Origin of the sequence: Microbacterium sp. Cr-K20, from assembly GCF_000708325.1 — a bacterium.
GTDB lineage: Bacteria > Actinomycetota > Actinomycetes > Actinomycetales > Microbacteriaceae > Microbacterium.
On the sequence record NZ_JARE01000078.1, the window covers coordinates 1 to 54,459 of the forward strand.

General features: G+C 67.3%; 55 protein-coding genes, 3 tRNA genes and 2 rRNA genes (1 of these 60 only partly in view). 28 read left to right on the top strand and 32 right to left on the bottom strand.

From position 1 onward, the window contains the following. Positions 1–804 (top strand): 23S rRNA (guanosine(2251)-2'-O)-methyltransferase RlmB (gene rlmB / locus GZ67_RS0118090; RefSeq protein ID WP_029273973.1); only part of this gene is annotated, 804 nt, incomplete at its 5' end. Positions 805–826: 22 nt separating this feature from the next. After that, complete coding sequence (locus GZ67_RS0118095) at positions 827–1,468, top strand: NAD(P)-dependent oxidoreductase (protein ID WP_029262763.1); 642 nt, start codon at positions 827–829, stop codon at positions 1,466–1,468. A 29-nt stretch (positions 1,469–1,497) separates the two neighbouring features. Here the strand turns inward: GZ67_RS0118095 and GZ67_RS0118100 are convergent, their stop codons facing one another. Next, a complete protein-coding gene (locus GZ67_RS0118100) occupies positions 1,498–2,802 on the bottom strand; it encodes a DUF4032 domain-containing protein (protein ID WP_029262762.1) in 1,305 nt (434 codons plus the stop codon). Between the two features lie 81 nt (positions 2,803–2,883). Further along, positions 2,884–3,987, bottom strand: a complete 1,104-nt coding sequence (locus GZ67_RS0118105) for an ABC transporter ATP-binding protein (protein ID WP_029262761.1) — start codon at positions 3,985–3,987, stop codon at positions 2,884–2,886. 231 nt (positions 3,988–4,218) lie between these two features. On the opposite strand from GZ67_RS0118105, the gene GZ67_RS0118110 reads away from it, so the two are divergent. Together GZ67_RS0118110 and GZ67_RS0118115 are read left to right on the top strand one after the other, a co-directional pair. Further along, on the top strand, positions 4,219–5,151 hold the full coding sequence (locus GZ67_RS0118110) for a DsbA family protein (protein WP_029262760.1): 933 nt from the start codon (positions 4,219–4,221) through the stop codon (positions 5,149–5,151). Between the two features lie 41 nt (positions 5,152–5,192). Next, positions 5,193–5,265: transfer RNA gene (locus GZ67_RS0118115), tRNA-Thr, on the top strand. A gap of 34 nt (positions 5,266–5,299) precedes the next feature. Here GZ67_RS0118115 and GZ67_RS0118120 read toward each other — a convergent pair. After that, the gene (locus tag GZ67_RS0118120; RefSeq protein ID WP_029262759.1) at positions 5,300–5,623 is read right to left on the bottom strand and encodes a DUF7882 family protein; all 324 of its coding nucleotides are present in this window, start codon (positions 5,621–5,623) and stop codon (positions 5,300–5,302) included. Positions 5,624–5,874: 251 nt separating this feature from the next. Here GZ67_RS0118120 and ppk2 point away from each other — a divergent pair, with 251 nt between their 5' ends. Both ppk2 and GZ67_RS0118130 read left to right on the top strand, forming a co-directional pair. Continuing rightward, a complete protein-coding gene (gene ppk2, locus GZ67_RS0118125; protein WP_231481868.1) occupies positions 5,875–6,732 on the top strand; it encodes a polyphosphate kinase 2 in 858 nt (285 codons plus the stop codon). Between the two features lie 45 nt (positions 6,733–6,777). After that, entirely contained in the window at positions 6,778–7,731 is a 954-nt protein-coding gene (locus tag GZ67_RS0118130) for an aldo/keto reductase (protein ID WP_029262757.1), read from the top strand. Between the two features lie 4 nt (positions 7,732–7,735). On the opposite strand, the gene GZ67_RS0118135 is transcribed toward GZ67_RS0118130, so the two are convergent. The 5 genes from GZ67_RS0118135 to GZ67_RS0118155 form a co-directional block, all read right to left on the bottom strand. Next, positions 7,736–8,419 carry a response regulator gene (locus GZ67_RS0118135; protein WP_029262756.1) on the bottom strand — a complete coding sequence of 228 codons (684 nt, stop codon included), beginning with the start codon at positions 8,417–8,419 and terminating at the stop codon, positions 7,736–7,738. Then, positions 8,416–9,690, bottom strand: a complete 1,275-nt coding sequence (locus tag GZ67_RS0118140; protein WP_029262755.1) for a sensor histidine kinase — start codon at positions 9,688–9,690, stop codon at positions 8,416–8,418. The genes GZ67_RS0118135 and GZ67_RS0118140 overlap by 4 nt, the downstream gene beginning before the upstream one ends. 10 nt (positions 9,691–9,700) lie before the next feature. Then, entirely contained in the window at positions 9,701–10,516 is an 816-nt protein-coding gene (locus tag GZ67_RS0118145) for a transporter (protein ID WP_029262754.1), read from the bottom strand. Then, the gene (locus tag GZ67_RS0118150) at positions 10,513–11,424 is read right to left on the bottom strand and encodes an ABC transporter ATP-binding protein (protein WP_029262753.1); all 912 of its coding nucleotides are present in this window, start codon (positions 11,422–11,424) and stop codon (positions 10,513–10,515) included. The genes GZ67_RS0118145 and GZ67_RS0118150 overlap by 4 nt, the downstream gene beginning before the upstream one ends. Before the next feature lie 93 nt (positions 11,425–11,517). Continuing rightward, the gene (locus tag GZ67_RS0118155; RefSeq protein WP_029262752.1) at positions 11,518–12,144 is read right to left on the bottom strand and encodes an SOS response-associated peptidase family protein; all 627 of its coding nucleotides are present in this window, start codon (positions 12,142–12,144) and stop codon (positions 11,518–11,520) included. A 101-nt stretch (positions 12,145–12,245) separates the two neighbouring features. Here GZ67_RS0118155 and GZ67_RS0118160 point away from each other — a divergent pair, with 101 nt between their 5' ends. Further along, positions 12,246–13,157, top strand: a complete 912-nt coding sequence (locus GZ67_RS0118160; RefSeq protein ID WP_029262751.1) for a DMT family transporter — start codon at positions 12,246–12,248, stop codon at positions 13,155–13,157. Positions 13,158–13,161: 4 nt separating this feature from the next. Here GZ67_RS0118160 and GZ67_RS0118165 read toward each other — a convergent pair whose 3' ends face one another. Next, positions 13,162–13,725 carry a nitroreductase family protein gene (locus tag GZ67_RS0118165; protein ID WP_029273975.1) on the bottom strand — a complete coding sequence of 188 codons (564 nt, stop codon included), beginning with the start codon at positions 13,723–13,725 and terminating at the stop codon, positions 13,162–13,164. After that, positions 13,722–14,126: a peptide-methionine (R)-S-oxide reductase MsrB gene (msrB, locus tag GZ67_RS0118170; protein WP_029262749.1), complete on the bottom strand. Its 405-nt coding sequence runs from the start codon at positions 14,124–14,126 to the stop codon at positions 13,722–13,724. Before msrB ends, GZ67_RS0118165 begins: the two co-directional genes overlap by 4 nt. Positions 14,127–14,197: 71 nt before the next feature. On the opposite strand from msrB, the gene GZ67_RS0118175 reads away from it, so the two are divergent. From GZ67_RS0118175 to groL, 4 genes are all read left to right on the top strand, one after another. Next, a complete protein-coding gene (locus tag GZ67_RS0118175) occupies positions 14,198–15,190 on the top strand; it encodes a DUF2332 domain-containing protein (protein ID WP_029262748.1) in 993 nt (330 codons plus the stop codon). 9 nt (positions 15,191–15,199) lie between these two features. After that, positions 15,200–15,457 (top strand): DUF3263 domain-containing protein, encoded by a 258-nt coding sequence (locus GZ67_RS0118180; protein ID WP_029262747.1) that lies wholly within the window; start codon positions 15,200–15,202, stop codon positions 15,455–15,457. An 89-nt stretch (positions 15,458–15,546) separates the two neighbouring features. Then, complete coding sequence (locus tag GZ67_RS0118185; protein WP_029273976.1) at positions 15,547–16,125, top strand: LytR C-terminal domain-containing protein; 579 nt, start codon at positions 15,547–15,549, stop codon at positions 16,123–16,125. 124 nt (positions 16,126–16,249) lie between these two features. Continuing rightward, positions 16,250–17,869 carry a chaperonin GroEL gene (gene groL / locus GZ67_RS0118190; protein WP_029262745.1) on the top strand — a complete coding sequence of 540 codons (1,620 nt, stop codon included), beginning with the start codon at positions 16,250–16,252 and terminating at the stop codon, positions 17,867–17,869. 68 nt (positions 17,870–17,937) lie between these two features. Here groL and GZ67_RS0118195 read toward each other — a convergent pair whose 3' ends face one another. From GZ67_RS0118195 to GZ67_RS0118205, 3 genes are all read right to left on the bottom strand, one after another. Next, positions 17,938–18,225, bottom strand: a complete 288-nt coding sequence (locus tag GZ67_RS0118195; protein ID WP_029262744.1) for a WXG100 family type VII secretion target — start codon at positions 18,223–18,225, stop codon at positions 17,938–17,940. A 120-nt stretch (positions 18,226–18,345) separates the two neighbouring features. Then, positions 18,346–20,046: a sensor histidine kinase gene (locus GZ67_RS0118200; RefSeq protein ID WP_029262743.1), complete on the bottom strand. Its 1,701-nt coding sequence runs from the start codon at positions 20,044–20,046 to the stop codon at positions 18,346–18,348. Between the two features lie 59 nt (positions 20,047–20,105). After that, on the bottom strand, positions 20,106–20,798 hold the full coding sequence (locus tag GZ67_RS0118205; RefSeq protein WP_029273977.1) for a response regulator transcription factor: 693 nt from the start codon (positions 20,796–20,798) through the stop codon (positions 20,106–20,108). A gap of 94 nt (positions 20,799–20,892) precedes the next feature. Here GZ67_RS0118205 and GZ67_RS0118210 point away from each other — a divergent pair, with 94 nt between their 5' ends. Then, entirely contained in the window at positions 20,893–21,909 is a 1,017-nt protein-coding gene (locus tag GZ67_RS0118210) for a CPBP family intramembrane glutamic endopeptidase (RefSeq protein ID WP_051662630.1), read from the top strand. Between the two features lie 24 nt (positions 21,910–21,933). On the opposite strand, the gene GZ67_RS0118215 is transcribed toward GZ67_RS0118210, so the two are convergent. Genes GZ67_RS0118215 through GZ67_RS0118225 form a run of 3 tightly spaced genes read right to left on the bottom strand, consistent with a single transcriptional unit; the run spans position 21,934 to position 25,609 of the window. After that, positions 21,934–23,574: a DNA repair helicase XPB gene (locus GZ67_RS0118215; protein ID WP_029262740.1), complete on the bottom strand. Its 1,641-nt coding sequence runs from the start codon at positions 23,572–23,574 to the stop codon at positions 21,934–21,936. A 36-nt stretch (positions 23,575–23,610) separates the two neighbouring features. Continuing rightward, on the bottom strand, positions 23,611–25,323 hold the full coding sequence (locus GZ67_RS0118220) for a helicase-associated domain-containing protein (protein WP_029262739.1): 1,713 nt from the start codon (positions 25,321–25,323) through the stop codon (positions 23,611–23,613). A 10-nt stretch (positions 25,324–25,333) separates the two neighbouring features. Then, positions 25,334–25,609, bottom strand: a complete 276-nt coding sequence (locus GZ67_RS0118225) for a hypothetical protein (RefSeq protein ID WP_029262738.1) — start codon at positions 25,607–25,609, stop codon at positions 25,334–25,336. 118 nt (positions 25,610–25,727) lie between these two features. On the opposite strand from GZ67_RS0118225, the gene GZ67_RS0118230 reads away from it, so the two are divergent. Together GZ67_RS0118230 and GZ67_RS0118235 are read left to right on the top strand one after the other, a co-directional pair. Beyond that, positions 25,728–26,108: a cold-shock protein gene (locus tag GZ67_RS0118230; protein WP_029262737.1), complete on the top strand. Its 381-nt coding sequence runs from the start codon at positions 25,728–25,730 to the stop codon at positions 26,106–26,108. Continuing rightward, complete coding sequence (locus tag GZ67_RS0118235; protein ID WP_029262736.1) at positions 26,092–26,661, top strand: DUF3027 domain-containing protein; 570 nt, start codon at positions 26,092–26,094, stop codon at positions 26,659–26,661. Before GZ67_RS0118230 ends, GZ67_RS0118235 begins: the two co-directional genes overlap by 17 nt. A 10-nt stretch (positions 26,662–26,671) precedes the next feature. Here the strand turns inward: GZ67_RS0118235 and serC are convergent, their stop codons facing one another. Then, positions 26,672–27,784, bottom strand: a complete 1,113-nt coding sequence (gene serC / locus GZ67_RS0118240) for a phosphoserine transaminase (RefSeq protein WP_029262735.1) — start codon at positions 27,782–27,784, stop codon at positions 26,672–26,674. Between the two features lie 101 nt (positions 27,785–27,885). Between serC and GZ67_RS0118245 the strand changes: the two genes are divergently transcribed. The 3 genes from GZ67_RS0118245 to GZ67_RS0118255 all read left to right on the top strand — a co-directional run bounded on the left by GZ67_RS0118245 (position 27,886) and on the right by GZ67_RS0118255 (position 30,504). Continuing rightward, on the top strand, positions 27,886–28,587 hold the full coding sequence (locus GZ67_RS0118245; protein WP_029262734.1) for a metal-dependent transcriptional regulator: 702 nt from the start codon (positions 27,886–27,888) through the stop codon (positions 28,585–28,587). Positions 28,588–28,947: 360 nt separating this feature from the next. After that, positions 28,948–29,697 (top strand): M23 family metallopeptidase, encoded by a 750-nt coding sequence (locus GZ67_RS0118250; protein WP_036303711.1) that lies wholly within the window; start codon positions 28,948–28,950, stop codon positions 29,695–29,697. A 309-nt stretch (positions 29,698–30,006) separates the two neighbouring features. Next, positions 30,007–30,504 carry an HNH endonuclease gene (locus tag GZ67_RS0118255; protein WP_029262732.1) on the top strand — a complete coding sequence of 166 codons (498 nt, stop codon included), beginning with the start codon at positions 30,007–30,009 and terminating at the stop codon, positions 30,502–30,504. A 163-nt stretch (positions 30,505–30,667) separates the two neighbouring features. Here GZ67_RS0118255 and GZ67_RS0118260 read toward each other — a convergent pair. From GZ67_RS0118260 to idi, 9 genes are all read right to left on the bottom strand, one after another. Continuing rightward, positions 30,668–30,740: transfer RNA gene (locus tag GZ67_RS0118260), tRNA-Arg, on the bottom strand. Between the two features lie 42 nt (positions 30,741–30,782). Then, positions 30,783–32,969, bottom strand: a complete 2,187-nt coding sequence (locus GZ67_RS0118265; protein WP_036303709.1) for an MMPL family transporter — start codon at positions 32,967–32,969, stop codon at positions 30,783–30,785. A gap of 60 nt (positions 32,970–33,029) precedes the next feature. Then, complete coding sequence (locus GZ67_RS0118270) at positions 33,030–33,923, bottom strand: prenyltransferase (protein ID WP_029262730.1); 894 nt, start codon at positions 33,921–33,923, stop codon at positions 33,030–33,032. Next, on the bottom strand, positions 33,920–34,264 hold the full coding sequence (locus GZ67_RS0118275; protein WP_029262729.1) for a lycopene cyclase domain-containing protein: 345 nt from the start codon (positions 34,262–34,264) through the stop codon (positions 33,920–33,922). The genes GZ67_RS0118270 and GZ67_RS0118275 overlap by 4 nt, the downstream gene beginning before the upstream one ends. Further along, the gene (locus tag GZ67_RS0118280; protein ID WP_029262728.1) at positions 34,261–34,608 is read right to left on the bottom strand and encodes a lycopene cyclase domain-containing protein; all 348 of its coding nucleotides are present in this window, start codon (positions 34,606–34,608) and stop codon (positions 34,261–34,263) included. Before GZ67_RS0118280 ends, GZ67_RS0118275 begins: the two co-directional genes overlap by 4 nt. Then, positions 34,608–36,209, bottom strand: coding sequence for a phytoene desaturase family protein (gene crtI / locus GZ67_RS0118285; RefSeq protein WP_029262727.1), 1,602 nt, complete (start codon positions 36,207–36,209; stop codon positions 34,608–34,610). The genes GZ67_RS0118280 and crtI overlap by 1 nt, the downstream gene beginning before the upstream one ends. Then, complete coding sequence (locus tag GZ67_RS0118290) at positions 36,206–37,114, bottom strand: phytoene/squalene synthase family protein (RefSeq protein ID WP_029262726.1); 909 nt, start codon at positions 37,112–37,114, stop codon at positions 36,206–36,208. Before GZ67_RS0118290 ends, crtI begins: the two co-directional genes overlap by 4 nt. Further along, positions 37,111–38,193, bottom strand: coding sequence for a polyprenyl synthetase family protein (locus GZ67_RS0118295; protein WP_029262725.1), 1,083 nt, complete (start codon positions 38,191–38,193; stop codon positions 37,111–37,113). The genes GZ67_RS0118290 and GZ67_RS0118295 overlap by 4 nt, the downstream gene beginning before the upstream one ends. 3 nt (positions 38,194–38,196) lie before the next feature. Further along, positions 38,197–38,718, bottom strand: a complete 522-nt coding sequence (gene idi / locus GZ67_RS0118300; protein ID WP_029262724.1) for an isopentenyl-diphosphate Delta-isomerase — start codon at positions 38,716–38,718, stop codon at positions 38,197–38,199. 86 nt (positions 38,719–38,804) lie between these two features. On the opposite strand from idi, the gene GZ67_RS0118305 reads away from it, so the two are divergent. Further along, complete coding sequence (locus tag GZ67_RS0118305) at positions 38,805–39,455, top strand: MarR family winged helix-turn-helix transcriptional regulator (RefSeq protein ID WP_081860049.1); 651 nt, start codon at positions 38,805–38,807, stop codon at positions 39,453–39,455. A gap of 25 nt (positions 39,456–39,480) precedes the next feature. On the opposite strand, the gene GZ67_RS0118310 is transcribed toward GZ67_RS0118305, so the two are convergent. Continuing rightward, entirely contained in the window at positions 39,481–39,828 is a 348-nt protein-coding gene (locus tag GZ67_RS0118310) for a histone-like nucleoid-structuring protein Lsr2 (protein ID WP_029262722.1), read from the bottom strand. Positions 39,829–39,906: 78 nt separating this feature from the next. After that, positions 39,907–40,764 (bottom strand): LuxR C-terminal-related transcriptional regulator, encoded by an 858-nt coding sequence (locus tag GZ67_RS0118315; protein ID WP_029262721.1) that lies wholly within the window; start codon positions 40,762–40,764, stop codon positions 39,907–39,909. 108 nt (positions 40,765–40,872) lie between these two features. Here GZ67_RS0118315 and GZ67_RS0118320 point away from each other — a divergent pair, with 108 nt between their 5' ends. Further along, a complete protein-coding gene (locus GZ67_RS0118320) occupies positions 40,873–41,220 on the top strand; it encodes a DUF485 domain-containing protein (RefSeq protein WP_029262720.1) in 348 nt (115 codons plus the stop codon). After that, the gene (locus GZ67_RS0118325) at positions 41,217–42,854 is read left to right on the top strand and encodes a solute symporter family protein (protein WP_029262719.1); all 1,638 of its coding nucleotides are present in this window, start codon (positions 41,217–41,219) and stop codon (positions 42,852–42,854) included. Before GZ67_RS0118320 ends, GZ67_RS0118325 begins: the two co-directional genes overlap by 4 nt. An 81-nt stretch (positions 42,855–42,935) precedes the next feature. On the opposite strand, the gene GZ67_RS0118330 is transcribed toward GZ67_RS0118325, so the two are convergent. Next, positions 42,936–43,448, bottom strand: a complete 513-nt coding sequence (locus GZ67_RS0118330; RefSeq protein WP_029262718.1) for a methylated-DNA--[protein]-cysteine S-methyltransferase — start codon at positions 43,446–43,448, stop codon at positions 42,936–42,938. Between the two features lie 178 nt (positions 43,449–43,626). Between GZ67_RS0118330 and GZ67_RS0118335 the strand changes: the two genes are divergently transcribed. Next, positions 43,627–47,346, top strand: a complete 3,720-nt coding sequence (locus tag GZ67_RS0118335; RefSeq protein ID WP_442922252.1) for an AAA family ATPase — start codon at positions 43,627–43,629, stop codon at positions 47,344–47,346. Beyond that, positions 47,339–47,545, top strand: a complete 207-nt coding sequence (locus tag GZ67_RS0118340; RefSeq protein ID WP_029262716.1) for a hypothetical protein — start codon at positions 47,339–47,341, stop codon at positions 47,543–47,545. Before GZ67_RS0118335 ends, GZ67_RS0118340 begins: the two co-directional genes overlap by 8 nt. Before the next feature lie 85 nt (positions 47,546–47,630). On the opposite strand, the gene mscL is transcribed toward GZ67_RS0118340, so the two are convergent. From mscL to GZ67_RS0118355, 3 genes are read right to left on the bottom strand one after another with little or no spacing between them, the layout of a single operon-like run. Next, complete coding sequence (mscL, locus tag GZ67_RS0118345) at positions 47,631–48,053, bottom strand: large conductance mechanosensitive channel protein MscL (RefSeq protein WP_029262715.1); 423 nt, start codon at positions 48,051–48,053, stop codon at positions 47,631–47,633. Between the two features lie 24 nt (positions 48,054–48,077). Then, positions 48,078–48,350, bottom strand: coding sequence for an FmdB family zinc ribbon protein (locus GZ67_RS0118350; protein WP_029262714.1), 273 nt, complete (start codon positions 48,348–48,350; stop codon positions 48,078–48,080). A 15-nt stretch (positions 48,351–48,365) separates the two neighbouring features. Next, the gene (locus GZ67_RS0118355; RefSeq protein ID WP_029262713.1) at positions 48,366–48,962 is read right to left on the bottom strand and encodes a 5-formyltetrahydrofolate cyclo-ligase; all 597 of its coding nucleotides are present in this window, start codon (positions 48,960–48,962) and stop codon (positions 48,366–48,368) included. 41 nt (positions 48,963–49,003) lie between these two features. On the opposite strand from GZ67_RS0118355, the gene galU reads away from it, so the two are divergent. From galU to GZ67_RS0118385, 6 genes are all read left to right on the top strand, one after another. Next, entirely contained in the window at positions 49,004–49,891 is an 888-nt protein-coding gene (gene galU, locus GZ67_RS0118360; protein WP_029262712.1) for a UTP--glucose-1-phosphate uridylyltransferase GalU, read from the top strand. A gap of 43 nt (positions 49,892–49,934) precedes the next feature. Further along, on the top strand, positions 49,935–50,546 hold the full coding sequence (locus tag GZ67_RS0118365; protein ID WP_036303703.1) for a GNAT family N-acetyltransferase: 612 nt from the start codon (positions 49,935–49,937) through the stop codon (positions 50,544–50,546). Positions 50,547–50,637: 91 nt separating this feature from the next. Next, positions 50,638–51,483, top strand: coding sequence for a hypothetical protein (locus GZ67_RS0118370; protein ID WP_029262710.1), 846 nt, complete (start codon positions 50,638–50,640; stop codon positions 51,481–51,483). Positions 51,484–51,535: 52 nt separating this feature from the next. Beyond that, positions 51,536–51,608 (top strand) — tRNA-Ala (locus GZ67_RS0118375). Positions 51,609–52,344: 736 nt separating this feature from the next. Continuing rightward, positions 52,345–53,868 (top strand): 16S ribosomal RNA (locus GZ67_RS0118380). A 430-nt stretch (positions 53,869–54,298) separates the two neighbouring features. Next, positions 54,299–54,459: ribosomal RNA gene (locus tag GZ67_RS0118385) — 23S ribosomal RNA — on the top strand; it runs 2,944 nt beyond the window's last position. Together the 16S and 23S rRNA genes form the textbook arrangement of a ribosomal RNA operon.

Sequence of the window (54,459 nt, forward strand, 5' to 3'; positions counted from 1 at the left end):
CGTCCGGGGTCCGGCGGCGGTGCGAACCGTGCGCCGAAGGCCAAGGCGGGGGACGACACCGAGAACGTCACCGGGCGCAACTCCGTCCTCGAGGCTTTGCGGGCGAAGATCCCGGCGACGGCGTTCTACATCGCGCAGCGCGTCGAGATGGACGACCGTGTGAAGGAGATGCTGGCGATCGCCACGAATCGCGGGATCCCCGTGATGGAGGTCACCCGTCCGGAGCTCGACCGCATGGCCGGCTTCGACGGCGTGCACCAGGGCGTCGCGATCAAGGTGCCGCCGTACGAGTACGCCCACCCACAGGATCTGCTCGAGCAAGTCATCGACAAGGGCGAGGTCCCGCTGTTCGTGGCGCTCGACGGCATCACGGACCCCCGTAACCTGGGCGCGATCATCCGCTCCACCGCGGCGTTCGGTGGGCACGGCATCATCCTTCCGCAGCGCCGCTCGGCCGGTGTCAACTCCGCCGCCTGGAAGACGAGTGCCGGAGCAGTCGCACGGACCCCCGTCGCGCTGGCGACCAACCTCACCGCGCAGCTCAAGGAGTTCAAGAAGCAGGGCGTGTTCGTGCTCGGCCTCGACGGCGACGGTGACGTGTCGCTCCCCGAGCTCCAGCTGGCTGATCGTCCTGTCGTGATCGTGGTCGGCTCGGAGGGCAAGGGGCTGTCCCGTCTGGTCTCCGAGACGTGCGATCAGATCGTCTCGATCCCGATCTCTGCGGCCGCTGAATCCCTGAACGCCGGCATCGCGACCTCGGTCGCGCTCTACCAGGTCGCGTCTCTCCGCGCCGCGAAGAACTAGACCGTCCGAGGAAAGGCAGATCATGGCCCGTATCATCGTGCTCGGAGGGACCGGCTACGCCGGTCGTCACATCGTCCGGGAGGCGGTGAGTCGCGGCCATGCGGTGATCGCGATCTCCCGATCGGCGCCCACCGAACCGGTGGCGGGAGCCGCATATCTGCAGGGTTCCGCTCTCGACCTCGATCCGATCGCGGAAGCGTTCGTCGGGGCGGATGCCGTCGTGTCGGCGCTCTCCCCTCGCGGCGACATGGAAGATCGTGCGCTCGAGGCGCTGTCGTACGTCGTCGACCGGGTCGCGGGCACCGAGACGCGTCTCGGTGTCGTCGGCGGTGCAGGTGGCAGCCTGGTGGCCCCCGGCGGGCCGCGTCTGTTCGACCAGGATTTCCCTGAGGAGTACAAGCACGAGGCGCAGATCGGCATCGACTCCCTCGCGCTCCTCGAGGAGACTGAGGCCGACCTCGACTGGTTCTTCATCCACCCCGCTGAGGTGTTCGGTCCCTGGGCCGAAGGCGAGCGCACCGGGCACTATCGCGACGGCGGCGACGTGATCGTCCGCGATGCCGACGGCAAGTCGTTCATCTCCGGCGCGGATTTCGCGGTCGCCGTGGTGGACGAGATCGAGCAGGGCAACCACCACCGAGAGCGGTTCACCGTCGGCTACTGACGCCACGACTTTCGGCGACCGCGGAGGTGTCAGACCAGGTCGCGCCAGTCGATGTCCTCATCGTCATCGGCCACCGGAGTCGCACCGGTGACGACCGGCAGGCTCATCGTCTCGGTCGGCGGGCCCATGATGGTCGCCTCGTCACGCCGGTGTCGCAGCACTTCGTTGATGTAGCTGGTCAGCACCTCGGCGAGCGGCACCGAGCGCCCCTGCGCCTGCGAGAGGTACCAGCGGTGCTCGAGCACCTGGTGGAAGACCTCGGCGGGCTCCAGCTTGGCTCGTAGCTCGTACGGGATCGCGCGCACCACCGGCTCGAAGACACGGGTGAGCCACTCGTGCGCGTACATCTCCTCGTCCGCCCACTGCTTCGTCGAGCGGGCGCGGAACTCGTCGAGGTCGTTCAGCAGGCGCCGCGCCTGGTTCTCCTCGACGTCCAGCCCCGTCAGACGGATCAGGCGGCGCTGGTGGTGACCGGCATCCACCACCTTCGGCTGGATCTCGACGACGGTGCCGTCCGCGGTCGTCGACATGGACATCTCGTCGATGTCGAACCCCAGGGCGTTGAGGCGCTCGACCCGCTCCGTGATGCGCCAGGTCTCCGCCGCCGAGAAGGACTCCTGGGCGGTGAGCTCGGCCCACAGCGATCGATACGACGAGACGATGCCGTCGGCGATCGCCACCGCGTCCACACCGTGTTCGAGGCGACCGCCCGCGGCGAGGTCCATGATCTCGCCGGCGATGTTCGTGCGGGCCAGGTCGAGGTCGTAGGCGCGCTGACCGTCGGTCAGCCCTTCCTCGTGCAGCTCACCCGTCTCCGCATCGACCAGATACGCGGCGAACGCACCCGCGTCGCGGCGGAACAGCGTGTTCGACAGGGAGACGTCGCCCCAATAGAAGCCGACGTTGTGCAGCCGCACCAACAGCAGGGCCAGGGCATCGACGAGGCGGGTCGCGGTGTCGGGGCGCAGTACCCGCGTGAAGAGCGCGCGATAGGGCATCGAGAAACGCAGGTGAGAGGTGACCAGCGCGGCCGGAAGGGCCTCGCCGTCGGCATCCGTACGCCCGGCGATCACCGCGACCCGGTCGACGCAGGGCACGTCGAGGCGGGCGAGATTGCCGAGCATGTCGTATTCGCGCTGGGCCATCTCCGTCGTGGTCTCCTTCACGGCGATGACCCGGCCGGAGAGGTCGGCGAAGCGCACGAGGTGGCGGGAGAGCCCCTTCGGGAGCGACACGATGTGCTCCGACGGCCACTTCGCCAGTGTCGTGGACCAGGGGAGGGACAACAGCCCCGGATCGATCTTGCTGGCGGTGATCCGCAGCGAATCCTGCATGATGCTCCCTGGTCGAGGTGGGACAGAAAGAGACGCGGCGCAGGTGACCGAAGTCAGCCTGCGCCGCGTCTGTGGATCCGATCAGGCGGAGACGACCGGCTTGTCGTTCAGGCGCTCGCCGGACTCGATGTCGAACGCGTGCACGTGGCCCGGGTTCGCAGCGAGCGTGACCGTCTCGCCGGCGTTCGGGTGGCTGCGACCGTCGACGCGGGCGACGATGTCGCTGCGCTTGCCGTTGATCTCGGTGTGGCCGTAGAGGTAGCCGTCGGCGCCGAGCTCCTCGACGAGGTCGACGACGACGGGAAGGCCCTTGCCGTCGGCCGGTCCGACCGTGATGTCCTCAGGGCGCACGCCGACCGTGACCTGGCTGCCGTTCGCGCGGCCGACGGTGTCGCGGTCGAGCGGGACGACCTCGGACCCGAAGCGGATGCCGCCGTCGGCGAGGTCGGCCGCGAAGAGGTTCATCGCGGGCGAGCCGATGAATCCGGCGACGAAGACGTTGTTCGGCTTCTCGTACAGGTCGCGCGGGGAGCCGACCTGCTGGAGCAGACCGTCCTTGAGGACCGCGATGCGGTCGCCCATGGTCAGAGCCTCGGTCTGGTCGTGCGTGACGTAGACCGTGGTGACGCCGAGGCGACGCTGCAGCGAAGCGATCTGCGTACGGGTCTGCACGCGGAGCTTGGCGTCGAGGTTCGACAGCGGCTCATCCATGAGGAACACCTGAGGCTGACGCACGATGGCGCGACCCATGGCGACGCGCTGACGCTGACCACCCGAGAGGGCCTTCGGCTTGCGAGTCAGGTAGGGCTCGAGGTCGAGGAGCTTGGCGGCTTCGAGAACTCGGGATGCGCGCTCTTCCTTGCCGACGCCGGCGATCTTGAGCGCGAAGCCCATGTTCTCGGCGACGGTCATGTGCGGGTACAGCGCGTAGTTCTGGAAGACCATCGCGATGTCGCGGTCCTTCGGCGGGACATCGGTCACGTCGCGGTCGCCGATGAGGATGCGGCCGGCGTTGACCTCTTCGAGGCCGGCCAGCATGCGGAGGGACGTGGACTTACCGCAACCGGAGGGACCGACGAGGACGAGGAACTCGCCGTCACCGACCTCGAGGTTCAGCTTGTCGACGGCCGGACGGGTTCCGCCGGGGTACAGGCGGGTGGCCTCGTCGAAAGTCACAGATGCCATTGTCTTTTCTCCTTCACCGGCAGGTACGTGCCGGACGATCCGTAGTGATGAAGCGGCGGGTGACCCCGCCGTGACCCCTCATTGGGTCGGGATCAGTATGACATGAACGGCGGTACCTGGGTATTTCTCAGCCTCACTGACTACCATCGAACTCGGCCGCGCGCAGCGGCGATCGTCGCTCGGCGGCGGTCGGGGCCAACCCGGACCCCCGTTGAGACTCACAGAGGAACGATGTCGAGCGACGAAACGCCGAACGTCCCGACGCCTCGCAATTCCCGCGAGGCCGTACGGGAGAAGGCTCAGAGAGTGCACGCCCAGCAGTCCAGGGCGCGTCTCATGCGACGGATCATCATCGGCGCGGTGGCGCTCGTCGCGGTGGGTGCGATCGGCACCGCGGTGACCCTCGCGGTGTCCTCCCAGGTCACCAAGCCGCGGCTCACGCCGACCGGCATGGAATCGGATGGCGTGGTCGTCACCGACCTCGAGTCGTTCGCGGGAACCGGCGCGGTGCCGGAGACCCCGTCTCCTGAGGCGACCGACGCCGGCGAATCGGCCAGCCCGACGCCGGAGCCGACGGCGTCCGGAAAGGTCGACATCCACGTGTACGTCGACTACCTGTCGCCCGACGCCGGGGAGTTCGAGCGTGCAAACGCCCGACAGCTCGCCGGTTGGATCGGCGAGGACGCGGTCACGGTCAGCTATCACCCGGTCGCCCTGCTCACCGCCAGTTCCAACGGAACCAAGTACTCGCTCCGCTCGGCTGCCGCTGCGGCCTGCGTCGCCACGCACTCGCCTGCCCAGTTCTACGCGTTCAACCATGACCTGCTCGACGACCAGCCCGAGGTCGGCAGCGAGGGCCTCTCCGACGAGGACCTCGCGAACCTCGCCGGTGCTGTCGGAGTCGACAACGCCAAGGCCGTGCGGTCGTGCATCGAGGACGGCGACTTCGTCGGCTGGGCGAAGGAGGCGACGACCAGGGCCCTGGACGGACCGCTCGCCGGCTCCGACGACCTGGTGCTGACGGCAGCGCCGATGATCGTCGCGAACGGCGAGGCCTACGTCGGGGCGCTGGACGACCCGGCCGAGTTCTCGCAGTTCGTGCTCAGCGTCGCGAGCGATGCCTCGCGTGCGACGTCGACGCCTTCGCCCACCACGACCCCGTAGGTCGAAGCCGGGCCGATGCCATCGCTAAGCTGGTGGCATCCGCCGACTTGGCGCAATTGGTAGCGCACCGTACTTGTAATACGGGGGTTACGGGTTCGAGTCCCGTAGTCGGCTCTTCAATCCCTCACGAGAGTGGGGATCCGCGGATTCAGTTCTCAGCGGCGATCTCGGGTGCGTCCCTCACCTCGTCGATGAGGCTGATGCCTCCCGTGGAGCTCGCGGACTGCATCAGGTCCTGGATCCATTTCGGATTCAGCTGCGGCGCCTCCGGCTCGTCGAAGGTGAAGCGGAGCGGTATCGACGGGTGCAGCCAGATCGTCGACCGTCCCATGGGCTGCCCTTCAGGGTGCCGCCACGAAAGAGTGAAACTCTCGTTGCGTCGGAGCTTCGTCGCGATGACGACCTTCAGATGCGCGAGTGCGCGGTCCTCGATGTAAATCTCGTCACCGCTGCCGTACTGGATCGTGCCCATGCCAGAACGATAGTCGCCCCATGCGGATGGGCCGAATCCCTGTGCCCGCGCCGATGTCGAGGGTGCGAACCTGAAAACGCATTCCGATGTATCGCCTCAGTCGATGATATGTTACACATCAGGCAGGTTTCCTGGCGGGCCTCTGGATCGTGCCAGGTAGAAGACGCGCAGGTGGCCGCCTCCCCGCTCCGGCCACCTGCGCTTGCCTGCTTGGTTTCGGGGACCCAGACAGCAAGGGAGAGGGCGAGATCTTGAGCAGTGCACCCGATACGGCGACGGTCACTCCGGAGTGGCAACACGACTACCCGTACGCGAAGAAGCTCTCCACGGCGGAGTACGAACGAGAGAAGCGGTTGCTGCAGATCGAGCTCCTGAAGCTCCAGTCGCACATCAAGCACTCCTCCGAGCGCTTGCTCATCCTGTTCGAAGGACGCGACGCGGCGGGGAAGGGCGGGGCGATCAAGCGCTTCATGGAGCATTTGAACCCTCGAGGAGCCCGGGTCGTCGCGCTCGACAAGCCGACGGATGCCGAGCGTACGCAGTGGTATTTCCAGCGCTACATCGCGCACTTGCCTTCGGGCGGCGAGATCGTGATGATGGACCGCTCCTGGTACAACCGCGCCGGCGTCGAACGGGTCATGGGGTACTGCTCATCGGCCGAGTACGAAGAATTCATGCAGACCGCGCCGCAGTTCGAGCGGATGATCGTGGGGTCGGGCATCCGCCTCATCAAGCTGTGGTTCTCGGTGGGAGAGGCCGAACAGCGACGCCGGTTCAGGCGCCGTAGCGAGGATCCCGTCAAGCAGTGGAAGCTGAGCCCCACGGACCTCGCCAGCATCGACCGCTGGGCGGACTACACGGCGGCGAAGGAAGCGATGTTCTTTCACACGGACACGCCGACCGAGCCCTGGATCGTCATCAAGTCGAACGACAAGAAGAGGGCTCGGCTCGAGGCGATGAGGTGCGTCCTCGCCCGATTCGACTACCCCGGCAAAGATCCCCTGGTCGCTCACGCCCCGGACACCCGGCTCGTCGGGCGGCCCTCGCAGATCTACGACGAGGGCGAGACGCCCAGAAGCGATTCCTCCCCTGCCGACCACGAAAAGTGACGTCATCCGGGAATGCGCGAAGACCGATCCGCGGTTGTCTTCGTCATGACTCGTATCGGCACCAGTGATCTTGACGTCCTCCCGCTCGCACTCGGCGGCAACGTGTTCGGTTGGACAGCCGATCGCGATGCGTCGTTCGCAGTGCTCGATGCATTCGTCGACGGGGGCGGCGACTTCGTCGACACGGCCGATTCATACAGCTCCTGGGTGCCGGGCAACAACGGTGGCGAGAGCGAGACGATCATCGGCGAGTGGCTCGCCTCCCGCAAGCCGTCCGGCGTCGTCGTCGCGACGAAGGTGAGTCAGCACCCGGAGTTCCGCGGCCTCTCCGGAGCGAATGTGCGAAAGGCGGCCGAGGCCTCGCTCCGGCGTCTCGGCGCCGACGAGATCGACCTGTACTACGCGCACTTCGACGACGACACCGTTCCACTGGAAGAGACGGTCGCCGCGTTCGGACAGCTCGTCGAGGACGGGCTGGTGCGTCACGTGGCGGTGTCGAACTACTCCGCCGAACGCATCAGAGAGTGGATCGAGATCGCGCGTCGCACGGGCGTCGCTGCGCCGGTCGCCGTTCAGCCGCACTACAACCTCGTTCATCGCAATGAGGTCGAGGACACCATCATCCCGGTCGCCGAGGAGTTCGAGCTCGGGCTTGTTCCCTACTACGCGCTGGCGAGCGGATTCCTGACCGGCAAGTACCGCTCGACCGATGTCGCGGGGCAGGACTCCCCGCGTGCGCAGGGCGCCGCGAAGTACGCGACCGAGGCGGGCCTGCGCGTCATCGATGCGCTCGAGCAGATCGCCGCCGCCCACGGCGTGTCGATCGCCGCGACGTCCCTCGCCTGGTTGCGGGCGCAGCCGACCGTGGTCGCGCCGATCGCGAGTGCTCGCACGGTCGCGCAGGTGCCCGACCTTCTGGCGGGTGCTCGCCTCGAACTCTCCACCGACGAGGTGGGGCTGCTCGATCGGGTCTCTGAATGGACCCCCGCCGGCGCCTGATGCCTCAGGTCTCGTTTCCGACGAGGCCGAGTCTGTGCGCCAGGATCACGGCGTGGATGCGATCGCGCGCGTGGAGCTTCGCCAGCACCCGGCCGACGTGCGTCTTCACGGTGGATTCGCCGACGTAGAGGGTGTGGGCGATCTCGGCGTTGGTCAGCCCGCGTCCGATCGCGAGGAATACGTCTCTCTCGCGTTCGGTGAGCGAGTCCAGCGCCGCGCTCTCCGCGGCATCCGGTGTCGGGGAGGACGAGGCGCTGAGCTGCGGGGTCACGTGCTCGAGGAGCATCCGCGTGATCCGGGGAGAGAGCGCGGCATCGCCACGGTGTACGGCGCGGACGGCGGAGATCATCTCGTGACGCTGAGCGTCCTTGAGGAGGAAGCCGCTGGCACCGGCACGGATGGCGCCGAAAGCGTATTCGTCGAGGTCGAACGTGGTCAGCACGAGCACTTTCGTCTGAGGGCGATCCCGCACGATGGTCTCGGTGGCAGCGATGCCGTCCAGCTCCGGCATGCGGATGTCCATGAGCACCAGGTCGGGTGCGAGTGCGGCGCTCTGCGCGATCGCCGCCCGCCCGTCGCCGGCCTCACCGACCACGACGATGTCGCTCTCCGCTTCGAGGACCATCCGGAACCCGACGCGAATCAACTCCTGGTCGTCCACCAGAAGCACCCTGATCGCATCCGTCATCCGTCGTCCTCCGTCGATTCGTCTTGTGGGGCGGGGGCAGCCGTCTTCGTCGGCAGCACAGCGCGCAGAACCCATCGTCCCCCGTCGGTCGGCGCGGACTCCACGCTTCCCTGCACGTGAGCGGCGCGCTCGGCGAGGCCGCGCAACCCGAAACCTTCGGTCCCGATGCCACCGGTCGCGCCGTCGTTGACGATGTCGATCGTCACGGAGTCCGGTGAGTACTCCAGCCGCACAGTGATGGCCGACGCGGTCGGGGCATGTCGCATCGCGTTCGTCACGCCCTCCTGCACGATCCGCCCGATCGCGTGGGCGACGGCGGGGGAGACCTCGGCCTGCCCCGCGACCGTGAGCGTCGCGGGGTATCCGGCGCGCTGCGCCGCCTCGACCGTGTCGCGCGGCGGCGCGGGCTTCATGGGTGCCAGGGGCAGCGGAGAGTCGTCATCCCGCAGCACACCGAGCATCGATCGCATCTCGGTCAGGGCCGCACGAGCGGTGTCGGCCGTGTGGATCGCCGCTCTGCGTGCCTGCTCGCGGTCGGGCGTCGCGGCGGCACCCTCGGAAAGCGCCACGATCACCGTCAGCGAGTGGGAGACGATGTCGTGCATCTCCCGAGCGATGCGGGCCCGTTCGGATGCGGCGGCGAGCTGCGCCTGCTGGTCACGCTCGACGAGCAACTGCCGCGAGCGATCGATGACGGCCGACAGATAGCGTTTGCGGCCGCCGACGTTGACTCCGATGAGTGTGCCGATCAGACCGAGCACGATGTAGCTGAGCGCGGTGTCGAGTCCGTTCTGCATCACGATCACGCCGGTGAGCATCAGGAGCCCGCTGAGCAGCAGGAACCACACCGCGCCGATTCCGTAACAGGTCCAGGCGGTGCGTGACGACCGGTAGACCGCGAGACCGTAACAGGCGACGAGTAGCAGGATGGTGCCACTGGACGGCCCGGTGAACAGACTGGCCGTCCCCAGGATCATGGCCGCGAAGAAGGGAACGAGCGGCGCCCGCCGTCGCCACAGCAGTGTGCTGCACGCCACGACGACCATGGCCACGGTGGCGATGTTGAGCGCGATGTAGGCGGATTCAGGGACGGACTCATCGACGAACCGACCCGCCGGGGCGAGCGAGAGGAACAGGCAGAACAACGTCAGCAGGACGTCGGCGAACACCGGATGACGGGCCCAGTATCGGCGGAAGAGGCCCGGCGCACGCGGAAGCCGCAGCTCCTCGTCCTCTCGGACCGAGTCGCTGCGGCTTCGCGTTCTGCTCACAGGGCCGACTTTACGCGTCGCGGGTGCGCAGCACGCCCCACGCGACGAGGGCACCGCCGGCGACCCAGCAAGCCAGAGTCAGGAACGCGACCGGGGCATCGAGTGTCCCGCCGTCGCTCGGCAGGATCGCGCTCTGCGCAGCTGCTACGGGCAGGTAGGCGGATGCGTCGATGACCCATGCCCACGCCTCGCCGGCGAACGAGAAGAAGTTCGCCACGATCGGCAGGACGAACAGGACGCCGACGGTCGCCGCGATGGCTCCGGCCCCCGAACGCAGGATGAACCCGAAGGCGACTCCGATCAGGGCGAACACCGCCATGGCGAGGGAGGAGACGACGATGGGCAGGAACGACGCGGCCGGGTCCGACCAATCGATGCTCTGATCCCGCGGCGCCACGATGAGCGAGACCGCGACGGCCGCGAGACCGAAGATCACCAGGGAAGACAGGAACATGAAGACCGCGAGCACGGTCGACTTGGCCGCCAGCACCGATCCGCGGATCGGGTTCGCGGTGAGCGTCGAACGGATCATCCCGGTCGAGTACTCGCCCGTCACGGAGATCGCACCGATGATGCCGGCGAGCAGCATCGTGAACTGGATCGGCATGACGACGGCCTGGATCGGCTCGAACCCCGGCATGTCGACCGCCTGTGCGATCAGCACGGAGATCCCGATGGTGAGGGCCGCGGCGATGCCGATGGACCACCACGTCGAGCGGAGGGTGGCGAGCTTGATCCATTCGCCGCGTAGGGCGCGGACGAAGGTCAGCCGGCGACCGGTGTCGACGCGCGGCCGCGCGGGCGCGGGTGCCTGTGTCGTGGTCATGAGATCTCCTTGGTGCGGTACTCGACGGAGTCGCCGGTGAGGGCGAGGTAGGCGTCTTCGAGCGATCCGGTGGTGGGGGTGAGTTCGTGCAGCGGGATGCCGCGGTCCGCGGCGAGATCGCCGATGCGGGCGGCGGGGAGACCCACGATGTCGAGGAGGTCGGGAGCCGAGCTCACGATCTCCACACCCGGGCCGCCGACGACCGCGGCGAGATCGGTGGGTCGCGGGGTGCGCACACGCACGGTGTTCTGCGTCCAGGAGCGCACGAGTTCGGCCAGCGGAGCATCCGCCAGCACGCGTCCGCGCCCCATCACGATGACATGGTCGGCGGTCTGCGCCATCTCGCTCATCAGGTGGCTCGACAGGAGCACGGTGCGGCCCTCGGAGGCCGCGTGCCGGACGAACTGACGCACCCAGCGGACGCCCTCGGGGTCGAGGCCGTTGACGGGCTCGTCGAGGATGAGCGTGTGGGGGTCGCCGAGCAGTGCGGAGGCGATGCCGAGGCGCTGTCCCATTCCGAGCGAGAACTTCCCGGCCCGCTTGCGGGCCACCGACCCGATGCCCGCGAGGTCGATGACCTCGTCGACGCGGGAGGAGGGGATCCCGTGGGTCGCTGCCATCGCCCGAAGGTGATTGCGTGCCGTCCGCCCGGTGTGCACGGCCTTCGCGTCGAGAAGGACGCCGACCTCGGTGAGCGGCGCGCGAAGCTTGCGATACTCGCGACCGGCGATCTCGGCGCGTCCGGACGTCGGCCGGTCGAGGCCCACGATCATTCGCATCGTGGTCGACTTGCCGGCACCGTTCGGACCGAGGAAGCCGGTGACGCTGCCCGGCTTGACGGTGAACGACACGTCATCGACGGCCGTCTTGTCTCCGAACCTCTTCGTGAGGCCTTCTGCTGTGATCATGTGGACAACGCTACGGAGCGTCGGGCCGCCGCGCGTCCTCCCCAGGTACCGTCCTCCGGAGCAGGATGTCCTCCCCGCGGCGGATGGATCGGCTCAGGAACGGGGACGGGCGTGGACCCGTGCGGCCATCTCGTCGGAGGCGAGGATCGCCTCGTCGATGATCTCCCTCGACGGTGGCGCCGTCAGCCAATCGTGACTCAGCGAGGCCGGGACGAGCAGCGGCATGCGATCGTGCAGATCGACGAGGTGGTCGGGGGCGGGGCGCATCACGATCGAATAGCACGTGTACCACTCGCCGTCGGCGGTGCGACCGCGCTGCGTGACCGCGGCCATGCCGAAGAGCGTGCCCTCGTCGATGAGGAACTCGTTCCACTGCCGCGACGGCTTCTGCATCTCGTACCAGCTGGTCGCCGGGACGATCGCCCGCGACTTCGCTCCGCCCGGGCGCTCCTGCAGGCGCTCGGACCGCGTGTTGATCGAGGGGAACTTCGCCGGCTCACCGTTCACGAGAAAGCCCCACCACGCGGGTTCCAATGTGGGAGCGGCATCGGGCTGCACGATCACCGGGTTGAGGTTGCGGAGGTTCTTCCCCGTCGGACGGATGGTCTCACCCGCGTTCCCCTCCGCCCAGACACGCAGGCCCTCGAGCACCGCATCGTCGGCGGCGGCGAGGACTTCCGCATCGGTGAACCGGGGATCGAGACCGTAGCTCGCGCACATGCCGTCAGCGTAGCCCCGGCCGCCGACATCCGTCACGTCCCGGCGGGCTGGGGCTCCGATAAGGTCGACGGGTGCCAGAAACCCGTCGACTCCCCGCGCCCCTGGCACTCGGCGGGGCCGTCGCGATCGGAGTCATGACGGCGATCCAGGCCCGGATCAACGGCGTTCTCGGGGTGCGTGTGGATGACGGCATCGTGGCGGGCCTCCTCTCGTTCTCGGTAGGCCTGCTCGCACTGGTCGCCGTGATCTGCTGCATCCCCTCAGCCCGGCGCGGAGTAGGACGCCTCTGGAGCGGCATCCGACATCACACGATCCCGTTCTGGATGCTGCTGGGCGGGGCGTGCGGAGCCCTCACCGTCTCCACCCAGGGGCTGACCGCCGGGGTCCTCGGCGTCTCGCTGTTCAGCGTCGGCGTCGTCGCGGGCCAGACCCTGCACGGACTCGTGCTCGATCGGATCGGGTTCGGCCCTGCGGGCGTGGTCGCGGTCACCCCCGGCCGGGTCGCCGGCGGCGTTCTCGCGCTCGCCGCGGTCGGCATCTCGTTGTCGGGCGACGTGCTCGCCACCGCCCCGCTGTGGATGCTGCTGCTGCCGTTCGCCGCCGGAGTCGGAATCGCGTGGCAGGCGGCCACGAACGGTCGCCTTTCGCAGCGTGTGCAGTCGCCGCTCGCCGCGACTCTGATGAGCTTCATCACCGGCACCGTCATCCTGCTGCTCGCGGCCGGGACGAGCATCGCCTTCCGCGGGATGCCCGATGCGCTCCCCGTCGAGCCGTGGCTGTACCTGGGCGGGTTCCTCGGCGCGGCCTACATCCTGCTCGGCGCGTTCATCGTCGCGCACACCGGTGTGCTCCTGATGGGGCTGGGCTCCGTGCTCGGGCAGCTCGTGACGTCGGTCGTGATCGACCTGATCTGGCCTCCGGCAGCAGGACCGGCCCTCTGGCAGGTCATCGCCATGGTCGTCGTCGCGGTGGCGTCCGTGATCGTCGCCGTTCCGCGAAGACGCCGCCGCTGACGCGTTACTTCTTCTTCGCCTTCTTCGCCCCGGCCTTCGGCATCCGCGTGATCAGCTTGCGTGCATCCACGGCCTTGCGGCGGCCGGGCTTCTTGCCCGCGGGCTTGCCTCCCACGTACAGCCAGCCGAGGAGTTCCTCGTTCTTGTCGAGGCCGTGCGCCTTGGCGACGGCCTTCGCGCGCGTGTAGTGCCCCGTGCGCCAGATGACGCCCCAGCCGGCTTCATCGAGGAGCAGGCTCAGGGTGTGGGCGACTCCGGAGGCGACGGCCTCCTGCTCCCACCGCGGGACCTTCTCGCTCTTGCGATAGCTGGCGACGACCGCGATCAGCAGCGGTGCGCGCAGCGGCTTCGACGACGGGGTCGCGTCTCCCTGAGCTTTGGCGATGGCAGCGCCGAGCATCTCGCGATCGGCTCCGCGCAGTTCGATGAGCCGCCACGGACGGAGCGAGGAGTGATCCGCGACGCGACCCGCTGCGGCGACGAACGTCAGCAGCTCTTCACGGCTCGGCGCCGTCTCGTCGACCTTCGACCAGGACTGACGCGCGCGGACCGCGTCGAGAGCACTCACGAGGCGTCGGGGGTGAAGTTCATCGCGATCGAGTTCATGCAGTAACGATCTCCGGTCGGCGTGCCGAACCCGTCGGGGAAAACATGACCGAGGTGCGAGCCGCAGTTGGCGCAACGCACCTCCGTTCGCACCATGCCCAGGCTGTCGTCCTCGATGAGTTCGACCGCGTCGGGGCGGATCGACTCGTAGAAGCTCGGCCAGCCGCATCCGGAGTCGAATTTGGTTCCACTCTTGAAGAGCTCCGCGTTGCACGCCCCGCAGGTGTAGAGGCCTGCGCGCTCCTCATCGAGCAGCTCACCCGTCCAGGCGCGCTCGGTCGCGGCCTGACGCAGCACGGCGTACTGCTCATCGCCGAGCTCGCGGCGCCATTCGTCTTCGGTCTTGTCCACGCTGTACGACATGTGTCCTCCTCAGTCCACTCCATTCTCTCTCGTCGGACGAGGCCTCGGGCGCTGCGCGTCAGAATGGACGGATGACGGATGCCGTGCAGGAGCGCTACGCGCGATTCGCCCGTGACGAGGCTCCGGGGCGGAGCGCGCTGTATGCCGAGTGGGCGGCGGGGGTCGCCGGGGATGAGGAGGTGCAGCGCATCCTGTTCCGGATCCCGGAGATGAGGCGCCAACCGCCGCTCGTGTTCGCCGTGACCCGTCTGCTCGGCGTCCCGCTCGAGCCGTATGCGCGGTGGCGTGCTTTCGTGCTCCGGAATGCGGACGAGATCGTCGTCGAGTGCGCGCGCAGGTCTTTGCAGACGAACGAGCCGCTCCGTCTCGCGGCACTTCTGCCGGTGCTCTCCGAGATCGAGGGGCCGATCGCGCTTCTCGAGATCGGGGCGTCGGCGGGACTCTGTCTCTACCCCGATCGGTACTCGTATCGCTTCGTGGACGAGGACGGGGTGCTCCGCGCCGGCCTCGACCCGGCGGACGGCGTCTCGACGGTCGTGCTCGAGAGCCGGGTGACCGGTCCGCTTCCCGCGCTCCGGATGCCGGAGGTGGTGTGGCGTGCCGGGATCGACCTGGCGCCGCTCGATGCCGCCGACGAACGCGATCGGCGTTGGCTGCGCGGTCTCGTGTGGCCGGGGGAGCCGGGGCGCGAGGAGCGCATCGAGGCCGCCCTCGACATCGCAGCCGGTGATCCTCCTCTTCTGGTGGAAGGGGACGCCGGCACGCACCTCGCCGCGCTGGCGTCGGCGGCACCTCCGCAGGCGACCCTCGTCATCACCACTCCTGGCGTGCTGGTGCACATCCCTCGGGTGGAGCGGACGGCGCTGATCGCGAGGATCTCGCGCATGGACGCCCGCTGGATCACGATCGATCCGCCCGCGGTGACCGACGCCTGGGAGCCGCCCGTCGATGCGGATCGGTGGCGGGGGTTCGTGGTGGCGCTCGACGGACGGGTCCGCGCGGCCGCAGATCCGCTCGGTCGATGGTGGGAGTGGCGACCCGGCCTGCCGGCGGATGCGTCCTAACCTGGAGCCATGCTCGGAGATCTCACGGAGCGCGATCGCGCGATCCTCGCCCTGGAAGCGGCATGGCCGCGCCACAGCGGGGCGAAGGAAGAGATCATCCGCGCCCAGCTCGGGATGAGCGCCGCACGCTACTACCAGCTGCTCGGACGACTGATCGATTCCGAATCCGCGCTCGAATACGATCCGATGCTGGTACGCCGCCTCCGCCGACTCCGCGATTCGCGTGCGACCCGGCGCAGCGCGCGGCTGCCCGGTTTCGTCGGCTGAGCCTCTCCGGTGACTGCTCTCCGGCGACGCGCGCACCTCCGGCCCGGCGGCGAAACGGATTGACAGGAAGGTGCCGCTAGCATCGAGGGGTGTCAAAGCCCACCCGCGATCGCTTCGATGATGCTCCCCGTACGTCCGGACGGGTGGGAGCGCACCGTGCCGAAGCGCCGGGGATGAACGGCTGGGTCGTGCTGCTCTGGTCGTTCGTGGCTGCACTCGTGCTCATCATCGCCGGCATCTTCGGCTCGCTGGTGGTCATGGGCCGTGTCTCGCTGTTCCCCGACGCGGCGCCGAGCGCTGTTCCGACGCCGGAGGAGACGGGGATCGTCGACCCCAGCATCTCGGTGATGATCCTGAACGGCACGCCCGACGAGGGCGCCGACACGCGCATGCGCGACACGCTCATCAACAACGGCTGGGCTGCTGACAACGTCTTCGCGGGCGACAGCTCCAGTCAGGATTTCGCCAACACGACCGTGTTCTACGTCGAAGACGCGGACGAACTGGCAGCCGTCGGTCTGGCTGACCTCCTCGGCGGTGCAGCCGTGCAGCAGAGCGACTACTACTCCGGTCAGACGGAGGACGGACAGACGCAGTTCACCGTCGTGATCGGCCTCGATCGGTCGACCTCGGCACCTGAGACGCCGGAAGAGGCGCCTGCCTCCTGACGTCGGGATGCGCCCCGCCTCCGGCGGCTTGCACTCGAAGGTGTCGAGTGCCAGAATGGCGTTAGCACTCTCACACTCTGAGTGCTAAACCCAACGTCTACGTCCAGGAGGGACGAAAAAACTCATGGCAAAGATCATTGCTTTCGATGAGGAGGCCCGCCGCGGCCTCGAGCGCGGCCTCAACATCCTCGCCGACGCGGTCAAGGTGACCCTCGGCCCGCGCGGTCGCAACGTCGTCCTCGAGAAGAAGTGGGGCGCTCCCACGATCACGAATGACGGTGTCTCCATCGCCAAGGAGATCGAGCTGGACGACCCGTACGAGAAGATCGGCGCGGAGCTCGTCAAGGAGGTCGCGAAGAAGACCGACGACGTCGCGGGTGACGGCACCACCACCGCCACGGTCCTCGCACAGGCTCTGGTTCGCGAGGGCCTGCGCAACGTCGCAGCCGGCGCCGACCCCATCTCGCTCAAGCGCGGCATCGAGAAGGCCGTCGCCGCGATCACCGAGGAGCTCCTCTCGAGCGCCAAGGAGATCGACTCCAAGGAGCAGATCGCCGCCACGGCATCCATCTCCGCTGCAGACCCGGCGATCGGCGAGCTCATCGCCGAGGCGATCGACAAGGTCGGCAAGGAAGGCGTCGTCACCGTCGAGGAGTCGCAGACGTTCGGCACCGAGCTCGAGCTCACCGAGGGCATGCGCTTCGACAAGGGCTACCTGAACCCGTACTTCGTCACGGACCCGGAGCGCCAGGAAGCGGTCTTCGAAGACCCGTACATCCTCATCGCGAACCAGAAGGTCTCCAACATCAAGGACCTGCTGCCCATCGTCGACAAGGTGATCCAGGACGGCAAGGAGCTCGTCATCATCGCCGAGGACGTCGAGGGCGAGGCTCTCGCGACGCTCGTGCTGAACAAGCTCAAGGGCATCTTCAAGTCGGTCGCCGTCAAGGCTCCCGGCTTCGGCGACCGCCGCAAGGCGCAGCTGCAGGACATCGCGATCCTCACCGGTGGTCAGGTCATCACCGAAGAGGTCGGCCTCAAGCTGGAGAACGCCACGCTCGACCTGCTCGGCCGTGCGCGCAAGGTCATCGTCACCAAGGACGAGACCACGATCGTCGAGGGCGCCGGTGAGGCAGACCAGATCGAGGGTCGCGTCACGCAGATCCGTCGTGAGATCGAGAACACCGACAGCGACTACGACCGCGAGAAGCTGCAGGAGCGTCTGGCGAAGCTCGCCGGTGGCGTCGCCGTCATCAAGGCGGGCGCGGCCACCGAGGTCGAGCTCAAGGAGCGCAAGCACCGCATCGAGGACGCCGTCCGCAACGCGAAGGCAGCCGTCGAAGAGGGCATCGTCCCCGGCGGTGGCGTCGCGCTGATCCAGTCGGGCACGAAGGCTCTCGACGGCCTGACGCTCTCGGGCGACGAGGCGACCGGTGCGAACATCGTTCGCGTCGCGATCGAGGCTCCGCTCAAGCAGATCGCGCTGAACGCCGGTCTCGAGCCGGGTGTCGTCGCGAACAAGGTCTCCGAGCTCCCCTCGGGTCAGGGCCTCAACGCGGCCACCGGTGAGTACGTCGACATGTTCGCTGCGGGAATCATCGACCCGGCGAAGGTGACCCGCTCGGCGCTGCAGAATGCAGCCTCGATCGCGGCTCTCTTCCTCACCACAGAGGTCGTCGTGGCTGACAAGCCCGAGAAGGCTGCTGCTCCGATGGGTGACCCGTCGGGCGGCATGGACTTCTGATCCAGCCCTCATGACAGAACGCCCCCGGCTCCGGCCGGGGGCGTTCTGCGTTTTGTGTCGGGCGAGGTTCAGCGGAACAGGCTGGCCGAGTACTGGTCGGCGTCCGCGTACTGAGAGGCTGCCGACCCGAGCGAGGTGCCGATCGAGTCGAGCACCTGCTCGACATGGAGCTGCGCGCCCTGCCACTGCTCCGCACATCCCTGGAAGGCGGTGGATGCACTGCCGACCCAGGAGGACTGCAGCTGCCGCAACTGGGCCATGAGCGTGCCCGACTCGGTCTGCAGTCGTTCGATGGTGGCTCTGGTTGCTCCGTGCGCGGCGTGGACGGCTTCGGTGTCGACGGTGAAGACGGACATGAGAACTCCTTCTGTTGGAGTTCCGACGCTAGGCGGGCTGGCCCCGCCCGCTCCGTCCCCAGGCCACTCGCGCACAGCGGGTGTGCAGAACCACGAGCCACGGCGGGTCGTGCAGAGTCGTCAGGGCAGGTCGAGCCGTTCCAGGGGCTGGGTGTCCTCGAGAAGGTGCTCGGGTGTGGCGCGGGCAGGCGCGAGAGGAAGCGTGACCGTGAACGTCGCTCCACCTCCCGGAGTCTCCGAGACGTCGACGCCGCCGTGCAGCGCCTTCATGATCGACGCGACGATCGCGAGCCCGAGGCCGGAACCGCCGGTCTCGCGTGCGCGGGACGTGTCGGCGCGCCAGAAGCGCTCGAAGATCTGCTCCCGGATCTGCGGGGGGATACCCTCGCCGTGGTCCACGATCGAGATGCTGCCGGTGCCGAGCACGCGGTCAGAATCGACGACGATCTCGATCGGGCCGTCCTCGGGGGAGAAGCGGCGGGCGTTCCCCAACAGGTTCGTCACGACCTGCCGCACCTTGTTCTCTTCGCCCAGAACGATCGGCGGGGTGCGCACGGGGATGTCGGGGATCTCGGTGAAGTCGATCGCCGGTGCCGGATCCGGCTGCCGCGGACGACGCCGCAGGCGCGAAAGCGCGGTGCGGGAGAGCCCTCGTGCGGGCGGTGTCGCCGGCTGATCCGGTTGAGGAGCAGCCGTGTCCTGTAGCTGGATGGGCGACATCGCCTCGACCGTGCGATCGATCACCGTCACTGTCCGCCCCGGTGCTGCGGCGCGCAGATCGAGAGCGGCGTCCCGGGCGATCGGTCGCAGGTCGAGCGCGACGATCTCGGGCTCGCGCTCTTCGTCCAGACGTGCGAGCGCGAGGAGGTCCTCCACCAGGACACCCATGCGGATGGCCTCCTTCTCGATGCGCTCCATGGCTCTGGCGGTGTCCTCCTCGCCCTTGATCGCCCCCATGCGATACAGCTCCGCATAGCCGCGCACGCTCACGAGCGGCGTGCGCAGCTCGTGGCTCGCGTCCCCGATGAATCGTCGCATGTGCTGAACGCTGCGGTCGCGCTGAGCGAGTGAGCCGTCCACGCGATCCAGCATCGTGTTGATAGCTGTGTTCAGTCGCCCGACCTCGGTGGTCGGTTCGAGGTCGGTCAACCGCTGCCGGAAGTCGCCTGCCGCGATGGACATGGCCGTCGCCTCGACCTGACCGAGCCTGCGGAAGGTGAGTGTGACGAGCCCCCGGGTGAGGAGCGCCGCGATGAGGATCGTGATCAGCGCGATCGTGATGTAGATGCCGAAGTACTGGCTGATGATGCGGTCGGCGGGCGCGAGCGGCAAGGCGACCAGTTGGATGCGCAGAGCACCGCCCTCCGACCCCACCACCGCGACGGCGCCATGGAAGACGCTGCCGTCTGCGCCGGGGATCTCGAGCGGAATCTGATCGGTGTCTGCGGTCGCCTTGGCGAGTGAGTATTCCGAGGGGAAGAGAGGGGCCTGACCCGACGTGCCTCGCGCAGTGGCACGGAGCACCCCTGTCGCGTCGTAGATCGCGAAAGAGAAGTCCCGCGGCTTCTCTTCACGCGGCGTATAGGTCGTGACGCCGTCGACCGTCGTGGCATCGAAGTACCGTTCGACCAGATCGCTGGAGACCAGTGCGGGCAGCTGCGCATCGATGTTGGCGACGAGCGCGTTGCGGAGGATCGGTACGGTTCCGAGACCCGCGACGAGAAGACCGAGAGCGAGCACCGCCACAGTGACCCCGGTGACCTTCGCGCGCAGGCTGATGCGGCGCCACCAGGCGGTGACCGCATCGGGCTTGCTCGCCATGCGGTCCTCCTCGGGCGTTCTGTACGCCGTGGGACGGCGCCGGTGGTCGGGGTCGGTCGTCAGACCGACTTGCCGACCTTGAGCATGTATCCGAACCCGCGCTTGGTCTGGATGAGCGACTCTTCGGTGTGCGGGTCGATCTTGCGACGCAGGTACGAGATGTAGCTCTCGACGATCCCGGCATCGCCGTTGAAGTCGTACTCCCACACGTGATCGAGGATCTGTGCCTTCGACAGAACGCGATTCGGGTTGAGCATCAGGTAGCGCAGCAGCTTGAACTCGGTCGGGCTGAGTTCGATCGGCTCCTTGCCCACATGGACATCGTGCGTGTCCTGATCCATCGACAGCTCGCCCGCTCGGATGATCGACTCCTCGTCGGCCTGCATCGTGCGCCGCAGGATCGCCTGCGCCCTCGCGACGATCTCGTCGAGGCTGAAGGGTTTGGTGACGTAGTCGTCGCCGCCCGCGTTGAGGCCCTCGATCTTGTCCTCGGTGCCGTCCTTCGCCGTGAGGAACAGGATCGGTGCGGTGAACCCGGCGCCGCGGAGACGCTTGGTGACGCTGAACCCGTTCATGTCCGGGAGTATGACGTCGAGGATGATCAGGTCCGGCTCCTCTTCGAGGACGGCCGAGATCGTGGCGGCGCCGTTGGCCACCGTCTTCACCTGGAATCCGGCGAAGCTGAGACCCGTCGAGAGCAGGTCACGGATGTTGGGTTCGTCGTCGACGACCAGGATGCGCGGAGCAGTCATGTCCCCATTATGGTGACTTCGGCCATGCAGTTGCTGACTATTGTCCGGAACGGCGCGGAGTCGCGCACCTCTGCATCGTTGAGAGGATGGGAGCATGAGCTCGAACGAGGACGCCTCCGCCGCCCCCGCATCCGCCATCGCTCCGGCCGTGCCCTCGCCCGCCGAGCAGATCCCCTACCACCGTCTTGCACGCCTGCGACCGAGGTACCGCTGGTGGCGGATGCTCGTGACCGGAGTCGTCGGAGTGGCGCTCTACGTGGCGATCCTGCTCCTCCTGATCGTGCCGCTCGTCGTCGCCTCGCTGCTCGTGCCGGGTTGGGGAGCCGAGATTCAGGTTCTCCTCACGACGGTGCAGTACTTCGACCTCGATCGCCCCTGGCTCTTCCTCGCACTGGTGTTGCCCTTGATCCTGATGATCCCCGCGCTCCTGCTCGCGTCGCGCATCGTCGAGGGGCGCGGCGTCGGCCTGCTTTCCTCTGTCACCGGGCGGCTGCGGATGGGGTGGCTCGGCCGGAGCCTGCTGCTGGCACTCGCCGTGTTCGTCGTCTACTTCGCGGTCGTGCTCGGCGTGGCGGCCGCCACGGGCGAGGCGATCGTCGTCGACTTCTCCCACCCGGCGCTATGGGTCATGGTGCTGCTCGTGCTGCTGCTCATCCCGCTGCAGGCCGCCGCCGAGGAGTATGTGTTCCGCGGCTATCTGATGCAGCTCGTCGGTGGCTGGTTGCGGCATCCGGCCTTCGCCATCCTGCTCCCGGTGCCGCTGTTCGTGCTCGGGCACGGCTACGACATCTGGGGGGCGGCGAGCGTGGGCATGTTCGCGATCGTCGCCGCGTGGCTGACCTGGCGCACGGGCGGTCTGGAAGCGGCGATCTCCCTGCACATCGTGAACAACGCGCTCATCTTCCTGCTCGGCACCGTCAGCCTCGTCGATGCCAACGCCACCACGGGAACGCCCGTCGATCTGCTCGCGTCGACGGTCGCGATGGTCGTCTATGCGCTGCTCGCCGACCGGTGGGCGGGCAGGCTCGGCATCGTCCGCACAGCGAGCAGGGTGACGGGCGCCGGCGTCGGAAGCGGAACCCATCGCCTGGACCCGATGCTGCACGGCTGAGCGGTACAGCCGCCGGAGGGAGGCTCAGGCTGCGATCGCGTCCGAATCCATGATCGTGTAGCTGTACCCCTGCTCGGCCAGGAAGCGCTGGCGGTTCTGCGCATAGTCCTGGTCGATCGTGTCGCGCGCGACGAGGGTGTAGAAGCTTGCGGTGTGTCCGGACTGCTTGGGGCGCAGCAGTCGACCGAGTCGCTGCGCCTCCTCCTGGCGGGATCCGAACGAGCCGGACACCTGGATGGCGACCGAGGCCTCCGGCAGGTCGATGGAGAAGTTCGCGACCTTCGACACGACGAGGAGCGAGATCTCGCCCTCGCGGAAGGCGCGATAGAGCTCCTCGCGCTCGTCGATCGGGGTCGCACCCGTGATCTGGGGAGCATCCAGGGCGGCCGACAGCGACTCGAGCTGATCGAGGTACTGTCCGATCACGAGGATGCGCTCGCCCTGATGCTTCGCGATCAGCTCGCGCACCGCCTTGACCTTGGCCGGAGCGGATGCCGCGAGTCGGTACCGTTCGTCGTCGGTGGCAGCGGCGTACTCGAGGCGGTCGCTCGGCGGGAGGTCTACGCGCACCTCGTAGCAGGCGGCGGGGGAGATGAAGCCCTGCGCCTCGATCTGCTTCCACGGGGCGTCGAAGCGCTTGGGGCCGATGAGGCTGAACACGTCGCCCTCGCGGCCGTCCTCGCGCACGAGGGTCGCGGTGAGTCCGATACGGCGGCGGGCCTGGAGATCGGCGGTGAGCTTGAACACCGGCGCCGGCAGCAGGTGGACCTCGTCGTACACGATGAGGCCCCAGTCGAGGGCGTCCAGCAGCGCGAGATGAGCGTACTCGCCCTTCCGCTTGGCGGTGAGGATCTGATAGGTCGCGATCGTGACGGGCTTGACCTCTTTGGCCTGGCCCGAGTACTCGCCGATCTCTTCGGGAGTGAGGCTCGTGCGCTTCAACAGTTCGTCGCGCCACTGTCGTGCGGAGACGGTGTTGGTGACCAGGATCAGCGTGGTGGTCTTGGTCGCCGCCATCGCGCCGGCGCCGACGATCGTCTTGCCCGCGCCGCAGGGCAGGACCACGACGCCCGATCCGTCCTTCGAGAAGGCGTCGACGGCGTCCTGCTGATAGGGGCGGATGTGCCAGCCGTCCTCGGCGAGGTCGATCTCGTGCGGAGTGCCCGGTGTGTAACCGGCGAGATCCTCGGCAGGCCAGCCGATCTTCAGCAGTTCCTGCTTGATCTGCCCGCGCGCCCAGGCGTCCACCACGAAGACCTCGGGAGTCGGATGCCCGATCAGGAGGGGCTGAATGCGCTTGTTGTTCGCGACCTGGGCGAGTACGGCGGGGTCGGAGGAGCGCAGGATGAGGGTTCCCTCGTCGTCGCGCTCGATGACCAGCCGGCCGTAGCGGTTCACGGTCTCGCGCAGATCGACGGAGACCGACGGCGGAACGGGGAAGCGCGACCAGCGATCGAGTGTCTCCAGCATGTCTTCCGCGGTGTGCCCGGCGGCGCGTGCGTTCCACAGTCCGAGGCGGGTGATCCGGTAGGTGTGGATGTGCTCGGGGGCTCGTTCCAACTCGGCGAAGATCGCGAGTTCGTGGCGGGCGCTCTCGGCGTCGGCGTGGGCGACTTCGAGCAGCACGGTGCGATCGCTCTGGACGATCAGGGGGCCATCAGACATAGCTGTCCAGTTTACCGGTCGCGAGAGGCACTGGGCCTACGGCGCGACGATCGTCGCTGCGAGGATGCTCGACACCGGGAGCGTGCGCTCGACGTCGGCCGCACGGTCCCGGCCGCGAAGACGACCACCACCCATCCCCGTGGCTTCGAGGAGGAGTTCTCGGGTGGAGCCGTCCGGCATCCCGACCGTGACCTGGAGGACGGATTTCGCGCGCACCGCCGCCTCGAGCTCCCGGTCGAGCCAGGCGGCGTCGGCATCCGGGCCCTGGCGCGAACGCAGGCGTGTGATGAGGGGGGTGAGATCCATGGTGTCCAGGTCGGGCAGCGTCGCCGGGGCGGCGGGGTGCCGTTCGCGCACCAGGAGAGCACCGTCCGCGCCGACCAGAGTCGCCGGATACCTCGCGTCGGTGAGTGCCCAGTACACCGTCTCGCGGCTGACGCGGGTGGTGAGCGACCCGACGTGCACCGCGAGCGCGAGCGGACGCAGCGACTGGTCGACGGCCATCGCCTGGATGAGGTGCGAATCCGTGCTCTCGATCCGCGTGCGACCGGTCTCCTCGTCCGTGAACACGCGGACGAGGCCGTGCCGTTGAGCGGTCTGTGCGATCAGGTAGCCGAGCGGCTGCGGTATGCCTGTGAGGGAGAGGGAGCCGAGGAACTCGAGGATCGACTGCTCGGTCTCGCCGGCGACGAACGCGTGCGCCACCGATTCCGTGGTGAACCGGTACGACGATGCCTGGGCCGCTGACTCGCGGGCGGCGATCGTGCGAAGACGCACATCGAGTGCGGGTTCCAGCGGGCCGGGGGCGATCGCCGTGAGGTCGTTCTGCAGGAAGATCCGGTCCACTTCCGCCGGCAGCAGCCGCACGAGGGCCCGAGCGTCGGCATCGCCTCCGGTGCGCAGCCCGACGGCCCATTCCGGTTCGCTGCCGTCTTCGGCGATCAGCCCGAGCAGCCGCGCTGCCTCGTGCAGGACATGGGCGCGGTCGGGCCACGTCGGATCCCACGGATGCGCGTCGCTCCACGACTGTGGAGGCGTCCACCCGCCGTCGGGAGAACGGACGCCGCGCGGCAGGGCGTCGCGGAACGACGTCGCCAGCACGCTCCAGCGTTCGACCGCCGAGGAGCGCAGCCAGGCTTCTGCGGATTGGCTCGATCGCAGTCGGCGGTCCGCCGCGACCGCGAGCCCGGACTCGAGCGCGATCGACACGAGCGTGTCCACGATCTCCACGGGCACGCCGGCTTCGCCGAGCTGACGCTTCTCGCCCGCGTTCACGCCTCCGCCGGTGAGCAGCGAGAACGGATTCTCCCTCGCGACGAGAAGCAGGTCCGCGAGCACGGCGACCGTCGTGAACGCACGTTCTGCGGCGTGGGCCGATGCCGTCTCGGAGGAGGGGGCGGCGGTCGGCTGATCGGCCGGGAGGTCCGGAACCGAGCGCCCCGCGAGCGCTGCGGTCACGGGGGGATACGGGGCGCCGTCCGCCCGGAGCAGGGCCAGTGCCGTCAAGCTCTCCTCCTGCGCTCCGGCGCCCACGCCTGAGGCCGCGTCGATCAGCGCCTTCGCCTCCGCGGCGGTCAGCGAGGGAAGAACTTTCGACAGGGAGGTGGGGTCGAGGAGGGACTCGGCGGCGTCGAAGAAATCCTGCCAGCCGACGTCCGGTCGCACCCGGCGCGCCGTGAACAGTCGTCGGAGGTCATCGTCGCTCGCCTCCGACAGCCAATCCGCCAGCGGTCGCGCGTGAGTGCTCATGGCCGGTGCCTCACGAACGCGAAGACGCGCGGCCCTTCCGGATGAAGCTCATCGTGAGGAGGGCGATGATCATCACGAAGGCGAGAGGAAGGCCCCAATAGGGGATCGCGGCGATGAGGGGCCACACGCCATGGCCGAAAGCCTCTTGATCCATGCCGACCCAGGTGCCGATGATGATGGCGAAGAAACACACCACAGCGGCAGCGGCGATTCCGAGCGCGCCGAAGGTCAGGAAGCGGTCCACCCGACGGATGGGGACCTCCGGCTCGGAATTCTGCGTGCTCATCCGTCCCAGCCTACTCGCACTGCGCCCATCGGTTCCGCGGGCCGTGCGACCGGTAGGCTGGGGGGACGCGCACGAGCGCGTCCACTGTTCTGCATATCGATCTCAGCGAGGTTCTCCCATGCCCACCGGCAAGGTCAGGTTCTACGACGAAGACAAGGGTTTCGGCTTCATCGCCAGCGATGACGGCCAGGACGTCTTCCTGCACGCCTCCGCGATGCCTACCGGCACCGCTGTGAAGGCCGGTGCGCGCGTGGAGTTCGGCGTCGCCGATGGCAAGCGCGGTCTCCAGGCTCTGTCGGTGCGTGTGCTCGAAGCGCCGCCCAGCCTGTCGAAGGCCAAGCGGAAGCCGGCCGATGACATGGCGATCATCGTCGAAGACCTCGTCAAGCTGCTCGACGGCATCGGCGGAGACCTGCGCCGCGGGCGCTACCCCGCCTCCGGACACGGCCGCAAGATCGCTGCCGTCCTGCGCAAGGTCGCTGATGACCTCGAAGCCTGACGCCGACGCGCGTCTCGTCGGCGCCCACGATCTCGCCCTGGCAGCCCTGGGCGAGATCACTCCCGCGTCCACGATCGGTCCCGCAGCCGGGTACCTCATCGAAGAGGACGGCTCTGTGTCGTTGCGGTTCGAGAACCGTCTGGCCGGCTACCCCGGCTGGTACTGGACCGTGACCGTCGCGCAGGTCGATGATGAGGATCCGACGGTCCTCGAGCTCGAGCTTCTGCCCGGCGACGGAGCCCTTCTGGCGCCGGAATGGGTGCCCTGGGCCGAACGTCTGGCCGAGTACCGCGCGCATCAGGTGGAACTCGCGGAGGCCGCGGCCGCCGCGGGTGACGAGAGCGCCGAGGATGCCGACGATCTCGATCTCGATGACGAGGATGCTCTCGACGACGACATCCTCGACGATGAGCTCGACGAGGACGATGACCGTGCCGCGGACATCCTCCACGCAGGCGATCTCGACGGGGTCGACATCGATGAGCTCGACGAATCCGACGACGACGCCGACGCCCTGGATGCGGACGCCGCTGAGGTCGACGAAGAGGAGTGAGGGCGGGCGCTCAGGCGCCCAGGTTCTCCAGCACGAAGTCGATCGAGCGGGTGAGCTGACGCACGTCGTCCGGGTCGATCGACACGAAGGTCGCGACGCGTAGCTGGTTGCGTCCGAGCTTGCGATACGGCTCGGTGTCGACGATGCCGTTCGCCCGGAGGGTCTTCGCGATCGCCGCCGCGTCGATGCTGTCGTCGAAGTCGATCGTGGCGACCACCGGAGAGCGGTGTGCGGCGTCCGTCACGAAGGGCGTGGCGACCGACGACGCCTCGGCCCAGTCGTACAGCACCGAGGACGACTCGGACGTGCGGGCCGCCGCCCAGGCGAGCCCACCGTTGTCGAGGATCCAGCGCAGCTGGCTGTCGAGCAGGTGCAGCGTGGTCAGTGCCGGGGTGTTGAGCGTCTGGTTGAGCCGGGAGTTGTCCACGGCGTTCTTCAGGCTCAGGAACTCGGGGATGTACCGACCGGATGCCGCGATGCGCTCGATGCGCTCGATCGCAGCCGGTGAAACCGCCGCGAACCACAGGCCGCCGTCCGAACCCAGGTTCTTCTGCGGGGCGAAGTAGTAGACGTCGGCCTGAGCCGCGTCGAAGTCGATGCCGCCGGCGGCGCTCGTCGCATCGATGACGGTCAGCGCGCCGTCGGCGTCGATGCGGCGGACGGGAGCGGCGACGCCGGTCGAGGTCTCGTTGTGGGGCCAGGCATAGACGTCGACACCCGGCACGGGCTCGGCGACGGTCAGGGACCCGGGCTCGGCCTTGCGCACGTCGGGAGCCTCGAGCCAGGGGGCACCGGCTGCGGCGGCGAACTTACCGCCGAACTCGCCGAAGACGAGGTTCTGGCTGCGACGTTCGATGAGGCCGAAGGCCGCGGCGTCCCAGAAGGCGGTCGAGCCGCCGTTGCCCACCAGGATCTCGTATCCCTCGGGGATGCGGAACAGGGCGGCGAGCTGCTCGCGCACGCTGCCGACGAGGTTCTTCACGGGCGCCTGGCGGTGCGAGGTGCCGAGGATCGACGCTCCCGATGCGACCAGCGCCTCGAGCTGCGCGGGGCGCACCTTCGAGGGGCCGCAGCCGAAGCGGCCGTCAGCGGGCAGGAGGTCACCGGGAATCTCGATCGCCATGGGTCGATTCTAGAGGGCACCCGGCGGGTCGCCGGACCGGCGACGGATCCGATGTCGGTCCGGGAATGTAGGCTTGCCTAAGAACCCCGGAGGGCCTGCACATGACCGATCTGATCGACACCACGGAGATGTATCTCCGCACCATCCTCGAACTCGAGGAGGAGAACATCGTGCCGCTGCGCGCGCGCATCTCCGAGCGCCTCGGTCACTCCGGCCCGACGGTCTCGCAGACCGTGGGGCGCATGGAGCGCGATGGCCTCGTCATCGTCTCGGAGGACCGCACGCTCGAGCTCACCGACGCCGGCCGCCGCAAGGCCGTCGACGTGATGCGCAAGCACCGTCTCGCCGAGCGTCTGCTGTCGGATGTCATCGGACTCGACTGGGCATACGTGCACGAAGAGGCCTGCCGGTGGGAGCACGTGATGAGCGAGCAGGTCGAGCGCCGCCTGGTGGAGCTGCTCGGGCACCCGACCGAATCGCCCTACGGCAACCCGATCCCCGGCCTCGACCAGCTCGGCGACCTGCCGGCTCGCACCTTCGACGAGGGCGTCATCGGCCTCGTCCAACGACTCAACGCAGCGGGTGAGCCCGTCGAGGGGACCGTTCGTCGCCTCGCCGAGCCCGCGCAGGTCGACCCGGAGCTGCTGGAGCAGCTGCGCGATGCCGGTGTGGTTCCGGGTGCGCACGGCGACTTCCGCTTCAGTGAGGGGTATGTCCTCATCCAGATGGACGGCAAGGAAGACGGTCTCGAACTCCCCGTGGAGCTCGCATCGCACATCTTCCTCGTGGGCGAACCCGCCTGATCCGGCACGGATTCCGCCCCTCGCAGCGGCATGCGGAGCGCTCCTGATGCGGCCTCTGCGACGATTGTCAGGTTCCCGGGGTGACATGATCGTTATCTTCCGGTAACCTCGGTCGAGTCGCCAGCGAAGAAGCCCGCTGGAGATGGACCGCGAAGATACGCCTTTCAGGCTCGTCGTCTTCACGGCAGGAACGCACAAAGTACCCGAGATACGTTCGTGCCACGAAAGCAGAGTGCCGACGAGCCAGCGCTACCCGAAAGCGCTAGGGCCCAGGAGGACCACGTTTTGGCCGCAGATATCGAACAGCCCGCGAAGAAGACATCTGGAGACCGAGTGAGCGCACGACGCGCAGGTGCGCGGGTGACCGCTCGCAAGGCCGTCAAGCCACTCCGATCCATCGCCATCTTCGGGGCCGTCGGTGCGCTCGTCGCCGGCATCGCTCTTCCTGCCTTCGCGCAGTCGAAGCCGAGCGAAGCCGCTCCGACGACCCTGCAGCAGCTGGCCGCGGTCGACGCGCAGTCCCTGGTGGTGGCCTCGCAGGCCACAGCTGCTCCCTTGAGCCGAGGCTCCTTCAGTGCGACGACTCCCGAGGAGATCGCGAAGAAGAAGGCAGAAGAGGCCGCTGCGGCTCGCGCCGCCGCTGCCGCAAAGGCATCGACGGCGTCCTCGTCTGCCCAATACAACACGGCCGGCTACGCGCTGACCTCCCCGGGCTCGGGTGAAGTCCGCTACCCGCTCCCGATGGGCTCCTGGAACGTCAGCCGCACGATCGGCGGCGGCCACAACGGTGCCGACATGCTCGCTCCCGCGGGCACCCCGATCTATGCCGCCGCTGCCGGAGTCGTCCGCGCTTCCGCCGAGAGCATCGGCGGCTACGGCGTCGCCGTCATGCTCGACAGCGTCGTGGGCGGTCAGCGAGTGCAGACGACCTACGGTCACATGATCTACGGTTCGCGCCAAGTGCAGGTCGGACAGTCGGTAGCGGCCGGACAGTTGATCGGCTATGTCGGCAGCACCGGACGCTCGACCGCCAACCATCTGCACTTCGAGGTCTGGATCAACGGCGGACTCGTCGAGCCCATGTCGTGGCTCTCGGTCAACGCCGGCTGATTCCCGGACACGCCTCGCTCCATTCACCCGCCGTTTCGCCCCGCATGCAGCCGGATGGGTTAGCCTGATCCCGTTGTCGTACAGGTGGGAGAGGCTGATGGAGCGAATACCGACCATCCGAACCATGGATGCCCTCGGTCGTCACGTCCTTCTGCATAGCCCGCGGGGAAGCCACGGCGTCGCCGTGCGCGAAAGGCGCTGTCTTTAGACGGCGCCTTTTTTCGTCCCCACGATCGCTCTGCCACCTGCGCGACCTCGTGTGAGTCGAGAGTGCCGGGAAGCCGTCCCGGCGGATCGAGAGGATGACGAATGCGCACACTGGTCCTGAATGCCGGATACGAGCCGCTCGCGATCGTGTCGTTTAAGCGAGCCCTGGTGCTCGTGATGAATGACAAGGCGACCGTGATCGAACGCGTGGAAGACGACCCCGTCTGGGGCACCCACGGCGTGTATGAACGTCCGGCGGTCATCATCCTCGCTCGGTACGTCCGGGTGCCGACGAGCAGACGCGTGCCGGTCACTCGCCGCGGTGTGCTGCGTCGTGACAATCATCGATGCGGCTACTGCGGGAAAGCTGCTTCGACCATCGACCACGTGCTGCCGCGTTCACGCGGGGGAGCGGACTCCTGGGAGAACCTGGTGGCTTGCTGCCTCCGCTGCAACAACGTCAAGAGCGATCGCACACCGCAGGAGATGCGCTGGCAACTGCGCTTCACCCCTCGTCCTCCGCACGGTACCGCCTGGACGGTGCGCGGAACCGAGCGCAGCGACCCGCGGTGGGAGCCGTACCTGGCGTTGGCGGCGTGACGGCCGCGTGCCCTCGAGCCCTCCACGCGCCGCGGGATGGTGACGCGCGGAACGGTGGGAGCAGGGGGCGGCGCGTGGAGCGTCCTGGCCGGCGGGGCCCGCTGACGAAGGGCCTGAGACGTCGAAGAGGGGCCACCCTTCGGGCGGCCCCTCTTCGACGTCGTGCCCTCGACAGGATTCGAACCTGCGACCTGCCCTTTAGGAGAGGGCTGCTCTATCCCCTGAGCTACGAGGGCGTGCGTCCAGTCTAGGCGACCGTCCGCACGCCCCCTCGCGCATCAGTCCTCGCCGCGGCGCCACAGCTTGGAAGGCCACCAGATCGCCTTGCCGATGTCGTACGTCAGCGCGGGGACGAGCAGCGATCGGACGACGAACGTGTCCAGCAGCACCCCGAACGCCACGATGAAGGCCAGCTGCACCAGGAACAGGATGGGGATCACCGACAGCGCGGCGAAGGTCGCCGCGAGCACGAGACCCGCTGACGTGATCACCCCGCCCGTGATCGACAGGCCCCGCAGGATCCCCTCTCGGGTGCCGTGCTGCTTCGACTCCTCGCGGACCCGCGTCATCAGGAAGATGTTGTAGTCGATGCCGAGTGCCACGAGGAACACGAACCCGAAGAGCGGAACGGCGGGGTCCGCACCGGGGAAGTCGAAGATTCCGTTGAACACGAGCGCGGAGACACCCATCGCGGTTCCGAACGACAGGACCGTCGTCAGGATCAGCAGCACCGGCGCGAGGATCGAACGCAGCAGCAGCATGAGGATCAACATGATCACGAGGAGGATCACGGGGATGATCAGGTTGCGGTCATGGATGGAGGCATCGTTCGTGTCGATCGAGGTCGCGGTGACGCCACCCACGAGTGCCTTCGTGTCGCCGAGGTCGGAACGCACCTCTCTCACGGTGGCGGCCGCGGCGGCCGAGTCGGCCGCGTCGGTCAGCGTGCCCTGAAGCAGCACCTGCCCGTCGACCGTCGTGGGGTCGGGGGCGGGGGTGCCCGGCGGGCCGACGGCCGTGATGCCGTCCTCGGTGACGGGGGCGGTGCCGCTGGGGGAGTCCGCGGCGGTGACGGAGACCGCATCGATCCCGTCGTTCGCGAGCAGGACGTCCGCGGCATCCTGCAGTCGGTCCTCGTCGACGACCACGTACACGGGGCTGCCGGATCCGCCGGGGAAGTGCTCGCCCAGAGCCACCTGACCGTCGCGGGCTTCCGAGGCGCCGAGCACCAGGTCCGATTGCGGCACCCCGTTCGCGTCGAGCTGTGTGATACCTGCCGCGCCGGCGACGAGGACCAGGGTCGTCACGATCCAGATGACCCGTGGGCGCCGCTTGATGAGTCCCGCCAGCCGCGCCCACAGTCCCGTCGTGCGCATGCCGTGCTCTGCGGCGACCACTTCCGGTTCGAAGCGCGGGCGTCGCGGCCAGAACACGGCGCGACCGAAGAGCAGAAGCAGGGAGGGAAGCAGGGTGAGGGCGGACAGCATGGCGAAGACGATGCCGATCGCGGCGACGGGGCCGAGCGTGCTGTTCGACTTCAGGTCGCTGAGCAGCAGACAGAGGAGTCCGGCGATCACGGTGCCGCCCGAGGCCGCGATCGGTTCGACCGAGCCCTTCCATGCCGCCAGGAGTGCGACGCCCTTGTCCTGCGCCACCCGGAGCTCCTCGCGGAAGCGTGCGACGAGGAGCAGGGCGTAGTCGGTGGCGGCGCCGATCACGAGGATGAAGAGGATTCCCTGTGTCTGGCCGCTGAGAAGCAGCACCTCGAACTTCGCCAGCCACCACACCACGAGGAGCGCCACGCAGAGCGCGAAGAGGCTCGTCGAGAGCACGACCAGCGGCAGCAGGAACGAGCGGTAGACGAGTACCAGGATGACCAGCACAGCCAGGAGAGCGACGCCGAGGAGCAACCCATCGATCCCGGCGAAGCCCGCGACCAGGTCGGCGCTGAACCCCGCTGGTCCCGTGATGTACACGCTGATGCCGTCCGGGACGCCGGCGCGCAGTTCTTCGCCCAGTGCCGTCGTCGTGTCGGCCAGCTCGGCGTCGCTGTCGATCGGGATGAACGCCTGTACGGCCTGCCCGTCATCGGAGGGGAGGGCGGGAGACACGTCCTCGCCGACGCCCTCCACGGTCGAGGCCTCGGCCACCGCATCCGAGATCGCATCGAGTTCGCTCTGCGTGAGCTCATCCTCGGACGTGAAGACGGCGATCGCCGGGATCGAGTCGCTGTCGTTGAACTCACCGAGCAGCTGCTGCACCTCGGTGGCCTGCGCGGATTCGGGGAGGTACGTCGTCTGCTCGTTGGAGGAGACCTCATCGATCTTGCCGAACAGTGGACCGCCCAGAGAGGCGCCCACCAGCCACACGAGGATCAGAGCCACGGGGATGAAGACCCGCGCCCAGGAGTGCTGCCGCGAGCGCTCCCTGAGGGGTGGAGTCGGTGGGGAATCAGGGCGGGACATCAGGTGCCTTTCGGGGAGGACGGTCGTTCAGAAGCAGGAGTCAGGAGCAGGAGGCAGGAGTCAGGAGATCCACGCGAGGATCAGGATCATCGTCGCGAGGAAGCCGGCGAAGTAGTTGAGGGCGATGAACCGGCGCCAGGCGCGATTCGTCGACGCGGAGCTGCCATCGTCGACGTTCCACCACGGTGCTGCGTTGACCACGTAAGGCAGAGCGAGGACGGCGGCGAGCGGGCCGGGCCACGGGGTGAACAGCATCGCCGCGCCGGCGATCATCCAGAGCCCGAGGGAGAGCCGAACCGTCGCCCGCGCCCCGATGACGGTGGCTGTCGAGGAGATTCCTCCTTCGCGATCGGGGCCGATGTCCTGCACGGCACCGAAGGCATGGGCTGCCATGCCCCACAGGAAGAAGGCGCCGAGTGTGATGATCGTGCCGATCGTCACCGGTGCGCCGACCAGGGCGAGAGCGACGATCGCCGGACTCACGAAGTGCGTGCTCGACGTGATCGAATCGAGGAACGGCCGCTCCTTGAAACGCAGCACCGGTGCCGAGTAGGCGATCACGGCGAACACGCTGACAGCGAGCCAGAACCAGGATGCCGGGTTCCCGACGATCACGAGGTAGACGAGGAACGGGATGTTCGTGGCCGCCGCCGCCCAGAGCGTAGCGCGATGGATGCGAGGCGCAAGGAGCGCACCCTCGATGCCGCCCTTACGGGGGTTCGCCAGATCGGAGGCGTAGTCGAAGACATCGTTGATCCCGTACATCGCGAGGTTGTACGGGACGAGGAAGTAGAGGGTCCCGATCACCAGGGTGATGTCGAGTTCTCGCGTGGCGAGGAGATAGGCCGCCGCGAAGGGAAACGCGGTGTTGATCCAGCTGATCGGCCGCGAGGAGAGCACGATCTGCGCGAGATCCCGTCCGAAGGTGCGCTCGCGTGCGGATCGGGCGTTCATCCGCGGGCCTCGTCATTCTCGGTCGAGACTTCGCGCGCTCGCCGCCGTGCGCGCAGAGCAGTCCACAGGGCGGGAAGGAGCAGCGCGCCCGCGAGCGGATACGCGAAGTCCTCGATGGGGGCGAGGCCGATGTGCAGACCGAGCAGGGGATCCTGTGCGTAGTGGAACAGCCCACTCGCGATCATCAGCGTGTCGAAAACGGCCGTGAGGAGGAACAGGACGAGCACCGTCAGCAGGACGGCCGCGGGCACGGGGCCGCGTCGGCGGGAGGCCAGGGCCAGGACGATGCCACCGCCGGCGGCGACGAGGAGGAAGCAGGCTGCGACGTGGATGTAACTCATGCGTCACCGGCCTTCGTGCGGAGCCGATCGCGCCTCCGAGCGAGCAGGCGGGCGGAGCCGGTGTAGATGACCATCGTGCACACGATGAGGAAGAGCAGGAACACCGGCTCCTCCACGGGCAGTTCCGGTGCGAGCACCAGACCCGTCGCGATCGCCGCGTCGCCGCGGAGGAAGATGCCGTTCGCGATGCCCGCCGCGTCCCAGAGGAGGAAGAAGACGAGGCCGACCACCGTGACGACGGCGGCCGAGAGCGCATCCCGCCAGAAGAACAGCCGGAACCGCCAGTCCAGAAGCAGCATGCAGCCCAGCGAGACCAACAGCGCGGTCAGGTACAGCGCGCCCATCAGGAGCCCGCCGTCCCGATCGTGGGGGCATCCGGTTCCGGGAGTGGGCCGGGGGAGTGATCACCGCGGAGACGCTTCAGGACGATCTCGGCGCTGATCAAGCACATCGGCACGCCGACGCCGGGCGCGGTCGTGGCCCCGGCGTAGAAGAGTCCCTGCACCCGCCTGGACGCGTTCTGAGCACGGAACATCGCACTCTGGGAGAGGATGTGCGCCGGCCCGAGCATCCCGCCCCGCCACGAGCGGTAGTCGTCGCGGAAGTCGGCCGGCCCTTTGGTCTCGCGCACGACGATCCGCTCACGGAGATCGGGGATGCGTGCCCATGCCGCGACCTGGTCGATGGCGGCATCGGCCGCTCGCTCGATCTCCGCGGACCCCGACCCATCGGATCCGCCATGCCCGAGCTCGACATCCGCCGGAACGGGAACCAGGATGAACAGGTTCTCGTGGCCGGGCGGCGCGACATCGGGGTCGGATGCGCTCGGTCGGCAGACGTAGGTCGAGGCCGGGGCGGGGACGGACGGGGTGGGGCCGAAGATCGCGTCGAAGTTCGCATCCCAGTCGTCGGTGAAGAACAGCGAGTGGTGAGGGAGTTCGGGCAGGGAGCCTTCTACCCCGAGCATGACGAGCACCCCGCCGGGACCGCTCGTGCGGCGAGTCCACCACGACTCGGGATAGCTCTGCAGTGATCGCGGCAACAGCCTGGTCTCGGTGTGGTGCAGGTCTGCGGCGGAGACGACGATATCGGCGAGCTCGACGTGGGAGGTACCCGATCCGTCCACCCAATCGACGCCGGTCACGCGTGTTCCGCCGTCCCCATCCTCGGTGCGGATGCCGGTGACGTCGGCACCCGTGACGACCCGGGCTCCCGCATCGCGGGCCAGGGCCTCGATCCGTTCGATGACCCGCCAGAACCCGCCCTGTGGGTAGCTGACGCCCTGGTCCAGGTCGAGGGAGCTCATCAGGTGGTACATCGCGGGAGCGCTGCGAGGGTCTGTGCCGAGGAACACCGCCGGGTAGCCGAGGATCTGACGCACGACCGGATGCCGGAAACGACGAGCCGCGAAGGACTGCAGCCGGGTGCCGAGCAGCGTGAACAGACGGGGCAGCGCTCGAAGGACCTCCGGCGCCAGGAGCGACCGTGTCCGGGTGAAAGGGTTGTAGAGGAAGTACTTCTGCGCCATCTCGCCGGCATGACGTGCCGACTGCAGGTAGGAGTCCAGCGCCGGGGCAGAACCCGGTTCCAGATCCTCGAAGAGGCGCGTGACGGCCTGCCTGCCGGCGGGCACCGTCACCGCGCCGCGCGTCGGATCCTCTGCGGTCGGTTCGCGGAACACGCGATAGCCGGGATCCAGTCGGGTGAGGTCGAGCTGCTCCTCGGTCGTGGTGCCCATCATCGCGAAGAAGTGGTCGAAGACCTCGGGCATCAGGTACCACGACGGTCCGGAGTCGAATCGGAAGCCGTCACGCTCCATCGTTCCGGCCCGCCCGCCGACGCGGTCGTTCTTCTCGAGGACGACGACCTCGTGCCCGTCCCGTGCGAGCAGTCCCGCGGTCGCGAGGCCGGCGACGCCCGCACCGATCACCACCACACGGCTCATCGGTCGCGCTCCATCGCGGTCACGGCGACCGCGCGAGCGGCGAGCACGGCCTTGATCGGGTCAGGAACCCGCACCCGTCGTCGGTACAGGACCTCGGCCGGTGTCTTCGCAACGCGGCGGGTCAGTGCGGCGAACAGCGCCAGCGCGCTGCGCACGGCCGCGCGAGCATCCTTGGGGAGCAGGGGGATCGCCGCGCGGGCGTCGGCCAGCTGGCGCAGGATCGTGTCGACCCAGTCGTCCCGGTCTGCGTCGGTCAGACGCGCGGTGCCGCCGAGGTAACCGCGGTGCAGACGATCCGTGTCGTCGGCGAGGTCGCGCAGGAAGTTGACGTTCTGGAAGGCTGCGCCGAGCTGTCGCGCACCGCGTCGGAGCGTCTCGAGCTCCTCGGGTGTGCGGGGCGAGTCCCGCAGGAATACCTGAAGGCACATCAACCCGACGACCTCGGCGGACCCGTAGACATATGCCGCGTGGGCGTCGGCGTCGTAGGCGGCGAAACCCGTCTCACGATCGATGTCGGCACTCATCGAATCGAAGAAAGGCGTGGTCAGGTCTTCGCCGATGTCGCACTCCCGGGCCGTCCGCGCGAAGGCGTGCAGAATCAGGTCGCTGCTGTATCCGCTGCGCATCGAGCGGTGAGTCGCTTCCACATAGGAGGCGAGCGCTGCCGACTGCGCCGCGCTGTCGAGCCCGGCCTCGGCGGCGACACCGTCGACGATCTCGTCGGCGATGCGCACCATCGCGTAGATGTTTCGCACATGTTGACGATGTCGCCGTCCGAGAAGTCGGGTCGCGAGTCCGAACGACGTCGAGTAGGTGCGGATCACGTCGCTCGTCGCGATCTCCGCCGTGCGGCTGAAACGGCGGAGGGCGGCGTCGTCGGAGGGATCGTGGGGGATGGTGGTCATCGCTCGCGACCATCGACGCGGGAGGCCAGTGCGCGGATCGTCCGTCCGGCGGCCGGTGGGAGTGTGCCCTCGGACTCCGCGTCGCGGAGAACGGTCGATGCGGCCTCGAGGTGCTCGCTGACGAGCCCACGCACGAATGCCTCGGCGCCGCACTCGCGCAGTCGATCGCGAGCGCGGGAGCCGTCCGCGCCGCTGAGATCGGGTCTGCCGAAGTGCTGTTCGATCCCCTCCCAGTGGCTCGTCATGCGGGCATAGGAGATGATCGCGGTCTCCTTGCCTTCCCGCAGGTCCGAGAAGGGATCCTTGCCGTGTTCGTCGGGGTCGCCGAACACGGAGAGCAGATCATCCTGCAGCTGATACGCGAGGCCGAGGTGTCGGCCGATCGTGGTGAGTCGCTGCTCGGTCGCCGACGACGACCCTGCCAGCACGGCTGCGGCGCGCAGCGGAAGCACGAACGAGTACGTCGCCGTCTTGTAGGCGCTCGTCGAGAGGATCGTTCGTAGATCCGGAGTGATCATGCCGTCGCTGAGAGCGACATCGGCATGCTCACCGGCGACGGTCTCGAGGATGGTCTGCTCCAGAAGCGAGAGCAGGCGATCGCGTGCGTGCACGGAGACGTCCACCCGGGCGAACCCCAGCACCGCCGAAGCCAACAGGAGATCGCCGAGGAGGATCGCGCTCGATCGCGCCCAGTGCAGTTTCGGTGCGGCAGGGGCGTCCGGCCGACCCGCGACGAGAGTGCCGATCAGGTTCGGTCCGCGCCGGCGGATGAGATCTCCGTCGATGACATCGTCATGCAGGAGGAAGGCGAAGTGCAGCAGCTCGACCTCGGCCGCGACATCGATCGCGGACTCGCTCGCCTCCGCCGAGAGCGGGTGCGGTGAGAGGGCCTGCACCAGGTCGACGAGCAGTCGCGGCCGGATGAGTTTGCCGCCGAGTGCGTGCTCGGCCGCCACCGTCCACAGCTCCGTGAACCCGGGGCCGTATTTCTCCGCCGCTGCCGTGTGCGCGGAGAAGCGTCGCCGCAGCGCGGCTTCGATCCGTGTCCCGAGTGCTTCCTCCGTGGCTGTCGCGCTCATTGCTCAGACCTCGCCGACCTGTCGCAGAAGGGGAAGCTGCTCGACGAGCCACGGGCTGAACGCGAACGGTGCATGGGTGACGGCTTCGATCAGGGCGGGAACTTCGACCCACGTCCATTCGGATACCTCGTCGGGATCGGCCGCGGGCTCACCGTCGATCATCGCCACGTGCACCGGGCAGATCTCGTTCTCGACGATTCCACTCGCGTCGATGGCCCGATAACGGTAGTCAGGCAGCACGAGGCGAACACCCGAGAGTCGGATGCCGAGCTCGTCCAGACCACGTCGCCGAACCGCGTCCCCCATCTTCTCGTCGGGTCGTGGATGGCCGCAGAAGCTGTTCGTCCAGACACCGGGCCAGGTCCGCTTCGCGAGCGAACGGCGGGTGAGGAGCAGTCGTCCTCGTGCGTCGAAGACGTAGCACGAGAAGGCGAGATGCAGCGGGGTGTCGCTCGTGTGGACCTCACTCTTCGGCAGTGTGCCGATGGCGGTCCCATCTTCGGCCAGGAGGGTCACGTGGTCCATGGCATCTCCCTCTTCCGAGCGTTGGAAATAGCTAACTTGGTGAGTAGTCAACTTAGCATGAAACTGTGTGTGTGTAACATGATCGCATGGACACGGAGCCCGGCACCACCCCGCACACCGGGGCGAGGGCGACGAATCCGCCCATCGATGGTGATACGAGCACTGTCGACCGCGCGCCGGATGGGCTGAGCCACGCGGCGATCTACGACGTCGACGCCAGTGATCCGCGAAGCACGCTGGTAGATCGGACGGGTGTTCCGCCTGAGGAGTTGCGGCAGATCGCCCGGCTCATGGAGTCGCTCGCGGGTCTGCGGGAAGCCGAGCAGACCCTCTCTCAGGCTTCACGCCGGTACATGCGCCTCAATGAGACCGACATGCGTGCGCTGCACTATCTGATCGTGTGTGCGAATCGGAGCCTGGTGGCGACACCCGGGGGTATAGCTCACCACCTCGACGTCTCGACGGCCGCGACGACCAAGCTCCTCGATCGGCTGGAGAAGGGCGGGCACATCACACGCTCACCCCACCCGACCGACCGGAGGGCGCTCCGCATCAGCATCACGCCGGAGACGCGGCTCGCGGCGATGGAGACGGTCGGTCGACAGCAGGCGAAGCGCTTCTATGCGGCCGCCCGGCTCTCGCCGGCAGAACGCGACGTCGTTATCCGATTCCTCCAGGACATGACGGAAGAGATCACGCTTCGAGACGAAGCCTGGTTACAGCAGACGTCTGATTGAGAGAACGGCCCACGAGGGGCCGAACTCAGTGCGCTGCCTTGTACGCATCCAGGATCGGGGCGGGGATGCGTCCTCGCTCGGAGAGCGTGTAGCCGTTCTCATTGGCCCATGCCCGGATGGCGGCAACCTCGGGATTGCGTGCCGGTCGCTTGCGAGAAGATGAAGAGGAACGTGCGGTGCTGGAGGACCCGGCGCGACGCCCTGCAGCGATATACGGCTCGAGAGCCTTTCGCAATTCCTCCGCATGCGCGGCATTCAAATCGATCTCGTAGGAGGCGCCGTTGACCGAGAAATGCACGGTCTCGCCTTCTCCGACTTCGAGGACGCTGCCGTCGATGTCGTCGACCAGCTGGTGCACAATTCGTCTAGCCATGCGTGCGACTTTACCTGCAGAAGCGAAATGCGACAACAATTGAATATTGCATGGTCATAATCCGCTTCAGCGCTGGTCTCAGGGAAGAAGCCCCGCGCGGCGCGCTCGAGTGACGGCCGCATGACGGGTGGAAGCGTCGAGTTTCGCCATCGCGGTGCCGAGGTATGCCTTGACCGTGCCCTCGCGCAGCCCGAGTTGCGCGGCGATCTCCGCATTGGTCGATCCCAGCGCAGCGCAGGCGAGGACGTCGGTTTCACGGGGTGAGAGATGGATCGTAGGCACGGGGGCCGTCGCAGCGGGAGTCGAATCCCCGGCGAGTGCCACGAGGCGCCGCTCGACCTCGGCGATCCGTGCCCGTATCGCCGCGTCGTCGACCGACGCCGCGATGCTGCGCAGCTCGGCGAAGCTCTCCCGGAGCGCCTCGCGCTGCGGGGGCGCCACAGCCTCACTTCCCAGCGGGCTCGTGTCCAGCCGTCGCTGTACCTCGTCGCGGATCCGCAATTCGTCGGCGACGGACTGGGCCACCTGCATGGCTGGAGCGGTGGTGACGCCACCGACCTGTTCCTCATCCCACGCGCCGGCGTAGAGCACGCCGCGGGACCGGCCGTGGACGACGATCGGGAGGGCGAGGAGTGTGCGCAAACCTTCACCGAGGACGAAGACGTCGTAGTCGTGGGTGATCTGCTGCGACGAGCCGTAGTCGCTCGTCATCCGTGGGCGCAATTCCATCATCGCGCGCCCGCCGAGACCGCGCTCCGGTCGCACTCGCAACCCGTCCAGGGATCGGGTTCGCGCGCCGACGATACTGGTCACGCTCACGACGCCCTCTTCGATGAGACCGCCGAATGCGACAGGGAATCGCGTTCGCCGCGCGAGCTCGCGCACCGCATGGGCGACGAGCTCCGACTCGGAACCGAGAGGGACTGGGGCGCTCACAATTACCTACTTCCGGGGGTGACGACTGTGTTCCCCGTTTCGTAGCGTCGACTTTATCATCCGCACAGTTCCGCTGCGCGGGGACCGGACATGTGGCAAGGAGGCCCCATGAGTGATCAGACGCACGTCGATTCGAACGGTGAGATCGACTACATCGCCGTCGAGCAGTCTCCACGATTCCAGAGGTTGAAACGGACGCAGAGATCGTTCATCTTTCCGCTCGCCGTGTTCTTCCTGTTGTGGTATTTCGCCTATGTGCTTCTTGCGGCATTCGCGCCCGATTTCATGGGACAACGTGTGTGGGGCGATATCACCATCGGGCTCCTCCTCGGTCTCGGACAGTTCGTCACGACGTTCGGCATAACCATGGCGTACGTGTCGTTCGCGAATCGGAAACTCGACCCGTTGGCGACGGAGATCCGTGAAGAACTCGAGAAGGCGCAGGGGCACGCATGAACGCAATCCGCGCGGCGGTCGAGCCGGTCGCTCTCGATATCAACCCCGTCTTCAACATCTCGATCTTCCTGGCTTTCGTCGCGGTGACACTCTTCATCGTCATCCGCGCGAGCCGCAACAACAAGACCGCTGCCGACTACTACGCCGCCGGCCGTTCTTTCACGGGACCGCAGAACGGATTCGCCATCGCAGGCGACTATCTGTCCGCGGCGTCCTTCCTCGGCATCTGCGGCGCCATCGCGATCAACGGCTACGACGGATTCCTCTATTCGATCGGATTCCTGGTCGCCTGGCTCGTCGCACTGCTGCTGGTGGCGGAGCTGATGCGCAACACCGGGAAGTTCACGATGGCGGACGTGCTGTCGTTCCGCTTGAAGCAGCGCCCGGTGCGAATGGCGGCCGCGATCACGACGCTCGCTGTGTGCTTCTTCTATCTGCTGGCGCAGATGGCCGGTGCCGGTGGGTTGGTATCGCTGCTGCTCGGCATCGACGGACGGCTCGGGCAGTCGATCGTGATCGCCGTGGTCGGCTTGCTGATGATCGTCTACGTCCTGATCGGCGGCATGAAGGGCACCACCTGGGTGCAGATCGTCAAGGCCGTCCTCCTGATCGGCGGCGCCGTCGGCATGACGATCTGGGTGCTCGCGATCAACGGCTTCAGCCTGAACACCCTTCTCGAGGCCGCGGTCGCGAATTCCGACAAGGGCGATGCGATCCTGGCTCCGGGACTGCAGTACGGCGCGAACCCGTGGGACTTCCTGTCCCTCGGCATGGCGCTCGTACTCGGGACCGCCGGCCTGCCGCACGTGCTCATGCGCTTCTACACCGTGCCGACGGCCAAGGAAGCGCGCCGCTCGGTCGTCTGGGCGATCTGGCTCATCGGCGGCTTCTACCTGCTGACCCTCGTGCTCGGCTACGGTGCCGGCGCACTGGTCGGTGCGGATGTGATCGCGGCCGCTCCGGGCGGCGTGAACTCGGCGGCGCCGCTGCTCGCGCTCCGGCTCGGCGGTCCGGTGCTGCTGGGCTTTATCTCCGCCGTGGCTTTCGCGACGATCCTCGCGGTGGTCGCTGGTCTGACGATCACGGCCGCGGCATCGTTCGCGCACGACATCTACGCCAATGTCATCCAGAAGGGGCGCAAGGATGCTGCCGGCGAGCCGGTCGCCGCAGATCCGAACGGCGAGGTGCGCGTCGCTCGTCGCACTGTGGTCGTGATCGGCATCCTGGCGATCCTCGGCGGCATCGGAGCGCAGGGGCAGAACATCGCATTCCTCGTCGCTCTCGCTTTCGCCGTCGCCGCTTCCGCCAATCTGCCGACCATTCTCTATTCGCTCTTCTGGCGGCGGTTCACGACCCGGGGCGCGGTGTGGAGCATGTACGGCGGGCTCGGGTCGGCGATCCTGCTCATCGCGCTGTCGCCGGTGTTCTCGGGAACCCCGACATCGATGATCCCTGGGATCGACATCGCCGTGTGGCCACTGAACAATCCGGGGATCGTCTCGATCCCGCTGGGTTTCCTCCTCGGCTGGCTCGGAACGGTGACGAGCTCCCGTAAGGAGTCTCCGCAGCTCGCCGCCGAGATGGAGGTGCGCTCGCTCACGGGGTTCGGCGCGGAGAAGGCGGTCGAGCACTGACCGCGGCCTCCTGAGGATCGAACCCGGGCAAGACGTGGACCCGGCGGCCTACTCGCCGGGTCCACGTCTGCGTCCGCTCGCTCAACCCGCCTCGAGGTCGAGCAGGTATCTCTTGCGCTCAGGGTGCGCGCCGTACTGGCCCACACTTCCGTCCGACCGGACGACGCGATGCACCGGCACGATGATCGAGAACGGCGTGAGCCGACACGCAGTGCCGACCGCGCGGGCCGCGCCGGGGTGTCCGGCACGGACGGCCACCTCTCCGTAGCTCATCGTCTCGCCCCATTCGATCGTGCAGATCGTCTGCAGGGCGCTCAGGTGGAATCCGTCCACCAGCCGCCAGTCGAGCCGGAGGTGCTGGTCGAAACGCACCGGGTCACCGTCGAAGTAGTCGGCCAGAAGATGTGCGAGCTCGTCGGCGGCTCCGGGGTCGAGCTCCGGAACGGCGCCCAGCTGTCGTGTGACGCCCTCGAGGAGCCAGGGAACGAGCGGGTCTTCGGATTCGGAGAGGTCGAATCGCAAGATGCCCTCGTCCGAGAACACCGCGAGGGCGTCACCGAACGGAGTCGGAGCGAAGTCATAGCGGAAGGTCATGCGACCATCCTGACCGGCATCGCTGTCCGGGGAGCACCGGCCTTCCGGGCGGGGTGGAGAACGTGACGGTCATCGCCACAGGGCAGGAGGAGTGCGGATCGGCTCTCGGAGGCGGATATTCGGCGGAAACCCGCCCGGGATACCCCAGCTCGCCCGGTCTCGCGCCTAGGGTGTCATTGTGTGGCGACGTGAAGACAAGACTGCGGAGAACACAGCGGCAGACGCTGCTGTGGCCATCGGCGATCTGCACGAGCCCACGACCGGCGTTGACATCGCCCATGCCGCTGAGGCTGAGCGCACCCGGCTGAGGGCGGAAGCGGCCGACCTCGGCGGCCCCTCTCCGCTGGTGAGCTTCCGCGACAGCCCGGAATCGGGCATCGACATCTCCAAGGCCCACCCCGGCAGCCTGCCGCAGTTCATCACCGGAAAATCGACCCTACTGTCGAACCTCTTCCGCGACGAGGTGGGTCTGCGCACCGCGCGGCTGGCCGCCGAGCGGATCACCGCGAAGAACACCGAACTGCGCACCGTCCGTGGCATCGAGGCCGTGCACCTGGCCGTCGGAGTCGCCCGGTGGCGCATCGGCGGAGCGGGCTTCGCCGCGCCCGTGCTGCTGCGGCCGCTGGCGATCCGGCGGCATCACTCCGACTTCGAACTCAAGCTCCAGGGCGCGTTCGAAGTCAATCCCGAACTCGTCCGCATCGCCCGTGATCATTTCGGGCTGTCGATCGATGCCGCGTCCCTCGCAGCGCTCGCGTACGACGGCGGGATCTTCAAGCCGCAGCCGGTCATCGACAACCTGCGCGTGATGACCCGTTCGATCGACACCTTCTCCGTAGAGCCGCGGCTCGTGGTGTCGACGTTCGCCGACGTCTCCGGAGCGATGTCCCGCGACGCCGGAAGCCTCGATCACGTGCTCCTCAATGCGCTGGGCGGCCATGTGGGCGACCGCGAGCGTGTGACGGCGCCTCGCGCCACGCCGCACCACACCGGACCCGACGATCGGGCTCCCGCATCGGACAATCTTCTTCTCGACGCAGACGCCGAGCAGGAAGCGGTTCTCGCGCGCATCGCCGCCGGGCACTCGCTCACGGTGGCGACGCTCCCCGGCACGGGCGGAACGCAGACGGTGATCAACGCGCTCGGCGAACTCGTCCGCGCCGGCAAGCGCGTGCTCGTGGTCTCGGCGCGTCGTTCGACACTCGACGGCGTTCGTCATCGGCTCGCGGGTATCGGCCTCGACAGCCTCGCGATCTCGCCGGCCAGCGTGCGTCGCGACCTGGTCAGGGCGATCGGCCGCAACGAGAAGGCGACACCACCCAAGGTCAGTGAGGTCGACGACGCGCTGGTGCGCCTCCGGACCGTCCTGCGCGACTACCGCCAGGCTCTCACGGCTCCCATCGCGGGAGTGGATGCCTCGGTGCTCGACGCGACCCGCCAGCTCACCAGGCTCGCGTCGCTGCCGGTGCCGCCGTCCACCACCGCTCGGCTCGGCACCGACGCTCTCCGTCGCCTCGCGGCAGATCGCAGCGAGGCTGCAGAAGCCCTCGCTCAGGCCGCGCGTCTCGGGGAGTTCCGCTTCGGCCCGAATGATTCGCCGTGGTACGGCGTGACCTTCACGAGCACCGAAGCGGCCAGAGCCGCGCACGAGCTCGCCGGTCGACTGCACTCGGACAGCGTCCCCGCTCTTCTCGAGCGCGGCTACGAACTGATCGCCCAGACGCACATGCGACCGTTTGCGACGATCGACGAGCTCGGCGAGTATCTGCGTCTGCTGCAGGGCATCCGCGATTCACTCGATCGCTTCAGCCCCACGGTCTTCGAGCGGCCGTTGGGCGAGCTCATCCAGGCGCACGGCTCGCGTCGCGACGCCCCCGGTCTCTCCGGAGCGAACCGGCGGCGGCTGCGGCGTCTGGCGAAAGAGTATGTCCGTCCGGGCGTCCACGTGACCGAGATGCATGAAGCGCTGCTGCGGATCCAGACTCAGCGCACGCAGTGGCAGCGGTACGTCGAGGCGGGGGTCGCACCGGAGATCCCGCTCGGTCTCGCCGACGTGTACGTGGCCTGGCAGCGGGCCGAGGCGGAGCTCGCCGAACTGGATGCCGCGCTGGGCCGCCGCGAGCCGTTGGCGTCGCTCCCGGTCGCACGACTCGTCCGCACTCTTGCCGGGCTCGCCGCCAAGTCCGACGTGTTCGAGAACCTCGTGGAGCGCGCCCAGCTGCGCGATCGACTCGCCCTCCTCGGACTCGAGCCGCTGCTCGCAGAACTTTCCGTGCGGCACGTGGCCGAGTCGCAGGTGGGGGAGGAGCTCGAGTTCGCCTGGTGGCAGTCGCTCCTCGAGCGCGCACTGCAGGACAACCGTGCTCTCCTCGGTGCGAACACCGCCGTCGTCGACCGGCTCGAGCGCGACTTCCGGCTGGTGGACGAGGCACACGCCGCGATGGCGGGCCCGCTCCTGGCCTGGCAGCTCGCCAACCAGTGGCGGATCGCGATCGTCGACGAACCGCAGCAGTCGCAGCATCTCCGGCGCGCGCTGACTCAGCCCGCCGCGACCACTGCGCAGGTCGTCAGCGCCGCGCCGACCCTCGTCGACGTGCTCGCGCCCGTCTGGATCTCTTCCCCGTACCTCGTGCCGGAGATCCCGGAATCGGTCGAGTTCGACACCGTCCTTCTCGTAGATGCGGCCGCGATCAATCTGGCTGAGGCTGCACCGGCGATCTGCCGGGCACGCCAGGTCGTCGCGTTCGGCGATCCGGTCACGCAGCGTCCCACACCGTTCCACATCGCCGTGGATCCGGAGGACACCTGGGAGGCGGAGGTGTCGTTCGACGACGTCTCGGTGTTCGAGCGCCTCTCCGAGCTTCTGCCCGTGATGACTCTGACGCGCAGCTACCGTGCCGGTGGCGAGGATCTCGCTGAGCTCATCAACGATGCGTTCTACGGCGGCGAGATCGTCTCCCTGCCGTGGGCGGGCTCCTATCTCGGTCGCGGCAGCCTCACGGTCGACTACGTCGAGGGCGGGACGGGTACCCCTGATCCGGTGTCCGGTGCGGTCGAGAGCCCCGATGCCGAAGTCGCGCGTGTGGTGACCCTCGTGGTCGAGCACGCCGTTCACCGGCCCTCCGAATCCCTCATGGTGGTCACCGCCAGTGCGCGTCACGCCGAGCGCGTGCGTGCCGCTGTCACCTCCGCCTTCGCCGGGCGTTCCGACGTGGCGGACTTCGTCAGCCGTGATACCGCAGAGCCGTTCGCCGTCCTCACCCTCGAGGAATCCGTGGCGGAGAGTCGCGACCGCGTGATCTTCTCGCTCGGGTTCGGACTCACCAAGCACGGCCGTGTCCTGAGCGACTTCGGCGATCTCTCCACACCAGACGGCGAGCGTCTGCTCACGGTCGGGATGACCCGAGCCCGCCGATCGATGGTCCTCGTCTCGTCGATCCGCCCGTCCTCCTTCGACGATGGGCGCCTCGAGCACGGCGCAGCCACGCTCATGTCGATCCTCGGTGGTCTCGCCGCCCGCGGCAGGGATGCGCGGCTCGAGGATCTGGCTGACCCGCTCACTCTCGCCCTGGCCAGGGAACTGCGGCGGCTCGGCGCCTCCGTCGATGTCGACTACCGCGGACTGCTTCCGCTGGTCGCGCAGCACGGCGGCAAGGCGGTCGTGATCGAGCCCGACCCGGAATCGCGCGGTGAGTCCCTGCGCGAGACGCTGCGGCTGCGGCCGCACGTCCTCCGTCGCCTCGGCTGGCACTACGTGCGCGTGCACGCGTTCGATCTCTACAGCGATCCGGCGACCGTCGCGACGCGCATCGCCGCCGTGTTGGGCATCTCCGACACCGTGCCGCGGGCCGAGAACGACACGCAGCCGCTCGATATCGCCGACACCCCGAATGACTGACCAGGTCGACCCCGATGCTCCGCGTCAACGTGTGGTGCGGGTCGCCGGATCGCGTCGTGCCCGACTGACTCCGGTGCCCGGAAGTGACCCGGCCCCGGAGACGGGGACCGATCAGCCGACGCCGCCACGTGCCCGGCCGAAGGGCGCGAAAGGCCCGAACGACGATCAGCTCATCCAGGACGTGCCGCCGCACTACTGATCGTTCTTCACGAGCCCGAGCCGGAAAGAGAGACGCGCGGTCCCTCCGAAGAGGAATCGCGCGTCTCGTGTCTGAGTGGAGGGCGTCAGGCGCCGCGCTGCGCCTTGAGCAGGTCGCGGATCTCCACCAGCAGCTCGGCCTCGCTCGCTGCGGCCGGCTCCTCCTCGGGCTCTTCGGCCGGCGTGCCTTTGCGTGCCTCGACGTGCGCCTTGAAGGTGTTCATCGGGAGTACGAAGACGAAGTAGACGACGGCGGCGACGGCGAGGAAGCTGATGATCGCCGAGATCAGGTCACCGATCGGGAACGTCACCGTCTCGCCGTAGATGTTCGGAACGGGGATCCCGAACTCCCCTGCGGCATCCGCCTTGAGGAAGAGTGAGATGAAGGGGTTGATGATGCTGTTGACCACCGCGGTCACGATCGCGGTGAAAGCCGTGCCGATCACGACGGCCACGGCCAGATCGATCACGTTCCCGCGCAGCAGGAAGTCCTTGAAACCTTTGAGCATGGGAACCCCCAGTAGATCAGGGCCTCACGAAGAGGCCGGAGTCGACGCAGCCGCCGGTTTGGCGCTCGTCGTCGATTCCGTCTTCGATGATGCCGAAGCATCCCCGGAACCGCCGGATTTGGCACGCGAGTCCGTGCGATAGAAACCGGACCCGTTGAAGGTGACGCCGATCGAACCGTACTGCTTCCGCAGCTGGCCGCCGCACTCGGGGCACACCGTCAGGGCGTCATCCGCGAAGCTCTGCACGGCGTCGAACTTGTGTCCGCACGATGTGCAGGCATAGGCGTAGGTGGGCATGGGGGTCCTTGCAGGTCAGCGTCGCCGAGGCGACAGGGTGAGAGTCTGCGACGGCGTCACGATCCCGTTCACGGGCTGATCGTGCACCTCTCGCGGAAGTTCGTCGAGTACCTCGGAATCATAGATGACCGCGTAGACGGGCGGGCACTGCTCCATGGAGCCGATCGTCTTGTCGAAGTAGCCGCGTCCCCAGCCCATCCGCATCCCGGTGCGATCGACGGCGGCGGCAGGGACGATCATCAGGTCCACGTCGTTGACGGCGATCGGACCGAGGACCTCACCGGTGGGCTCCGGCAGGCCGTGGAGTCCTTCGGAAACCTCGTCGTCGTCGGTGGCCACGGCCCAGTCCAGGAGACCGTCGGCGCGGGTGACCGGCAACAGGACGCGGATGCCGCGGCGCACCGCCCTCGTCACGAAGTCACGGGTGCCCGGCTCGGTGGTGGTCGACAGGAAGCACGAGATCGACTGTGCGCCGAGCTCGTCGACCAGGGCGTCGAGGCGCTCGCCGATCGCCGTGGCCGCGGCCTCGCGCTGCGGATCGGAGAGGAGCTGGCGTCTTTCGCGCAGTTCGGCGCGGAGAGCGCGCTTGGCGTGTTCGACGTCATTCGACATGGCTCCGAGTCTACGGCGACGCTCACCGCTAGGCTGGGAGGATGGCTGACCACAAGATCAAAGCCGTCATTCCCGCGGCAGGACTGGGGACTCGATTCCTTCCCGCGACGAAGGCGATGCCGAAAGAGATGCTGCCCGTCGTCGACAAGCCGGCGATCCAGTACGTCGTCGAAGAGGCTGCGGACGCCGGGATCGACGACATCCTCGTCATCATCGGCCGCAACAAGAACGCGATCTCCAACCACTTCGACTCGGTGCCCGAGCTCGAGGTGAGGCTCATGGAGAAGGGCGACACGGGGCGACTCGAGCGAGTGATGAAGTCGAGCGACCTCGCCGACATCCACTTCGTCCGGCAGGGCGAGCCGAAGGGTCTCGGACACGCGGTCCTGCGTGCACGTACCCACGTCGGCGACAGTTCGTTCGCGGTGCTGCTCGGCGACGATCTCATCGACGAGCGCGATCCGCTCCTCACCGACATGATCGCCGAGCACGAGCGCTCCGGCGCCGCGGTGATCGCGCTGATGGAGGTCGACCCGGCCAACATCCACATGTATGGCGCCGCGGCGGTCGAGCCGATCGAGGGCCAAGCTGCCGTTCGGGTCACCGGTCTCGTCGAGAAGCCTGCGCAGGAAGACGCTCCGTCCAACCTCGCCATCATCGGTCGATACGTTCTTCCCGCGTCGGTTTTCGAGATCCTCGAGCGCACCGAGCCGGGCAAGGGCGGCGAGATCCAGCTCACGGATGCGCTGCAGGAACTCGCGACGGATCCCGACGGACCCGGCGTCGTCGGTGTCATCTTCGGAGGACGCCGTTACGATACGGGCGACCGCGTCGACTACATCAAGGCCATCGTTCAGCTCGCCTCGGATCGGGAGGACCTCGGCCCCGAGCTGCGGCCCTGGCTCAAGGAGTTCGCGGAACGCCTCTAGGCGATCCAGCGGAGGTCGGTGCGGCATGGAACTGGCGACGGGAATGCGACACGGACCGATCGAGCTGCGACTCGTGCGGGCGAAGGATGCCCGCCCGCTGCAGCATGAGCTGCTCGCGAACCGATCGTGGCTCCAGCCCTGGGAAGCGACCGTCCCGTACGGCTCCGTCTCGTTCGACATGAGGCTCAGCATCCGTCGTCTGCTTCAGCAGTACCGTGACGGATCGGGCTATCCGTTCGTCATGGAGTACGACGGCGAGGTCGCCGGGCAGCTCAATGTGTGGGGCGTCTCGCGCGGCTCCCTCTGCTCGGCGACCATCGGGTACTGGGTGAGCGAGCGTTTCGCGGGCCGGGGCATCACCCCCACCGCAGTGGCGCTGGCCACCGATGCCTGCTTCACGGAGTACGGGCTGCACCGGATGGAGATCTGCATCCGACCGGAGAACGCTGCGAGCCTTCGAATCGTTCAGAAGCTCGGATTCCGCTACGAGGGTCTGCGCCGCCGCTACATCCATATCGACGGCGACTGGCGTGATCACTACGCGTTCGCGCTGACCCGCGAAGACGTCCCTCAGGGTGTGCTCGCACGCTGGCTCAGCGGTCAGGTGCCGCCTGACGCCGCGACGGTACCGCCGTCCGACCGAATCCCCCTCTGAGCCGGTGCTCGCCGGGCGATCCTGACGGACTCGCCGCGACACGCGCCCTTCTGTACGGCTCTGTCACCGCTGAACCCGTACCGTTGTCGATATGGACGGGCCGGTGCTGAGCGGGGGAGTGATCGTGCTCGTCGCCGTGCTCCTCTGGATGCTCTACCTGCTCCCTTCGTGGAGAGGCCGCTTCCAATACAACGCCGCGGAACGCAACGCCGTTCGACTGAACCAGGCGCTCCGCATCCTCGCCGAGACGAGTGAGACTCCGGCCGAGGTGCACGTCGAGCTGAACGCCCGTACGGCGCTGGCACAGCAGAAGCTCGCCAAGCGGGTGCAGTCGGAACGCGAGGCCGCCGAGCTCGAGTCTCTTCGCGAGGAACTCGCAGCGACCAGGGCCGACCCGGTGATCCGTCGCGCTCGCGCCCGCCGCCGGGTGCGCATGGTCGCGACGATCTCCCTCCTGCTCGGTCTCGCCGTGGTCGCATTCGGCATCTGGCAGCTCGTGGACGTCGGGGCCTCGGTGCTGCTGTGGCTCGGCGGGTCGATGATCCTGCCCGCCGGCATCGCGCTCCAGAGGATGGCGGCGGTCGCGAACCGCGCGGCGCGCGCCACGCATGAGGTGGCGCCACCCGTCAAGGAACGTGTCGCACCCGTGCTGCACGACCAGGGCCCGGCGACGTGGACACCGCGTCCGCTCCCAGAGCCGCTGGCGTCCGTGTCGGGATCGCGTGCGCAGGCTGCGCAGGCCCAGATCGAGGCGCAGGAGCAACGCCGCACGGCAGCCAGAGTCACCGCGCTGCGTGAGCGCGCCGAGCAGATGGCGCCGGCAGCACCGGTGCAGCTTCCTGCCGCGTCGTCGCCCTACGCGAAGATGGGCTTCGTCGACGATGCGGAGATCGAGGCGCACGTGCGGGAGTTGCTCTCGCGTCGCGCCGCGGGGTGATCGTGGCAGACGCGAGCAACGCTTTCGTCGTGATAGCGTAGATCTCGTTCACGGGCCTATGGCGCAGTTGGTAGCGCGCCTCGTTCGCATCGAGGAGGTCAGGGGTTCGAATCCCCTTAGGTCCACAGAACACGAAAGCCCCCGGTGAGAACCGGGGGCTTTCTTCTTTCCTCCGGCGCTCTTTGCCTTCCCCCGCCGTCTTCACTTCATGTGCTTGCTCGAGTCGACGGTCGGACCGCGACGGGGGAGAGTGCGCGGCAACGCCGGTCCCTCTCTCTGCCGAATGCACCCGCGCCGTGACGTCGCGGCCGTACGGGCGATCGAGGGTGTGCTCTCGCCGTCCATCGAGGACGGCTCCGTGACGCGGGTTCTCGGGCGACACGCCCGGCGGTCAGCCCTGATTTGCCCGATCCCCGGGATCCGCGTAACTTATTACTTGTTCGCCCCAAACGGTTGAGCGGAGGTCCTCGGACCGGCTCCCGTCAAGCATCGAACACCTCCCGAATCTGAAACACTCACTGAGTGAAGAGGATGAAGGTGCTGGTCCGTTCCCACGGTCAGGCCGAAGAAACTCGGACTTGACAACGGAAACGAGATCGGTAAGATAGAGAAGTTGCCCTGCGGGCCTGGCTGTGATGGCTGGGTCGTGGGAGCATCCGATCCTTGAGAACTCAACAGCGTGCACTTGTCAAATGCCAAATTATCCTCGTCTCCACTTCGGTGGGGGTGAGAATTCCTTTGGATCAAAGACCAACTCCTTTCGGGGGGTTGGCAATGGATGAAGTCAGCAATGAATTTGTCTCTTTGGTCAGCATCAAACTCGCTGCGTCATCGTTTTCCCGGTGTCGTATGCATTTCTTTTTTACGGAGAGTTTGATCCTGGCTCAGGATGAACGCTGGCGGCGTGCTTAACACATGCAAGTCGAACGGTGAACACGGAGCTTGCTCTGTGGGATCAGTGGCGAACGGGTGAGTAACACGTGAGCAACCTGCCCCTGACTCTGGGATAAGCGCTGGAAACGGCGTCTAATACTGGATATGTGACGTGACCGCATGGTCTGCGTCTGGAAAGAATTTCGGTTGGGGATGGGCTCGCGGCCTATCAGCTTGTTGGTGAGGTAATGGCTCACCAAGGCGTCGACGGGTAGCCGGCCTGAGAGGGTGACCGGCCACACTGGGACTGAGACACGGCCCAGACTCCTACGGGAGGCAGCAGTGGGGAATATTGCACAATGGGCGCAAGCCTGATGCAGCAACGCCGCGTGAGGGACGACGGCCTTCGGGTTGTAAACCTCTTTTAGCAGGGAAGAAGCGAAAGTGACGGTACCTGCAGAAAAAGCGCCGGCTAACTACGTGCCAGCAGCCGCGGTAATACGTAGGGCGCAAGCGTTATCCGGAATTATTGGGCGTAAAGAGCTCGTAGGCGGTTTGTCGCGTCTGCTGTGAAATCCGGAGGCTCAACCTCCGGCCTGCAGTGGGTACGGGCAGACTAGAGTGCGGTAGGGGAGATTGGAATTCCTGGTGTAGCGGTGGAATGCGCAGATATCAGGAGGAACACCGATGGCGAAGGCAGATCTCTGGGCCGTAACTGACGCTGAGGAGCGAAAGGGTGGGGAGCAAACAGGCTTAGATACCCTGGTAGTCCACCCCGTAAACGTTGGGAACTAGTTGTGGGGTCCATTCCACGGATTCCGTGACGCAGCTAACGCATTAAGTTCCCCGCCTGGGGAGTACGGCCGCAAGGCTAAAACTCAAAGGAATTGACGGGGACCCGCACAAGCGGCGGAGCATGCGGATTAATTCGATGCAACGCGAAGAACCTTACCAAGGCTTGACATATACGAGAACGGGCCAGAAATGGTCAACTCTTTGGACACTCGTAAACAGGTGGTGCATGGTTGTCGTCAGCTCGTGTCGTGAGATGTTGGGTTAAGTCCCGCAACGAGCGCAACCCTCGTTCTATGTTGCCAGCACGTAATGGTGGGAACTCATGGGATACTGCCGGGGTCAACTCGGAGGAAGGTGGGGATGACGTCAAATCATCATGCCCCTTATGTCTTGGGCTTCACGCATGCTACAATGGCCGGTACAAAGGGCTGCAATACCGCGAGGTGGAGCGAATCCCAAAAAGCCGGTCCCAGTTCGGATTGAGGTCTGCAACTCGACCTCATGAAGTCGGAGTCGCTAGTAATCGCAGATCAGCAACGCTGCGGTGAATACGTTCCCGGGTCTTGTACACACCGCCCGTCAAGTCATGAAAGTCGGTAACACCTGAAGCCGGTGGCCTAACCTTTTTGGAGGGAGCCGTCGAAGGTGGGATCGGTAATTAGGACTAAGTCGTAACAAGGTAGCCGTACCGGAAGGTGCGGCTGGATCACCTCCTTTCTAAGGAGCATCTGACACCTCCGGGTGTCCAGAACCCAGATCGAAGGCATACGTTCTTCGCTGGGAGCTCATGGGTGGAACATTTGACATGGTGTGAAGGATGTTGTTCTTCTTTAGTACGTCGGGTCTTCGGATCTGGTGGGAACGGGGAGGGTGGCGGATGTCGCACCTGCACGCTGTTGGGTCCTGAGGGACCGGATGCGCACTGGCCTTTGGGTCGAGTGCACAGTCGGTTACTCTGGGCCTCTTTCTGTTTCCCCTTTTGTGGGGTTGTGGATGGGGGCACCGCCCGTACTTTGAGAACTACACAGTGGACGCGAGCATCTTGCAGCTGGCTTCGGTCAGTTGCACAAGATGATCTTAAAGATCATTAGTCAATTTCAGATTCCATCTTCGGGTGGGGTCGAGTTTTTGATTCAAACTCATGTGATTTCAAGTCTTTAAGAGCAAACGGTGGATGCCTTGGCATCTGGAGCCGAAGAAGGACGTAGCAATCTGCGATAAGCCTCGGGGAACTGATAAGCAAGTTTTGATCCGAGGGTGTCCGAATGGGGAAACCCCGCTGGGCGGCGTGCCGACCTAGTGACTCCC

Excerpts from the sequence above, each read along its gene's own strand:
- GZ67_RS0118275 (WP_029262729.1), bottom strand. The coding sequence starts at position 34,264 with ATGAGTTACATCCACGTCGCAGCCTGCTTCCTCCTCGTCGCCGCCGGC.
- serC (WP_029262735.1), bottom strand. The coding sequence starts at position 27,784 with ATGGCGATCGAGATTCCCGGTGACCTCCTGCCCGCTGACGGCCGCTTC.
- GZ67_RS0118180 (WP_029262747.1), top strand. The coding sequence starts at position 15,200 with ATGCTCGGAGATCTCACGGAGCGCGATCGCGCGATCCTCGCCCTGGAA.
- GZ67_RS0118200 (WP_029262743.1), bottom strand. The coding sequence starts at position 20,046 with ATGGCGAGCAAGCCCGATGCGGTCACCGCCTGGTGGCGCCGCATCAGC.
- idi (WP_029262724.1), bottom strand. The coding sequence starts at position 38,718 with ATGGACCACGTGACCCTCCTGGCCGAAGATGGGACCGCCATCGGCACA.
- GZ67_RS0118340 (WP_029262716.1), top strand. The coding sequence starts at position 47,339 with ATGACTGACCAGGTCGACCCCGATGCTCCGCGTCAACGTGTGGTGCGG.
- GZ67_RS0118265 (WP_036303709.1), bottom strand. The coding sequence starts at position 32,969 with ATGTCCCGCCCTGATTCCCCACCGACTCCACCCCTCAGGGAGCGCTCG.
- GZ67_RS0118370 (WP_029262710.1), top strand. The coding sequence starts at position 50,638 with ATGGACGGGCCGGTGCTGAGCGGGGGAGTGATCGTGCTCGTCGCCGTG.
- GZ67_RS0118230 (WP_029262737.1), top strand. The coding sequence starts at position 25,728 with ATGCCCACCGGCAAGGTCAGGTTCTACGACGAAGACAAGGGTTTCGGC.
- galU (WP_029262712.1), top strand. The coding sequence starts at position 49,004 with ATGGCTGACCACAAGATCAAAGCCGTCATTCCCGCGGCAGGACTGGGG.
- GZ67_RS0118175 (WP_029262748.1), top strand. The coding sequence starts at position 14,198 with ATGACGGATGCCGTGCAGGAGCGCTACGCGCGATTCGCCCGTGACGAG.
- GZ67_RS0118295 (WP_029262725.1), bottom strand. The coding sequence starts at position 38,193 with ATGAGCGCGACAGCCACGGAGGAAGCACTCGGGACACGGATCGAAGCC.
- crtI (WP_029262727.1), bottom strand. The coding sequence starts at position 36,209 with ATGAGCCGTGTGGTGGTGATCGGTGCGGGCGTCGCCGGCCTCGCGACC.
- GZ67_RS0118120 (WP_029262759.1), bottom strand. The coding sequence starts at position 5,623 with ATGGGCACGATCCAGTACGGCAGCGGTGACGAGATTTACATCGAGGAC.
- GZ67_RS0118220 (WP_029262739.1), bottom strand. The coding sequence starts at position 25,323 with ATGAGCACTCACGCGCGACCGCTGGCGGATTGGCTGTCGGAGGCGAGC.
- GZ67_RS0118135 (WP_029262756.1), bottom strand. The coding sequence starts at position 8,419 with ATGACGGATGCGATCAGGGTGCTTCTGGTGGACGACCAGGAGTTGATT.
- mscL (WP_029262715.1), bottom strand. The coding sequence starts at position 48,053 with ATGCTCAAAGGTTTCAAGGACTTCCTGCTGCGCGGGAACGTGATCGAT.
- GZ67_RS0118215 (WP_029262740.1), bottom strand. The coding sequence starts at position 23,574 with ATGTCTGATGGCCCCCTGATCGTCCAGAGCGATCGCACCGTGCTGCTC.
- GZ67_RS0118245 (WP_029262734.1), top strand. The coding sequence starts at position 27,886 with ATGACCGATCTGATCGACACCACGGAGATGTATCTCCGCACCATCCTC.
- GZ67_RS0118280 (WP_029262728.1), bottom strand. The coding sequence starts at position 34,608 with ATGGGCGCGCTGTACCTGACCGCGCTGTTGGTCTCGCTGGGCTGCATG.
- GZ67_RS0118205 (WP_029273977.1), bottom strand. The coding sequence starts at position 20,798 with ATGACTGCTCCGCGCATCCTGGTCGTCGACGACGAACCCAACATCCGT.
- GZ67_RS0118305 (WP_081860049.1), top strand. The coding sequence starts at position 38,805 with ATGGACACGGAGCCCGGCACCACCCCGCACACCGGGGCGAGGGCGACG.
- GZ67_RS0118310 (WP_029262722.1), bottom strand. The coding sequence starts at position 39,828 with ATGGCTAGACGAATTGTGCACCAGCTGGTCGACGACATCGACGGCAGC.
- GZ67_RS0118110 (WP_029262760.1), top strand. The coding sequence starts at position 4,219 with ATGTCGAGCGACGAAACGCCGAACGTCCCGACGCCTCGCAATTCCCGC.
- GZ67_RS0118095 (WP_029262763.1), top strand. The coding sequence starts at position 827 with ATGGCCCGTATCATCGTGCTCGGAGGGACCGGCTACGCCGGTCGTCAC.
- GZ67_RS0118320 (WP_029262720.1), top strand. The coding sequence starts at position 40,873 with ATGAGTGATCAGACGCACGTCGATTCGAACGGTGAGATCGACTACATC.
- GZ67_RS0118235 (WP_029262736.1), top strand. The coding sequence starts at position 26,092 with ATGACCTCGAAGCCTGACGCCGACGCGCGTCTCGTCGGCGCCCACGAT.
- GZ67_RS0118130 (WP_029262757.1), top strand. The coding sequence starts at position 6,778 with ATGACTCGTATCGGCACCAGTGATCTTGACGTCCTCCCGCTCGCACTC.
- GZ67_RS0118325 (WP_029262719.1), top strand. The coding sequence starts at position 41,217 with ATGAACGCAATCCGCGCGGCGGTCGAGCCGGTCGCTCTCGATATCAAC.
- GZ67_RS0118210 (WP_051662630.1), top strand. The coding sequence starts at position 20,893 with ATGAGCTCGAACGAGGACGCCTCCGCCGCCCCCGCATCCGCCATCGCT.
- GZ67_RS0118145 (WP_029262754.1), bottom strand. The coding sequence starts at position 10,516 with ATGACCACGACACAGGCACCCGCGCCCGCGCGGCCGCGCGTCGACACC.
- GZ67_RS0118100 (WP_029262762.1), bottom strand. The coding sequence starts at position 2,802 with ATGCAGGATTCGCTGCGGATCACCGCCAGCAAGATCGATCCGGGGCTG.
- GZ67_RS0118330 (WP_029262718.1), bottom strand. The coding sequence starts at position 43,448 with ATGACCTTCCGCTATGACTTCGCTCCGACTCCGTTCGGTGACGCCCTC.
- GZ67_RS0118270 (WP_029262730.1), bottom strand. The coding sequence starts at position 33,923 with ATGAACGCCCGATCCGCACGCGAGCGCACCTTCGGACGGGATCTCGCG.
- GZ67_RS0118290 (WP_029262726.1), bottom strand. The coding sequence starts at position 37,114 with ATGACCACCATCCCCCACGATCCCTCCGACGACGCCGCCCTCCGCCGT.
- GZ67_RS0118225 (WP_029262738.1), bottom strand. The coding sequence starts at position 25,609 with ATGAGCACGCAGAATTCCGAGCCGGAGGTCCCCATCCGTCGGGTGGAC.
- GZ67_RS0118155 (WP_029262752.1), bottom strand. The coding sequence starts at position 12,144 with ATGTGCGCGAGCTACGGTCTCGATCCCCGGTTCACCGATGCGGAAGTC.
- msrB (WP_029262749.1), bottom strand. The coding sequence starts at position 14,126 with ATGTCGTACAGCGTGGACAAGACCGAAGACGAATGGCGCCGCGAGCTC.
- GZ67_RS0118365 (WP_036303703.1), top strand. The coding sequence starts at position 49,935 with ATGCGACACGGACCGATCGAGCTGCGACTCGTGCGGGCGAAGGATGCC.
- GZ67_RS0118255 (WP_029262732.1), top strand. The coding sequence starts at position 30,007 with ATGCGCACACTGGTCCTGAATGCCGGATACGAGCCGCTCGCGATCGTG.
- GZ67_RS0118350 (WP_029262714.1), bottom strand. The coding sequence starts at position 48,350 with ATGCCCACCTACGCCTATGCCTGCACATCGTGCGGACACAAGTTCGAC.
- GZ67_RS0118105 (WP_029262761.1), bottom strand. The coding sequence starts at position 3,987 with ATGGCATCTGTGACTTTCGACGAGGCCACCCGCCTGTACCCCGGCGGA.
- GZ67_RS0118355 (WP_029262713.1), bottom strand. The coding sequence starts at position 48,962 with ATGTCGAATGACGTCGAACACGCCAAGCGCGCTCTCCGCGCCGAACTG.
- GZ67_RS0118150 (WP_029262753.1), bottom strand. The coding sequence starts at position 11,424 with ATGATCACAGCAGAAGGCCTCACGAAGAGGTTCGGAGACAAGACGGCC.
- GZ67_RS0118195 (WP_029262744.1), bottom strand. The coding sequence starts at position 18,225 with ATGTCCGTCTTCACCGTCGACACCGAAGCCGTCCACGCCGCGCACGGA.
- groL (WP_029262745.1), top strand. The coding sequence starts at position 16,250 with ATGGCAAAGATCATTGCTTTCGATGAGGAGGCCCGCCGCGGCCTCGAG.